General features: G+C 49.2%; 49 protein-coding genes and 1 pseudogene (2 of these 50 running past the window's edge). 31 read left to right on the top strand and 19 right to left on the bottom strand.

The genetic code is table 11. The features are described 5' to 3' along the window. The 23 genes from trmJ to ACJJIP_RS15865 form a co-directional block, all read left to right on the top strand. A protein-coding gene (gene trmJ / locus ACJJIP_RS15975) for a tRNA (cytosine(32)/uridine(32)-2'-O)-methyltransferase TrmJ (protein ID WP_051089477.1) crosses the window boundary here: on the top strand, positions 1–687 show its 3' portion. 105 nt of this gene lie to the left of the window's left edge; the window shows 687 of its 792 coding nt (coding positions 106–792); its start codon lies beyond the left edge, outside the window; the stop codon is at positions 685–687. 105 nt (positions 688–792) lie between these two features. Continuing rightward, on the top strand, positions 793–1,269 hold the full coding sequence (iscR, locus tag ACJJIP_RS15970) for a Fe-S cluster assembly transcriptional regulator IscR (protein ID WP_026304944.1): 477 nt from the start codon (positions 793–795) through the stop codon (positions 1,267–1,269). A gap of 63 nt (positions 1,270–1,332) precedes the next feature. Next, positions 1,333–2,547, top strand: a complete 1,215-nt coding sequence (locus ACJJIP_RS15965; protein WP_026304945.1) for an IscS subfamily cysteine desulfurase — start codon at positions 1,333–1,335, stop codon at positions 2,545–2,547. Positions 2,548–2,574: 27 nt separating this feature from the next. Next, on the top strand, positions 2,575–2,997 hold the full coding sequence (gene iscU, locus ACJJIP_RS15960) for a Fe-S cluster assembly scaffold IscU (protein WP_020412162.1): 423 nt from the start codon (positions 2,575–2,577) through the stop codon (positions 2,995–2,997). A gap of 14 nt (positions 2,998–3,011) precedes the next feature. Beyond that, a complete protein-coding gene (gene iscA, locus ACJJIP_RS15955) occupies positions 3,012–3,362 on the top strand; it encodes an iron-sulfur cluster assembly protein IscA (protein ID WP_020412163.1) in 351 nt (116 codons plus the stop codon). A gap of 126 nt (positions 3,363–3,488) precedes the next feature. Then, entirely contained in the window at positions 3,489–4,019 is a 531-nt protein-coding gene (hscB, locus tag ACJJIP_RS15950) for a Fe-S protein assembly co-chaperone HscB (protein WP_020412164.1), read from the top strand. Positions 4,020–4,097: 78 nt separating this feature from the next. Beyond that, positions 4,098–5,969 (top strand): Fe-S protein assembly chaperone HscA, encoded by a 1,872-nt coding sequence (hscA, locus tag ACJJIP_RS15945; RefSeq protein ID WP_444945559.1) that lies wholly within the window; start codon positions 4,098–4,100, stop codon positions 5,967–5,969. Between the two features lie 50 nt (positions 5,970–6,019). Continuing rightward, the gene (gene fdx, locus ACJJIP_RS15940; protein WP_020412166.1) at positions 6,020–6,358 is read left to right on the top strand and encodes an ISC system 2Fe-2S type ferredoxin; all 339 of its coding nucleotides are present in this window, start codon (positions 6,020–6,022) and stop codon (positions 6,356–6,358) included. Positions 6,359–6,386: 28 nt separating this feature from the next. Then, positions 6,387–6,581 carry a Fe-S cluster assembly protein IscX gene (gene iscX, locus ACJJIP_RS15935; RefSeq protein ID WP_020412167.1) on the top strand — a complete coding sequence of 65 codons (195 nt, stop codon included), beginning with the start codon at positions 6,387–6,389 and terminating at the stop codon, positions 6,579–6,581. Positions 6,582–6,784: 203 nt separating this feature from the next. Then, positions 6,785–7,213 (top strand): nucleoside-diphosphate kinase, encoded by a 429-nt coding sequence (gene ndk, locus ACJJIP_RS15930; protein ID WP_282951468.1) that lies wholly within the window; start codon positions 6,785–6,787, stop codon positions 7,211–7,213. Between the two features lie 63 nt (positions 7,214–7,276). After that, positions 7,277–8,395 (top strand): dual-specificity RNA methyltransferase RlmN, encoded by a 1,119-nt coding sequence (rlmN, locus tag ACJJIP_RS15925; RefSeq protein ID WP_444945558.1) that lies wholly within the window; start codon positions 7,277–7,279, stop codon positions 8,393–8,395. A 272-nt stretch (positions 8,396–8,667) separates the two neighbouring features. Continuing rightward, positions 8,668–10,596 (top strand): cytochrome-c peroxidase, encoded by a 1,929-nt coding sequence (locus ACJJIP_RS15920; RefSeq protein WP_444945557.1) that lies wholly within the window; start codon positions 8,668–8,670, stop codon positions 10,594–10,596. Between the two features lie 602 nt (positions 10,597–11,198). Then, positions 11,199–13,145, top strand: a complete 1,947-nt coding sequence (locus tag ACJJIP_RS15915) for a cytochrome-c peroxidase (protein ID WP_444945556.1) — start codon at positions 11,199–11,201, stop codon at positions 13,143–13,145. A 368-nt stretch (positions 13,146–13,513) separates the two neighbouring features. Next, positions 13,514–14,293, top strand: coding sequence for a type IV pilus biogenesis/stability protein PilW (gene pilW, locus ACJJIP_RS15910; RefSeq protein WP_040628362.1), 780 nt, complete (start codon positions 13,514–13,516; stop codon positions 14,291–14,293). Further along, positions 14,283–15,242 carry a RodZ domain-containing protein gene (locus tag ACJJIP_RS15905; protein WP_444945555.1) on the top strand — a complete coding sequence of 320 codons (960 nt, stop codon included), beginning with the start codon at positions 14,283–14,285 and terminating at the stop codon, positions 15,240–15,242. The genes pilW and ACJJIP_RS15905 overlap by 11 nt, the downstream gene beginning before the upstream one ends. Before the next feature lie 100 nt (positions 15,243–15,342). Beyond that, entirely contained in the window at positions 15,343–16,455 is a 1,113-nt protein-coding gene (gene ispG, locus ACJJIP_RS15900; protein ID WP_282951461.1) for a flavodoxin-dependent (E)-4-hydroxy-3-methylbut-2-enyl-diphosphate synthase, read from the top strand. 57 nt (positions 16,456–16,512) lie between these two features. After that, entirely contained in the window at positions 16,513–17,775 is a 1,263-nt protein-coding gene (gene hisS, locus ACJJIP_RS15895) for a histidine--tRNA ligase (protein ID WP_353376882.1), read from the top strand. 70 nt (positions 17,776–17,845) lie between these two features. Next, on the top strand, positions 17,846–18,559 hold the full coding sequence (locus ACJJIP_RS15890) for a YfgM family protein (protein WP_444945554.1): 714 nt from the start codon (positions 17,846–17,848) through the stop codon (positions 18,557–18,559). Next, positions 18,559–19,722, top strand: coding sequence for an outer membrane protein assembly factor BamB (bamB, locus tag ACJJIP_RS15885; RefSeq protein ID WP_353376881.1), 1,164 nt, complete (start codon positions 18,559–18,561; stop codon positions 19,720–19,722). Before ACJJIP_RS15890 ends, bamB begins: the two co-directional genes overlap by 1 nt. Positions 19,723–19,863: 141 nt before the next feature. Beyond that, positions 19,864–21,258, top strand: coding sequence for a ribosome biogenesis GTPase Der (gene der / locus ACJJIP_RS15880; protein WP_353376880.1), 1,395 nt, complete (start codon positions 19,864–19,866; stop codon positions 21,256–21,258). A gap of 139 nt (positions 21,259–21,397) precedes the next feature. Further along, on the top strand, positions 21,398–22,861 hold the full coding sequence (locus ACJJIP_RS15875) for an NAD-dependent succinate-semialdehyde dehydrogenase (protein ID WP_444945553.1): 1,464 nt from the start codon (positions 21,398–21,400) through the stop codon (positions 22,859–22,861). A 55-nt stretch (positions 22,862–22,916) separates the two neighbouring features. Beyond that, positions 22,917–23,606: a tRNA (N6-threonylcarbamoyladenosine(37)-N6)-methyltransferase TrmO gene (tsaA, locus tag ACJJIP_RS15870; RefSeq protein WP_444945552.1), complete on the top strand. Its 690-nt coding sequence runs from the start codon at positions 22,917–22,919 to the stop codon at positions 23,604–23,606. 698 nt (positions 23,607–24,304) lie between these two features. Then, the gene (locus ACJJIP_RS15865; protein ID WP_020412181.1) at positions 24,305–25,126 is read left to right on the top strand and encodes an MBL fold metallo-hydrolase; all 822 of its coding nucleotides are present in this window, start codon (positions 24,305–24,307) and stop codon (positions 25,124–25,126) included. Positions 25,127–25,502: 376 nt separating this feature from the next. On the opposite strand, the gene ACJJIP_RS15860 is transcribed toward ACJJIP_RS15865, so the two are convergent. Beyond that, positions 25,503–26,291, bottom strand: a complete 789-nt coding sequence (locus ACJJIP_RS15860) for a class I SAM-dependent methyltransferase (RefSeq protein WP_282951455.1) — start codon at positions 26,289–26,291, stop codon at positions 25,503–25,505. Positions 26,292–26,443: 152 nt separating this feature from the next. On the opposite strand from ACJJIP_RS15860, the gene ACJJIP_RS15855 reads away from it, so the two are divergent. Next, on the top strand, positions 26,444–26,932 hold the full coding sequence (locus ACJJIP_RS15855; protein ID WP_353056847.1) for a GFA family protein: 489 nt from the start codon (positions 26,444–26,446) through the stop codon (positions 26,930–26,932). Positions 26,933–27,015: 83 nt separating this feature from the next. Here ACJJIP_RS15855 and ACJJIP_RS15850 read toward each other — a convergent pair whose 3' ends face one another. Continuing rightward, on the bottom strand, positions 27,016–28,644 hold the full coding sequence (locus ACJJIP_RS15850; RefSeq protein ID WP_353376878.1) for a di-heme oxidoredictase family protein: 1,629 nt from the start codon (positions 28,642–28,644) through the stop codon (positions 27,016–27,018). A gap of 1,231 nt (positions 28,645–29,875) precedes the next feature. Between ACJJIP_RS15850 and ACJJIP_RS15845 the strand changes: the two genes are divergently transcribed. The 7 genes from ACJJIP_RS15845 to ACJJIP_RS15815 all read left to right on the top strand — a co-directional run bounded on the left by ACJJIP_RS15845 (position 29,876) and on the right by ACJJIP_RS15815 (position 39,410). Further along, a complete protein-coding gene (locus tag ACJJIP_RS15845; protein WP_353376877.1) occupies positions 29,876–30,904 on the top strand; it encodes a glycosyltransferase family 4 protein in 1,029 nt (342 codons plus the stop codon). A 513-nt stretch (positions 30,905–31,417) separates the two neighbouring features. Next, positions 31,418–33,436: a protein-disulfide reductase DsbD family protein gene (locus tag ACJJIP_RS15840; protein WP_444945551.1), complete on the top strand. Its 2,019-nt coding sequence runs from the start codon at positions 31,418–31,420 to the stop codon at positions 33,434–33,436. Positions 33,437–33,457: 21 nt separating this feature from the next. Next, the gene (locus ACJJIP_RS15835) at positions 33,458–34,078 is read left to right on the top strand and encodes a thioredoxin family protein (protein ID WP_444902096.1); all 621 of its coding nucleotides are present in this window, start codon (positions 33,458–33,460) and stop codon (positions 34,076–34,078) included. Positions 34,079–34,094: 16 nt separating this feature from the next. Next, positions 34,095–34,598, top strand: coding sequence for a protein disulfide oxidoreductase (locus ACJJIP_RS15830; protein WP_245556662.1), 504 nt, complete (start codon positions 34,095–34,097; stop codon positions 34,596–34,598). 177 nt (positions 34,599–34,775) lie between these two features. Continuing rightward, positions 34,776–35,594, top strand: coding sequence for an MBL fold metallo-hydrolase (locus ACJJIP_RS15825; protein WP_353376872.1), 819 nt, complete (start codon positions 34,776–34,778; stop codon positions 35,592–35,594). A 93-nt stretch (positions 35,595–35,687) separates the two neighbouring features. Then, entirely contained in the window at positions 35,688–36,380 is a 693-nt protein-coding gene (locus ACJJIP_RS15820; RefSeq protein ID WP_020412190.1) for an aspartate/glutamate racemase family protein, read from the top strand. Positions 36,381–36,929: 549 nt separating this feature from the next. Next, on the top strand, positions 36,930–39,410 hold the full coding sequence (locus ACJJIP_RS15815; RefSeq protein ID WP_020412191.1) for a TonB-dependent receptor plug domain-containing protein: 2,481 nt from the start codon (positions 36,930–36,932) through the stop codon (positions 39,408–39,410). A gap of 112 nt (positions 39,411–39,522) precedes the next feature. On the opposite strand, the gene ACJJIP_RS15810 is transcribed toward ACJJIP_RS15815, so the two are convergent. The 17 genes and pseudogenes from ACJJIP_RS15810 to ACJJIP_RS15730 all read right to left on the bottom strand — a co-directional run. Then, the gene (locus ACJJIP_RS15810; protein WP_020412192.1) at positions 39,523–39,981 is read right to left on the bottom strand and encodes a hypothetical protein; all 459 of its coding nucleotides are present in this window, start codon (positions 39,979–39,981) and stop codon (positions 39,523–39,525) included. Positions 39,982–40,065: 84 nt separating this feature from the next. Beyond that, entirely contained in the window at positions 40,066–41,607 is a 1,542-nt protein-coding gene (locus ACJJIP_RS15805; protein WP_020412193.1) for an NADH-quinone oxidoreductase subunit N, read from the bottom strand. Next, on the bottom strand, positions 41,604–43,181 hold the full coding sequence (nuoM, locus tag ACJJIP_RS15800) for an NADH-quinone oxidoreductase subunit M (RefSeq protein WP_020412194.1): 1,578 nt from the start codon (positions 43,179–43,181) through the stop codon (positions 41,604–41,606). Before nuoM ends, ACJJIP_RS15805 begins: the two co-directional genes overlap by 4 nt. Then, on the bottom strand, positions 43,178–45,016 hold the full coding sequence (nuoL, locus tag ACJJIP_RS15795) for an NADH-quinone oxidoreductase subunit L (RefSeq protein ID WP_282951443.1): 1,839 nt from the start codon (positions 45,014–45,016) through the stop codon (positions 43,178–43,180). Before nuoL ends, nuoM begins: the two co-directional genes overlap by 4 nt. A gap of 1 nt (position 45,017) precedes the next feature. Continuing rightward, complete coding sequence (gene nuoK / locus ACJJIP_RS15790) at positions 45,018–45,335, bottom strand: NADH-quinone oxidoreductase subunit NuoK (RefSeq protein ID WP_020412196.1); 318 nt, start codon at positions 45,333–45,335, stop codon at positions 45,018–45,020. Next, entirely contained in the window at positions 45,325–45,849 is a 525-nt protein-coding gene (gene nuoJ, locus ACJJIP_RS15785; RefSeq protein WP_020412197.1) for an NADH-quinone oxidoreductase subunit J, read from the bottom strand. The genes nuoK and nuoJ overlap by 11 nt, the downstream gene beginning before the upstream one ends. A gap of 85 nt (positions 45,850–45,934) precedes the next feature. Further along, positions 45,935–46,453: an NADH-quinone oxidoreductase subunit NuoI gene (nuoI, locus tag ACJJIP_RS15780; protein WP_020412198.1), complete on the bottom strand. Its 519-nt coding sequence runs from the start codon at positions 46,451–46,453 to the stop codon at positions 45,935–45,937. A gap of 40 nt (positions 46,454–46,493) precedes the next feature. After that, complete coding sequence (gene nuoH, locus ACJJIP_RS15775) at positions 46,494–47,450, bottom strand: NADH-quinone oxidoreductase subunit NuoH (protein WP_444902093.1); 957 nt, start codon at positions 47,448–47,450, stop codon at positions 46,494–46,496. Between the two features lie 7 nt (positions 47,451–47,457). After that, positions 47,458–50,295, bottom strand: a complete 2,838-nt coding sequence (gene nuoG, locus ACJJIP_RS15770) for an NADH-quinone oxidoreductase subunit NuoG (protein WP_444945550.1) — start codon at positions 50,293–50,295, stop codon at positions 47,458–47,460. A gap of 79 nt (positions 50,296–50,374) precedes the next feature. Next, positions 50,375–51,649 carry an NADH-quinone oxidoreductase subunit NuoF gene (gene nuoF / locus ACJJIP_RS15765; RefSeq protein ID WP_444945549.1) on the bottom strand — a complete coding sequence of 425 codons (1,275 nt, stop codon included), beginning with the start codon at positions 51,647–51,649 and terminating at the stop codon, positions 50,375–50,377. Continuing rightward, complete coding sequence (nuoE, locus tag ACJJIP_RS15760) at positions 51,627–52,193, bottom strand: NADH-quinone oxidoreductase subunit NuoE (protein ID WP_282951440.1); 567 nt, start codon at positions 52,191–52,193, stop codon at positions 51,627–51,629. Before nuoE ends, nuoF begins: the two co-directional genes overlap by 23 nt. 140 nt (positions 52,194–52,333) lie before the next feature. Further along, positions 52,334–54,139: an NADH-quinone oxidoreductase subunit C/D gene (gene nuoC, locus ACJJIP_RS15755; RefSeq protein WP_444945548.1), complete on the bottom strand. Its 1,806-nt coding sequence runs from the start codon at positions 54,137–54,139 to the stop codon at positions 52,334–52,336. Between the two features lie 47 nt (positions 54,140–54,186). Beyond that, on the bottom strand, positions 54,187–54,834 hold the full coding sequence (locus ACJJIP_RS15750; RefSeq protein WP_282951438.1) for a NuoB/complex I 20 kDa subunit family protein: 648 nt from the start codon (positions 54,832–54,834) through the stop codon (positions 54,187–54,189). 19 nt (positions 54,835–54,853) lie between these two features. Beyond that, complete coding sequence (ndhC, locus tag ACJJIP_RS15745; protein WP_020412205.1) at positions 54,854–55,267, bottom strand: NADH-quinone oxidoreductase subunit A; 414 nt, start codon at positions 55,265–55,267, stop codon at positions 54,854–54,856. A gap of 402 nt (positions 55,268–55,669) precedes the next feature. Beyond that, a pseudogene (locus tag ACJJIP_RS15740) lies at positions 55,670–55,890 on the bottom strand (hypothetical protein). A gap of 597 nt (positions 55,891–56,487) precedes the next feature. Beyond that, complete coding sequence (locus ACJJIP_RS15735) at positions 56,488–57,108, bottom strand: class I SAM-dependent methyltransferase (protein WP_444945547.1); 621 nt, start codon at positions 57,106–57,108, stop codon at positions 56,488–56,490. A gap of 562 nt (positions 57,109–57,670) precedes the next feature. After that, position 57,671, bottom strand: partial view of a TrmH family RNA methyltransferase gene (locus ACJJIP_RS15730; RefSeq protein WP_353376861.1) — a 1-nt sliver only. 590 nt of this gene lie beyond the right edge of the window; a 1-nt sliver of its 591-nt coding sequence is all that appears in the window; the start codon falls outside the window, past its right edge; only part of the stop codon is in view: it crosses the right edge, with 1 base visible at position 57,671.

Genomic DNA, 57,671 nt, shown 5'->3' with positions numbered 1-57,671 from the left:
GCGTTAAAGAATATGGGCTTGAGCCAACTTTACCTGGTGGCTCCGCGTGAATTCCCGGCGGCCAACGCAATTTGGCGCGCGGCGGGGGCGGCGGAGTTGCTGGATAGCGCTGTGGTTGTAGATACCCTGGAGGAAGCGGTAGCGGATTGTGGTCTGGTGGTGGCAACCAGTGCCCGAGAGCGCCGTATACCCTGGCCACTGCTGACCCCGCGCCAATGTGGTGAGCGAGCGGTCGCGGAGGCGCCAAGCCACCCGGTGGCGCTGGTCTTTGGGCGCGAAGACCGTGGGCTTACCAATGAAGAGCTTCAGGCCTGTAACTTCCATGTACATATCCCGGCAAATCCGGAATACAGTTCCCTGAACCTGGCAACTGCTGTGCAGGTACTGGCTTACGAAGTGCGTATGGCCGCCTTGGAGGCCGAAAAGGGGGAGCCGCTGAACTATGCCGACTGGGATCGCCCCCCAGCCAAGGCCAGCGATATGGAACTGTATTTTGATCACCTGCAGGAGTCCCTCGGCGAGCTGGGCTTTATCGACCCTGACAACCCCCGTCAGACTATGACCCGCTTGCGTCGACTATTTAGTCGAGTGCGCCCTGATGATATGGAGCTGGGTATCCTCCGCGGCATGCTGACCTCTATCCAGAATTACATCCATCGCACAGGAGGTAAGGGGCGCCCCGACTAGGTAAATACCCGAGTTGGGCGGGGGGTTATATACTTGACTGTAGTGCTGGGTTATTCCATACTCGCGCCCCGATCGGAAAAGGCTGTACATCAGTTTGGAGCTGATATGCGTTTGACTACTAAAGGCCGCTATGCGGTCACCGCCATGCTGGATCTGGCGTTACACGCAGAGCGTGGGCCGATCAGCCTAGCGGATATTTCCAAGCGCCAGGGTATTTCCCTGTCTTATCTGGAACAGTTGTTTTCCCGCCTGCGCCAATCTGGTTTGGTTTCCAGTGTACGTGGTCCCGGTGGCGGCTATCGCCTGGCCCGTGACGGCGAAGAAATTTATGTGGCACAGATTATCGATGCGGTAAATGAATCTGTGGATGCCACCAGTTGCGGTGGCAATGCCGATTGCGCCAATGGCGAACAGTGCCTGACACACTATCTCTGGTCTGATTTAAGCGACCAGATTCACGGTTTTCTGAGTGGTATCAGCCTGGCCAACCTTGTGGCTCGTGCGGAGGTGCAGGAAGTAGCGCGTCGACAGGATATGCGTGAGACACCGGAAGAGCGCATCGCCGTACTTGGCGGACTATAAGTGCCGGCCCGGTTGGGGCCGGGACGGGGTATTAGAGATTTATTGAGCGGAAACGGTATGACTATGAAGCTTCCCATCTATCTGGATTATTCAGCTACCTGTCCGGTGGACCCGCGCGTCGCCGCAAAAATGGCGGAACAGCTGACGATGGAAGGCAATTTCGGAAACCCGGCCTCCCGTTCCCACCTGTTCGGCTGGAAAGCGGAAGAGGCAGTGGAAAATGCCCGTCGACAAGTGGCGGAGCTGATTAATGCGGATCCGCGTGAAATTGTCTGGACAAGCGGTGCCACCGAGTCCGACAACCTGGCTATCAAGGGTGCGGCCCATTTCTATCAGGGCCGTGGAAAGCACATTATCACCTCAAAGATCGAGCACAAGGCGGTGCTGGATACCTGCCGCCAGCTAGAGCGTGAGGGCTTTGAGGTCACCTATCTGAACCCGCGTGAGGATGGCATCGTTTATCCCGAGCAGGTGGAGGAAGCACTGCGTGAGGACACCATTTTGGTGAGCTTAATGCACGTCAATAACGAGATTGGTGTAATCAACGATGTTGCCGCGATTGGCGAACTGTGCCGTGCCCGCAAAGTAATTTTCCATGTGGATGCGGCGCAGAGTGCCGGCAAGTTGCCGATTGACCTGCAGGAAATGAAGGTCGATTTGATGTCCTTCTCCGCACATAAGATTTACGGCCCCAAAGGGATCGGCGCCCTGTATGTTCGCCGCAAGCCACGGGTGCGCCTGGAAGCACAAATTCATGGTGGTGGGCACGAGCGCGGTATGCGTTCCGGCACCCTGCCCACTCACCAGATTGTGGGTATGGGTGAAGCTTTCCGCATTGCCAAAGAGGAAATGGCGCAAGAAGGAGAGCGACTGCTGGCCCTGCGCAATCGCTTCTGGAATCAAATCAAGGATATGGAAGAGGTTCATATCAACGGATCTGCGGAACAACGTGTGCCCGGCAACCTGAATGTCAGCTTTGCGTTTGTAGAGGGCGAGAGCTTGATTATGTCCCTGCGCAACCTGGCGATCTCTTCCGGCTCAGCCTGTACATCCGCCAGCCTTGAACCGAGCTATGTGCTGCGTGCCCTGGGTGTGAACGATGAACTGGCACACAGCTCACTGCGTTTCAGCTTCGGCCGTTTTACCAGCGAGCAGGATGTAGATACTGCTGCTACTGAAGTGCGCAAAGCGGTTGAGAAGCTGCGCGAACTGTCGCCTCTTTGGGATATGTACAAAGACGGCGTAGACCTGAACAAGATTGAATGGGCCGCTCACTAAGCGCGCGCAAGAGTTAGGAGAACAGTCATGGCCTATAGCGATAAAGTAATTGACCATTATGAACATCCCCGCAATGTCGGGCGAATGGATGACAAGGCGGACAACGTCGGAACTGGAATGGTTGGGGCACCTGCCTGCGGTGATGTGATGCGCCTGCAAATCCAGGTAAGTGAAGAAGGGGTCATTGAAGACGCCAAGTTCAAGACCTATGGCTGTGGTTCTGCTATTGCCTCCAGCTCCCTGCTCACCGAGTGGGTAAAAGGGAAGACCATTGATGAGGCAGAGCAGATCAAGAATACCGCTATCGCTGAAGAGTTGGCCTTGCCCCCGGTAAAAATTCACTGCTCGGTACTGGCGGAAGATGCGATCAAGGCTGCGGTGCGCGATATTCGTGAAAAACGCGGTGAATCTGCCAATGCTGGTGAAGCAAAAGAGTCCGCCGCAGGTTAATTCTACTGGGCTATGTGCCCTACAGCAGTGAAGGTATTGTTTTGGCTATTACCATGACCGAGGCCGCCAAGACTCACATCAAGAGTCAGCTGGCCAAGCGCGGCACAGGTATCGGTATCCGGGTAGGAGTTAAGACCGCCGGGTGCTCAGGCTTGGCCTATGTACTGGAATTTGTCGACTCGACAGAAGCCGAAGATGTGGTGTTCGAGCAGGACGATGTAAAGCTGATCGTCGACCCCAAAAGTTTGGTTTACCTCGATGGAACCCAACTGGACTTTGTCAAAGAGGGGCTAAACGAAGGCTTTACCTTCTCCAACCCTAACGTGAAAAATGAGTGTGGCTGCGGAGAGAGTTTCCACGTTTAATCGGAACTCGCCGCAGCGAGGCCGGGTGCACTGTGCATGCCGGCCTTTTTATTGGTCCGGTAGCGACTGCCGGGCGGGGGCGCCGCCGCCCAGTTTTTAAGGCCCAGTGCCGGTAGGTGAACTGAGATGGCAACCAACCTGACCCATTTCGAAATATTCGGGCTTGAGCCCACCTTTGAACTCGATCGCAACGCCCTGGCAGCGCGCTATCGGGAATTGCAGAGGGAATTCCACCCGGATAAATACGCTTCCAAATCTGAGCGTGAGCAGCTGCTGGCTATCCAGATGGCGGCACAGATTAATGAAGCCCACACCGTTCTGCGCGACCCGGTGCAGCGCGCCGCATATCTACTTAAGTTGGCCGGCGTGGAAGTACCGCCGGAGCAGACTACCGCCGATACGGAATTCCTGATGCAGCAGATGTTGCTGCGTGAACGCCTCGAAGAGGTACGGGAGCAACCCGATCCAGCCTCCGCCCTTGAAGAGCTTGCCGTTGAAGTGCAAGGCCTATTCCGCAATGAGCAAAAGCAATTTGCTGAGGTTTTTGATGCTGGCAAGTTGGTTGAGGCCGAGGGCTCCCTGCGCAAACAACAGTTCCTGGTGAAGCTGCAGTTGCAGATTGAAGAACTGGAAGCCGATCTGTTCGGTGATTACTGAGCGACAATTGATAATAACTTGGGATATGGCACTGATTGTGCCGTGGCAACGCCACCCTGACGATAGAAGAGATTAGCAATGGCATTACTGCAAATTTCCGAACCGGGACAGAGCCCCGATCCTCACCAGCGCAAGTACGCTGTGGGGATTGATCTGGGGACCACCAACTCGCTGGTGGCGACTGTGCGTAGTGGTTCAGCAGAGGCCATCGCCGACGAGCAGGGCAGAGTGATACTGCCCTCGGCGGTACACTACGGCAGCGAGACTATCACCGTGGGTGCCAAGGCCCGAGCACGGGCCGCGCAGGACCCATACAACACCATGATCTCCATCAAGCGCTTGATGGGGCGTGGGGTGGCAGATGTCAAAAGTCTTGGTGAGCAGTTGCCTTACCACTTCGCTGACAGCGATGGGGGTATGCCTTCCATCGAAACTGCTGCCGGCCCGGTAAACCCGGTACAGGTATCTGCGGAGATTCTAAAAAAGTTGGCTCAGCGCGGCCGCGAGGCTCTATGCGGCAAGGATGGCGGTGAGCTGGATGGTGCGGTGATTACCGTGCCGGCATACTTTGATGATGCCCAGCGTCAGGCCACCAAAGATGCGGCCAAGCTGGCAGGTTTGAAAGTGTTGCGTCTACTCAATGAACCTACGGCGGCGGCTGTGGCATACGGCCTGGACAGGGGCGAGGAAGGGGTTATAGCAGTCTATGACCTCGGTGGTGGTACCTTCGATATTTCCATTTTACGCCTGTCCCGTGGTGTTTTCGAAGTGATGTCGACTGGTGGTGATACCGCACTCGGTGGTGATGACTTTGATCGTACCATCGCTGCCTGGATAGCTGAACAGGCAGGTCTGGGTACGGACCTGGATGCCGCTACCCAGCGCCAGCTCCTCGATAGTGCCTGTGCGGCGAAAGAAGCCTTGGCCAATGCCGAACAGGCGGAGGTGAGCCAGGGAGATTGGCAGGGTGTATTCGACCGGGCAACTATGGCCTCACTGCTGGATCCCTTGATTGATAAAACCTTACGCGCTTGCAAGCGCGCTCTGCGCGATGCTGCCATCGACGTTGAGGAGGTGCAGGAGGTAGTGCTTGTAGGTGGCTCTACCCGTACCCTGCGGGTGCGTGAGCGGGTCGAGAATTATTTCGGCCGAGCGCCTCATGCAGAAATAGACCCGGACCAAGTTGTTGCTATTGGTGCGGCCTTGCAGGCGGATATGCTTGTGGGCAACAAATCTGATGATGAGCTGTTATTGCTGGATGTGATTCCCCTATCGCTTGGAATCGAGACCATGGGTGGCCTCACTGAAAAATTGATCGCGCGCAATACGACGATTCCGGTGTCTAAGGCTCAAGAGTTCACCACTTTTAAGGATGGTCAGACAGCGATGGCTATCCATGTAGTGCAGGGAGAGCGGGAGCTGGTGAGCGATTGCCGCTCACTTGCGCGCTTTGAGCTGCGCGGTATCCCGCCGATGGTGGCAGGTGCGGCTCATATCCGTGTGACTTACCAGGTGGATGCGGATGGCTTGCTGTCAGTTAGTGCCGTGGAGAAGAGCAGTGGTGTCAGTGCAGATATCACAGTCAAGCCTTCTTACGGGCTTGAGGACAAGGATATCGCCCGTATGTTGCAGGATTCCTATACCCATGCTGCAGAAGATATTGCCCTGCGCGCACTGCGTGAGGCACAGGTAGAGGCAGAGCGTACCTTGGAAAGCCTGCTGGTTGCACTGCGTGAAAATGGTGCTCAGTTGCTGCAGGAAAATGAATTAAACGAGCTGGAACTTGCTATGGAGGCGTTGCGTCTGGCCCATAACGGTGGCGATGCAGAAGAGATTCGTCGTCGTATGGAAGCTCTGAATAAGCTGTCGGAACCCTTCGCTGCCCGGCGAATGGATGTGTCGATTAAGCGAGCGATGCAGGGCCACAGCCTGGATGAATTCGATAAATAAGCGGCTGGGGCACAGCCCCGTCGGATTGAGACCATAGAGAGTCAGTACCCATGCCGAAGATTGTATTTTTACCCCATGCCGAAATTTGCCCTGAGGGTAAGGTCGTGGAAGCGGAGAGTGGTGTCAGCGTAATAGATGCAGCGCTGGCCAACGATATTGAAATTGAGCATGCCTGTGAGAAGGCCTGTGCCTGTACCACCTGTCATGTCATCGTACGCGAGGGTTTTTATTCCCTTGAGGAGCCTGATGAGCTGGAAGAGGATCTGCTGGACAAGGCCTGGGGGCTGGAGCCCGAATCTCGTCTTTCCTGTCAGGCCATCGTTGAGGATGAAGACCTGGTAGTCGAGATTCCCAAGTACACAATAAACCAGGTTTCGGAAAAGCACTGATCGGTGCGGGTATTGGGGGAGCCAAATAATGAAGTGGACTGACATTCACGATATCGCCATTGAACTTTGCGACACTCACGAAGAGGTGGACCCACTTACCGTTAACTTCGTCGATCTGCGTAACTGGGTAATGGCATTACCGGGGTTTGATGATGACCCTGATCGCTGTGGCGAGAAGATCCTGGAGGCGATCCAGGCCGCTTGGATTGAAGAGCGAGAGTAGTTGAGTGGAGTTAACCGAGTATTGGTAATGGAGTACAAAAGTCGATCAATACCCCGTATAATCCGCCGGCCGCGAAATGCGGTGATCAAAATTTGAGTACCCCCGGCCCGGTGGGTACGGAAGGAATATCAGGAAAGAGCAACTGTGCAGGTTGCTCTTTCTGTATGTAAGTTCAGTAACGAAAAATCACATTGGAGATAACCATGGCCCTGGAGCGTACCCTTTCCATCATCAAGCCGGACGCAGTAGCCAAAAACGTAATCGGTGAAATCGAGAGCCGTTTTGAGAAAGCTGGCCTGAGCATTGTTGCCATGAAGATGGTGCACCTGTCCCGCGAAAAAGCTGAAGGTTTCTACGCTGAGCACAAAGAGCGTCCTTTTTTCAAAGACCTGGTTGATTTCATGACTTCCGGCCCGGTTGTTGTACAGGTTCTCGAAGGCGAGAACGCTATCCTGGCAAACCGTGAGCTGATGGGCGCTACCAATCCGAAAGAAGCTGCTGCTGGCACCATCCGCGCTGATTTCGCTGACAGCATTGACGCCAACGCAGTACACGGCTCTGACTCCGCAGAGTCCGCTGCCCGCGAAGTAAGCTACTTCTTCGCTGACGACGAAATCTGTCCGCGCGCTTAATTTGTGTGCTGAAATCGCACTGGTCCGTCTGGGCCGGTGCAGTTCTTCCCCGAGGTGAAATGAATGACCGCTGAGAAAACCAACCTGCTCGGCCTTTCTGTTGAAAAGCTGGCCGCCTTCTTTGAATCATTGGGCGAGAAGCGTTTCCGCGCTATCCAGGTTTTAAAGTGGATTCACCAAAACGGGGTGAGTGACTTTGCTGAAATGACCAATGTCAGCAAGGCACTGCGCCAGAAACTGGCAGAAGTTGCTGAGATTCGCGCTCCGGAAGTATTGGAGCAGTGGGATTCTGCCGATGGTACGCGCAAATGGCTCATTAAAGTTTTTGGTGATAATGCCATCGAAACCGTTTATATCCCCGATGGGGATCGCGGTACTTTATGCGTATCCTCCCAAGTGGGCTGCTCCTTGGATTGCAGTTTTTGTGCAACCGGAAAACAGGGCTTCAATCGGGACTTAACTGCTGCTGAAATCATTGGGCAGGTGTGGATTGCCTGTAAGTCTTTCGGCCAGCTACAGCCGAAAGGTCCACGCAAGGTAACCAATGTAGTGATGATGGGAATGGGTGAACCCCTGCTCAACTTCGACAATGTAGTCGATGCAATGAACCTGATGATGGAAGACAACGCCTATGGCATCTCCAAGCGCCGCGTAACCTTGTCTACTTCAGGTGTAGTACCCGCATTGGATCGCCTTGCGGATGTTACTGATGTAAGCCTGGCGATATCCCTGCATGCGCCCAACGATGAACTGCGCAATGAGCTAGTACCGATCAATAAAAAATATCCGATTGCGATGCTGTTGGATTCTGCTAAGCGCTATATCGACCGCATGCCAGACACCCATCGTAAGATGACCATCGAATATACGCTGATGCGCGAGGTTAATGATCGCCCTGAGCATGCTGAGCAACTGGCGGAACTACTGCGCGATGTGCCAGTAAAAATTAATTTAATCCCTTTTAATCCGTTTGAGCTTTCCGATTATCAGCGGGTGAGTAATAACGCTTTGCGACGCTTTCAACAGATTTTACTCGACAAAGGTTATACCGTAACCGTCAGAACCACTCGCGGTGATGATATTGATGCAGCTTGTGGTCAATTGGCAGGAAGTGTGAATGACCGGACCCGCCGCTCTGAACGCTATCGCAACGCTGAGCGCCCTGTCCGTATTGTAGGCTGAGTACCAATTTAACCTGAGTGTCTTGAGCTGGCGATTAGCTGGGATGCCAGGTGGTCCTAAAACATCTTCTTCCGATCTGGGTGGCTTAGAGCTGCAGTTTTGGTAGAAGATAGTTTTTAAATCTTTTATTCCTCTCTAAGTGGTAATTCCTCGCACGCCTTGCCTTCGATTTGGTGGTGCCTTTTTTTACTCCGAAGTCAACCAACCCGCAGGGTAACGCGTTAACAGTCCAGAACTTTTTAAAAAGTAGATGGAAGGGACTGTTAAATTATATGAACGTTCAGAAACTGGATCTAATGCTATTTTCCAGAGCCTTATTACGGCTTTTTTTTCTAACACTCGTTTTGATAATGCTTGGTTGTGGCTCGGGGTCGTCCGGTGGTGAGGATCGCTCGGTTCCGGATATTGTAGGGGGTGATACTGATCCCGATCCCGATCCCGATCCCGATCCCGATCCCGATCCCGATCCCGATCCCGATCCTGCAGAGGGAAGCTCACCTGCAGAATTGATTGGTCATGCTTACTCTGGAACCAGTATCGGCCTTGTCTGGGAGCGGGATGGTGAAACCTATTTCATCTATCGTAATGGAAAAAAAATAGCGGAAGCCAGCAATAACTTTTTTATCGACCAGAGCTTATCGGTAGATACTGAGTACGCGTACTCTGTCAATACCGTTGATGCGGCCAGCGAGCTGGAAGCCTCCCAGATCATCGTTAAAACATTAGTCAATGATACGAACGAGGGGCTGAATAACGGCACAGAAGATGATGTTTTAAATGAGCGTATATCCGCTTTTGAGGAATGTAAAAATGCTTCCAGTGCGGTGGACTTGCTCGAAGAAGACCTGGATAACTGTTTGGCAGCTATGCTCAAACTCAACCGTATGGCCCCTCTTGTCGAAGACATACGCGCTTTTGCCGCACGTGTTCGCAGTGAGCAGGAGCCTGCTATGGTGGAGCTGGGAATGCGCCTGTTCCACAACAAATCCTTAAGTGCAAATCAAGATGCCTCCTGTTCGTCCTGCCATCATCCCGCGATTGGCTGCGGTGGGGATGACCTCTCAATGCCGGTGGGTATTAATGCTATAGATACCGCCCTGCTGGGGCCGGGGCGCTCAGATGGTGTTAACGAAGTACCTATAGTGCCAAGGAACTCTCAGGCTATTTGTAATGCCTCACTGTGGTCTCGGGGCCTGTTCTGGGACAATCGGGTTTCTTTAAGCCCTGATGGTGTCCTCAGAACAGACTCGAGAGATGTTACGAATAATACCGTCAATGCTGTAGGACCTGGCTCGTTGGCACTGCTTATAGCACAGGCGCATTTTCCGGTAACTGCTCCGCCTGAGATGGGGGATATCACCGACTTTGGATATGATGATTCTGTTGATGAGAATTTTACTTCCTATCGCGAGGATATATTAGCAGCCAGCCTGGATACTGCAGCTTGGGGGGCCTTGTTTACTTCCGCTTTTGGTGATCCCGAGATTAATTTCAGCCGTATTGCTCAGGCAATTGCGGCTTATGAAGCCGTACAGATATTTATCGATAATCCGTTTTTTGAATATGTCGAGGGGAATCTGGAGGTGCTCAACGCTGAAGAGAAGCGCGGTGCAATCACTTTTATGTCAAGAGATGCCGGTTGTACTTTCTGCCATAAAGGGGCTTTCTTTACCTCTGAGGCACTGATGGCTGCCAATTATCCTCAAATAGGCATAGGCACGGATGCAAGCGGAAGTGGTGCGGATTTGGGGGGAGAGGGGTCTTTGGGGCTTGGAGCCTTCCGTGCGCCTACTCTGCTAAATGTAACTATCACGGGCCCCTGGGGGCATAGCGGGCAATTTGGCACTCTGAGAAGAAATGTCGAACACTACAGCGACCAAGGAGCTTCCATCCTTAGATATTTTGAAAATAACGAGATGTGTGATCTTGACCAATTTAAAAATCTGCAGGATTGTCCGAGCAAGGTGGCTCCCAATGGTTTGGCTCACTCCCAAGATATTCTCGATGGGAACGATGGAGGAGGCATCAACCGTTTGACCGAAGACGAAATTGACTTTGTTGTGACATTCCTGGGTACGCTTACTGATCCGAATGCAGCGGATATCAGTTCCAATGCGATTCAGTTCCTGATACCTCCCAGAGATGGTGGCCCAGACGGTAAGCAGCTGGATGCAAAAGACCAGAGCGGAGAAATCTTATAAGTTTCAGTTAGATTTTTCCCGGACTGCATGAAATATTAAAAATAATATGGCGAGTATAGAGGGTATGGTTCCTACAGCTCTCTATGCTCGGCAATCATAGCAATCCTAGTATTGTAGAAGCAGCATGCTCTTGCGAATGGCAATTGTAAAAAATACCTACATTGACTGGTACTGCCATTGTGTCGGGCTCGGGTTAAAAATAACAGATAATTCTTGCCCCCGAAGATCACCTTAACCGCACTGACAGTTTGCGACTCCCTCAACAGAAATTGTCGGGTAAAGGCGCTAAATTGTTTACTCCTATGGCTGAAGCGACTGGTAGTTAAATAGCCAGGCTCTGTGGCCAGTTGGTCATCAAAGTAGAATCAGTTTTTTGTTAGCAACAATTGCCACCAAGGCAGTAGATATTGTTTTGGGTTTATTCAAACGGCCAAGGCAAGAGATAATTCAGATCTTTATCCTTTGAAATTAAAAAGGACTTTTGTTGAGTTTCAGCAAACCCTGGGGATGTTAGCTTTTGGTGCCGCAAGGGGCACTAGTTCGCTTATTGCCTGTCCAGAGCTTCTCAAATGAGGTTTTAGTGGCGGGGTCGGTCAGATTTTATGAAAGTTCATAGTAAAAATTCGAATGTATCGATCATGGTATTGCTGCGGCTGTTGATCCTGCCACTGTTTGTGTTGGTAGCGGGTTGCAGCTCGGGCTCTTCCGGTGGGGATGACAATCCGTCCTCTGATCCAGTTGCAGATGGCAGTGGCGGAGATATAGGCACTGGTGGAGATGTAGGTGGTGATGGCGGCTCGGACACCAGTACAGGCGGTGATAATGATACTGGGGGTAGCTCCCAACAGGGAGGTGCTCCCGCAAAGTTAATTGCTAATGCTTTTTCCGGTACCAGTATCGGACTCTCGTGGGAGCGTGATGGGACAACCTATTCCATCTATCGTAACGGTGAAAAAATTGCTGAAACGAGTAATCACTACTTTGTCGACCAGGGGCTTTCGATAAATACAGAGCACACCTACACAGTGACTGCTGGAGACGTCGATAATGATAGTGACATCGCCCGGGTCAGTGCAAAAACCTTGCTGAACAATACCAATAGCGGGCTCAGCAGCGGCGCGGATATTGAGGTGGACAATGATCGCATTTCTAATTTTGCAGAGTGTAACAATGCACGCAGTGCATTGGATCTGCTTGATGCAGATTTGGATTCCTGCCTTCAGGCCATGCTTGAGCTGAATGGTATGGCCTCTCACTTGGAGGATATACGGGCATTCGCCGCCCGAGTCCGCAGTGAGCAGAGCCCCGCAAAGGTGGAGTTGGGTATGCGCTTATTCCACAACAAAAGCCTCAGTGCCAATAACGACACCTCCTGCTCGTCCTGCCACCAACCGGTTATGGGTTGTGGAGGCGATAACCTTTCTATGCCTATTGGAGTAAGCGCGCTCGATCCGGCTCTAGTGGGGCCGGGGCGGTCAGATGGTTTTAATGAAGTGCCTGTTGTGGCGAGAAATGCCCAACCGATCTGTAATGCCGCACTTTGGACTCGAGGGCTTTTCTGGGATAACCGTGTGGCAATTACAGATCGGGGGCTGAGAACAGACTCCCGCGATGTCAGTAATAATACCGAAGCGGCAGTGGGTATTGGTACCCTGGCTCTAATGATGGCCCAGGCACATTTTCCCGTTACCGATGCTGCAGAAATGGGGGACATTACCCAATTCGGCTACGATAATACTATTGAAGGTGGATTTACCGCCTATCGCGAAGAGATACTTGCGGCAAATCTGGAGAGTGCCAGTTGGAGCTCGTTATTCAGCGCTGCTTTCGGTGATCCTGAGATTAATTTCAGCCGTGTTGCTGAGGCTATAGCTGCTTATGAGGCAGTACAATTATTTATCGATAACCCCTTCTTTGATTATGTGGATGGTAATCCGGATGCTTTGGACAGCGATGAGAAGCGCGGGGCTATTACCTTTATGGCGGGTAATTCGGGCTGCACTAACTGTCATGGCGGCGCCTTCTTTACTACCCAGGGGCTTAGGGCTGTAAATTATCCACAAATAGGCGTTGGTAAGGATGCTAGCGGTAGTGGTGCCGATCTGGGTGGTAATGGTGCGGGTAGTTTTCGTATTCCAACACTACTCAATGTCGCCATCACTGGCCCTTGGGGACACAATGGCCAGTTCGCCACGTTAAGGAGAAATATCGAGCACTATCGCGATCGATCAGTCTCCATTACCCGATATTTTGCCAACAGCGAAATGTGTGATTTGGAGCAATTTGTGGGGCTGCAGGACTGTGCCAATAAAGTGGCTCCCAATGGCCTGGCTCATACCCAGGATATTCTCAGTGCGAACGGCGGGGGCGGTGCCAACAATCTCAGTGATACAGAGATCGACCTGGTGGTGAAATTCCTTGGAACACTCACTGATCCGGATGCTGCCAATACCAACTCTAATGCGATTCAGGCTCTGATGCCCCCTCGGGATGGTGGCCCAGATGGCCGGCAGCTAGAGGCGAAAGACCGCGAGGGCAACGCGCTATAAATGGGAGCCAGGAGAATACTATTCCGCAGAATATTGTTAGCTCTGTGATATCCGCACTTTTTCTCTCCTGTAAGCCCGCGACAAGTCGGGCTTGGTAACTGTTAATTGAAATTCATTGGGGTTATGGAGCTGCAACGGGCTGTACTTTACGGCAGTATAGGGCCCGGGAAGCACAGGTTAGGGGCTACGACCGGCTGATGGGACGGCAAATAGTGACTGGGTTTGTGTTGAAAAATTAATCAGCCCTGGGCGTAAAGCGAATTTCGGTTGACGGATGTAGCGTGTCTTACGCCGCCTAGCTGGGGTTGACTGCGCCCAAGGTGCTTCCGCTAGATGGACAGATAAAAAATAAATTTACAGGTGATGTTGTGTCTGCAAAATCTTTTGGCCTGCCGTTTTTGGGGCTGTTATTTACTGCTCTGTTGGGGGGCTGTGTAACGACCGGGTTGCCTGAGCGCCAGGAAGTGAACCTGGATAAGGCCCTGGAAACTCACGTGCAGTTGGGGCTGCGCTATCTGCAAAGCGGTGATAACCGTGAGCTGGCCAGGCGTCATTTCAATAAGGCTCTGGAATTAGGCAGGAAAAACCCACTAGCCCACCATGGCCTGGCTTTGTTATATCAGGCAGATGGCGAGCTGAAGGTGGCTGAATCCCACTTCAAGAAAGCCCTGCGTTATGGCGATAACTTTTCGATGGCGCGCACCAATTTCGGGGTTTTTCTCTATAAGCAGGAGCGCTACAAAGAGGCGCTGGAGCAGTTTCGCCACGCTTCAAAAGACCTGACCTATAACCGTCGCTTCTTCGCCCTGGTTAATTATGGCCGCACTGCCAGCCGACTGGGTATGCTGGAGGAGGCTGAACAAGCCTACACTCGCGCTTTGGCCCTGAATGCAAATCTACCTGTGGCCCAGCTTGAGCTGGCTGAGTTGAAGTTTGAGGCTGGCGATTATGCCGTGGCCAAGCAGTACCTGGATAAATACAGCGAAAATAACCGCCAGACACCGCGGTCCCTGTGGCTGGGTATCCGCATCGAAAAGGTGTTTGGGAATCGTGACAAGGAGCTCAGTTACGCGCTTGCCTTGAAGAATTTGTACCCGTACTCTGCGGAAACACTGAAATATCAGGAGTTGAGTGGTAATGACGGATAGTAGTTCCGCGCACCGCGATAGCGGTGAAGCCGTACCCCCGACACAAACGTCCCCAGTTTCTCCAGGTAGCATCCTGCGTGCAGCGCGTGAGGATGCTGGCCTGTCCCGTGAAGATTTATCCCGGCGCTTGTGTATTATCGATAACACGGTGGAATGGCTGGAAGATGATATTTTCGAGCGTCAGCCCGAGATAGTTTATGCACGTGGCTATATCCGCAATATCTGTAGGGAGCTGGGTGTTCCTTCAGAGCCAGTACTCACCGCCTATGATTCCGCACGACCTCAGCCGCAACCACGCAGTGAAGGCCGCCGTATAGAGGTGAAGGCCGATGCCCTGCGTCCTGCCCGTCGAAAGGGACATGGAGTGTTGGCAATATTGCCTCTGCTTGCTGCCGGGGGCGTCTTTTGGTGGCTCTATGGCGGTCCGGTAAATATTCCCTCTGTACCAATGCCAGTGGCACTGACGGATGAAGTTTCCCAGGCTCCTGAGGAGATACCAGGGCAAAGTACGGCAATTCTAAAGCAGGAAAACAGTGCAATAGAGCAGGGTGATTCTACTTTTGTATTACAGGAAAGCCCTGTTGACCTCAATAGCGAGCAGATTGCCGTTGAGGCCCCCACTGTTGCTCTCGCGGCTCAGTCACAGGCGACTTCTGCTGAGCCCTTATCGGAGCTTCCCGCCGAAGTGGCGCAACTGGATCAGCAACTGCAAGGTGCCTTACGGCTCAGTTTTGATGAGGACTCCTGGATTGAGGTGAAAGATGCAGGTGGTGCAGTACTCTTAGCCGGAGTGCAGGAAGCGGGCACTTCCAAAGAGCTGGATGGGCGCGCACCTTTTGAGTTGATGCTGGGAAATGCCCGCGCGACCAAAGTGGTTTATCGCGAGCAAACGATAAATAGCGACCCTATTGGAAACCGCCGCACTCGACGCCTGATCGTTGGTGATTGAAGTGATCCCCTTAGTTTGGGCGCGAATACTGTAGGTTTGCGCCCAATCTCTCTATAATCTCCCCTCGATTTTTTAGCAGCAATACTGCCAGGTCAGCCCTATGCAATTTGAATCTCCCATTGTTCGCCGCAAGTCGCGCCAGATCATGGTAGGAGACGTACCGGTCGGAGGTGATGCCCCGATATCGGTGCAAAGCATGACCAATACTGAAACCTGTGATGTAGCCGCTACAGTGGGGCAGATCCAACGTTTGCAGAAGGCCGGTGCCGATATTGTGCGGGTATCCGTGCCTAGTATGGAGGCCGCTGAGGCCTTTGGGGAAATTAAAAAGCAGACCGATGTACCGCTGGTTGCGGACATTCATTTTGATTACCGCATCGCCCTGCGCGTGGCCGACTTGGGGGTGGACTGCCTGCGCATTAATCCCGGCAATATCGGTCGAGAGAAGCGTATCCGCGCCGTGGTTGATAAAGCCCGCGATCTGAATATACCGATTCGTATCGGAGTAAATGCGGGCTCTCTGGAAAAAGATCTGCAGAAAAAATACGGTGAGCCAACGCCTGATGCACTGGTGGAGTCCGCCCTACGCCATGTGGATATCCTTGATGGTCTGGACTTCCAGGACTTCAAGGTGAGTGTAAAAGCCTCGGATATCTTTATGGCAACAGCTGCCTATCGCAAACTGGCCGAGCAAATTGAGCAGCCCTTGCACCTGGGGATCACTGAAGCCGGTGGTCTGCGTGCGGGCACGGTGAAATCTGCGATTGGCCTCGGTGCCCTGTTACTCGATGGTATCGGCGATACGCTGCGTGTGTCCCTGGCGGCGGACCCTGTTGAAGAGGTCAAAGTGGGCTGGGACCTGCTCAAAAGCCTGCGCTTGCGCAGTAAGGGTATTAACTTCATTGCTTGTCCCAGTTGTTCGCGCCAGAATTTCGACGTGGTGAAAACCATGAACGAACTGGAGACACGCCTGGAAGATATCACTACACCGCTGGATGTGGCTGTGATCGGTTGTATCGTCAATGGTCCTGGAGAGGCGAAGGAGGCGGATATCGGCCTTACCGGCGGCACTCCCAGCCATGCTATTTATGTAGACGGTCAGCCGGATCGCAAATTTAAGAATGAGAACCTGGTGGATGACCTGGAACGCCTGATTCGTGACAAGGCTGCAGCCAAGGCTGAGCGCGAAGCGGATATCATCGCCAAGGCGTAGCGGGCTCCAGCCTGCAAGCACCATCCGAATAGTTGAGTTAAATATTAAGGAACAGCGTTGAAACAACTTCGCGCAATTCGAGGCATGAACGACCTGCTGCCGGAACAGTCCCCGGTTTGGCAGTATGTGGAAGCCACTCTCAGTGAACTTTTTACCCGCTATGGCTATAACGAGATTCGTACGCCCACGCTGGAGGCGACCCAGTTATTCAGCCGCGCGGTGGGTGAAGCCACCGATATTGTCGAAAAGGAGATGTACACCTTTGAAGACAAGAGCGGTGACAGCGTTACTTTGCGCCCTGAAGGTACCGCCGGTACTGTGCGCGCAGCGATTCAGAATAACCTACTGATCCAACCCCAGCGCCTGTGGTACTTTGGTCCCATGTTCCGCTATGAGCGCCCACAGAGGGGCCGCCTGCGCCAGTTTCACCAATTTGGTGTGGAGGTGTTCGGTATCGAAGGCCCGGATATCGATGCGGAAATGCTTATTATGACTGCGCGCCTGTGGCGCCAGCTGGGTATCAGTGAGCATGTGACCCTGCAACTCAATTCCCTCGGTAATTCAGACAGTCGTGCGGCCTATCGCGATGCATTGGTGGCCTATCTCAGCGAGCATCGCGAGCAGCTGGATGAAGATAGCCAGCGCCGCCTCGAGCGCAACCCGCTGCGTATTCTCGATAGTAAAAATACGCAAACTCAGGAACTGCTCGCCGACGCCCCCTGTCTACTGGACTTCCTTGATGAGGAATCTACCGCCCACTTCACCCAGCTGCGCGCGCTACTGGATGCCGCAGGTGTGAAGTATGAAATCAACTCTAAACTGGTACGCGGTCTCGACTATTACGGTAAAACCGTATTTGAATGGGTGACTGATAGCCTCGGTGCCCAGGGCACAGTCTGTGCCGGTGGTCGCTATGATGGTCTAGTAGAGCAGATGGGGGGGAAAGCCACTCCAGCGGTTGGTTTCGGCCTTGGGGCTGAGCGCTTGGTGCTGATGCTGGAAACCCTCGAAGTTCTGCCGGATAGCCTGGCGCAACAGGTGGATGCCTACCTGGTGGCGGTGGGTGATGTACAATCAGCCGCCTTAGCTGCTGCAGAGCAGCTACGGGACGAGCTGCCCTGGTTGCGCCTGCAGGCGCACTGCGGTGGCGGAAGCTTTAAGAGCCAAATGAAGAAAGCCGATAAAAGCGGTGCCGATTATGCACTGATTATTGGCGAGGATGAGGCCGCAAATGGTCAGATAACAGTGAAATACCTCCGTTCTGAGCAGCAACAACAGACCCTCCAGCTGAATGAGCTGGCCGCACTGTTACAGGGCTGATCAAAATACTCCGGGGGGCGGAGGCCCCCGTCGGGAAAGTTAGAAAACCACAGGAAAGGCGATTTACCCAATGTCTGAGCATCTTACCGAACAAGAACAAATAGAAACGCTGAAGCGCTGGTGGGCGGAGAACGGCAGGGGCATTGTTACCGGCGTGGTCCTGGCTCTCGCCGGCTACTTCGGCTATCAATGGTGGCAGGGTGACCAGCGCGGCAAGGCTGAAGCAGCTTCTGACCTGTATCAAAATTTTGTTGAGGCGGTATCCGCCAATAACAATCAGCCGGACAATAAACAGCTGACGACCGCAAAAACACTGGCGGAGCAGCTCAAGAACGAGTTTGGCAGTCGTATTTATGCCAGCCAGGCGTCACTGCGCTTGGCTGCCATCGCTGCAGATAACAATGATCTGGAAGCAGCTCAGCAACAGTTGCAGTGGGTGGTCGATAATACCGAAGAGACTGCCCTGAAGCTGTTGGCCAAGCGCCGACTTGCCTCGGTAATCGCTGCGCGCGGTCAACCCGATGAGGCTCTGAAGCTGATAGAAGGCTCTGTGCCGCCAGCGTTTGCTGCTCTCTACTCTGAAACTCGTGGAGATATCCTGAAGCAAAAAGGGGATAATGCCGGTGCGCGTGCAGCGTATGAGAAGGCAATTTCTGAGTTGCTGCCGGAGCAGGCTGGTAGCACCCAACTGCTTCGCCTCAAGGCTGATAGCTTAGCAGTAGTGAGTGACAAAGCTGTGCAGGAACAGAATCAAAGTGAGCCAGCACCAGAGGGAGATGAGTAATGGGATTTCTCAATCGCGCTGCGGGGCGTACAGCTGCAGTAGCCCTGGCAATCGCCCTGGCTGCCTGTGCCTCCAACGATGAAAAGGAAGATGTCGAGCCGGTTGAGCTGGTGGATATCAATACCAGTGTTGAGCTGCGTGAGGTCTGGTCAGCGAGTATTGGTGATATCGATAAAAAGCGCTATGCCATGCTGCAGCCGGGTCTGGCTGATGGCAAATTGGTTGCGGCCAGTAGTGATGGTGAAGTTACCGCATTTGAACGCAGTACCGGCCAGCCTCTGTGGGAAACTGACCTGGATATCGAGTTAAGTGGTGGCGTTGGTGTCGGTCTTGGTATTGCGGTTGTAGTGGACTACCGTGGTCGGGCCATAGTGCTCGACCTGAACAATGGTGCAAAGTTGTGGAATTACCAGGTCTCTGGAGAAGTGGTTTCTGCCCCTGCGGTCGGTTCCGGGGTTGTGGTTCTGCAAACTGTCGACGGCAAGCTGGTTGGCCTGGATGCAGGTACCGGTGAAGAGCTCTGGAGTCATAATACCACCCTGCCAGTATTAACTCTGCGCGGCACTGCGGCTCCCGTCATCAGCGGTGGCTTGGTGCTCGCTGGTCTGGACAACGGTAAACTGATCGCCCTGGATGCCCGGGATGGCACTCCCCGCTGGGAACAGCGAGTTGCTATACCCCAGGGCTCCGCCGAGTTGGAGCGAGTTGTGGATATCGATGGCTCTCCGGTTGTGCGGGGTGATCTGGTATTTGCGGCGAGTTATCAGGGCAGGGTTGTTGCCCTGTCCAAAGATGGCGGCCGGGGCTTGTGGGCCCGCGACGCCTCCACACATCATGCGGTAGCGGTTGGTGGTGGCCATGTCTACCTTAGCAGTGTCTCTGGTAGTGTGTACGCCTACAATGTGGGCAATGGCCAGATTGTCTGGACGAACAATGAGTTGTTGCGCCGAGAGCTTAGCGGCCCGGCTTATTTCCAGGGTGTCGTTGTTATCGGTGACTTGGAAGGTTACCTACATGTTCTCGATCCAAACACTGGACAGTTTATTGGCCGTGAGCAGGTAGATGGCGATGCGATTCGTATCCCTATGCTGGTGGATGGTGATCTATTGTTTGTCCTTTCGGATGACGGTGAGCTGGTTGCCCTGCGCCTAGCTCAGGACTAAAAAACCTCAATATTGATGGTGGACAACTGTCTACCACTGGGCCTCGGGCCCGCAAAAGGAGCCTGCTTAGCAGGTGAATTGAAATCGCCCGCCTCGAGCGGGCGTTTGTATTTATTTATTAGGCTAAAAGCCAGAATTTGTATGCTGCCAGTAATCGCCCTGGTCGGGCGCCCCAATGTGGGCAAATCCACCCTGTTTAATCGTCTTACCAGGAGCCGTGACGCCTTGGTGGCCAACTATGCAGGTCTTACCCGTGACCGCAAATATGGTGAGGCGGAGATCGACGGGCGCAAAGTACTCCTGGTTGATACCGGTGGTATTAGCGGCGGGGAGGAAGGTATTGATGCTGCCATGGCGCAGCAATCTATGCAGGCTATAGAGGAGTCGGATATTGTCCTGTTCCTGGTGGACAGTCGTGCCGGGCTCACCCCTGCAGACCAAATGATCGCCGAGCGACTGCGTACTCGCTCCAAGCCCACTTTTCTTGTGGCCAACAAGGTTGATGGGGTCAACCCGGATATTGCCTTGGCTCCGTTCTATGAGCTGGGTATCGGTGAGCTGTTCCCAACTACTGCAACACAGGGGCGTGGCGTTCGCTCATTGATGCAAAGAGTGGTGGAAGATCTACCTGAGGTGATAGAACCCGAAGAGGTTGATGAGGCCACCGGGATCAAGATTGCTATCGTCGGCCGACCCAATGTGGGCAAATCGACCTTGGTCAATCGACTATTAGGCGAGGATCGTGTAGTTGTTTATGACCAGCCGGGAACCACCCGCGATAGTGTCTATATCAATTATGAGCGTGACGAGAAACCTTACACCTTGATCGATACTGCGGGAATCCGCCGGCGCAAGAACATTAAGGAATCGGTAGAGAAGTTCTCTATCGTAAAAACCTTGCAAGCGGTGGAAGATGCCAATGTGGTGGTTCTGGTGATTGATGCCCGTGAGGGCCTGGTGGATCAGGATATGCACCTTATGGGTAGTGTGATCCAGGCTGGGCGTGCCTTGGTTGTGGCTCTGAACAAGTGGGATGGCTTGGAAGCGGATCATCGTGAATACGTGAAAGCAGAGCTGGAGCGCCGCTTGCGCTTTGTTGATTTCGCCGATGTACATTTTATTTCTGCACTGCATGGCACAGGTGTCGGTCATTTGTACGACTCTATCGAATCGGCCTATCAGAGTGCTACAGACAAACTCTCTACTAACCATCTGACTCGTATTCTCCAATGGGCAGTAAGTGAGCACCAACCACCATTGGTGCATGGCCATCGTATCAAACTGCGTTACGCGCACGCAGGTGGACAGAATCCGCCGGTGATTGTGATCCATGGCAACCAGACAGAGCAGGTACCGGCCCACTATGTGCGCTATTTGGAGAAGACCTTTCGCAAAGCCCTGGACCTGCAAGGGACTCCGGTGAAGATTGAGTTTCGTACCAGCGCCAACCCCTATGCCGATAAGAAAAACAAGCTGACGGACCGGCAGAAGGCTAAGAAGCGCCGTCTGATGAAGTTTGTGAAAAAGAAAAAGTAAGGCTTCTAGCGCCAGTCAATCCAAGTGTCGCAAATCCCCTCATAGTGTTGCACTTTGAGGGGATAATTACGGGTTAATATCCTAAGCAGTTGATTCCCATTGCAATGGGAATCGGGCAAGACACCATAAGGAGATGGCGATGCTGGAGCTGAACAACCCTGCGCTGCTGCGCACCCAGTCTTACATCAATGGCCAGTGGATCGATGCCGATTCCGGTGCAACTTTTGATGTCATAGATCCGGCTACTGGCAAAATTGTTGCCAGCATTGCCGACCTTGGGGGAAACGAAACACGTCGTGCCATTGAGGCTGCCGCTGCCGCGTGGCCGGCCTGGATGGGAACACCGGTCAAAGAGCGTGCCAGGATACTGCGTCGCTGGTATGACTTGGTTATTGCCAATACCGAAGATTTAGCCAAAATACTGACTGCCGAACAAGGGAAGCCCCTTTCCGAGTCATGCACTGAAATTGTCTACGGTGCCAACTATATCGAATGGTTTTCCGAAGAGGCTAAGCGTGTTTATGGTGATGTGATAGCACCGCCTGCCAGCGACCGCCGTATAGCAGTAATCAAGCAGCCGGTGGGTGTTACCTGTTCCATCACTCCCTGGAATTTCCCTAGTGCCATGATTGCCCGCAAGATGGCCCCTGCTTTGGCCGCTGGTTGCCCCTTTATTGCCAAGCCTGCTCAAGAGACCCCGCTCTCCGCACTGTCCCTGGCTGTGTTGGCTGAGGAGGCAGGTATTCCCGCCGGTATCTTTAATATTGTCGCTGGACAGAATGCACCGGCTATCGGTGCCGAGATGACTTCGAATCCCCTGGTGCGCAAGTTCACTTTTACCGGTTCAACCGCTGTAGGCAAGCTGTTACAGGCCCAATGTGCCCAGACCATGAAGAAAACCTCCATGGAGTTAGGCGGTAACGCGCCCTTTATTGTTTTTGACGATGCGGATCTGGATGAGGCGGTAAAAGGTGCCATCATCTGTAAATACCGTAATGCGGGCCAGACCTGCGTCTGTGCCAACCGGATTTTTGTGCAGGAGGGGGTTTATGAAGCGTTTTCACACAAGTTTATTGAAGCGGTCAATAAGCTAACCCTGGGCAACGGCGTAGATGACAAAACCGATGTTGGGCCCATGATTACTACCAAGGCCGTTAAAAAAGTAGAGTCTCTGGTGGAGGATGCCCTGCAGAAAGGTGCGCAGACCCTGGTTGCCGGAGGGCCCAGTTCTATAGGAGATCACTTCTATTCCCCTATGGTACTTGGTAATGCCACGGATCAGATGCATCTATTTAAAGAGGAGATTTTTGGGCCTGTCGCGGCCTTGTATAAGTTCTCCACCGAGGAGGAGGTTGTGAGGATGGCCAACGATACTGAATTCGGCTTGGCCTCCTACTTTTACTCCAGGGATATTGGCCGTGTTTGTCGCGTATCTGAAGCCCTTGAATACGGCATGGTGGGCGTTAACGAGGGCATAATTTCCAATGAGATGGCACCGTTTGGTGGAGTGAAGGAATCTGGCCAGGGACGAGAGGGGTCCAAATACGGTATTGAGGACTACCTGGAGGTAAAGTACTTGTGCATTGGCGGCATTGATAAATAAAAAAACAGCAACTGGTTTAAAATGTCCGGCTCATTAATGGTTACTTGGAATTTCCATGGTTATTGAGCCTATAGGGCGTGTGCATTCCTGCTTTGGTGAGAAATTTGGTGTGCCCCGGCAGCCAATGCTTGCCGACGCCAGTCGTGCAAGTATTGAACTATTATCACCATTGAATGTAGCGGATGCGGTAGCGGGTCTGGAGGAGAATAGCCATATATGGGTGGTATTTCTGTTTCACCAGGCAGCTGGGCAGTGGTCTGCCAAAGTACGTCCCCCGCGATTGGGTGGTAATAAAAAGCTCGGCGTACTCGCTACCCGCTCACCATTTAGGCCAAACAATATAGGCCTTTCTGTAGTCCGTTTGGTAGAAGTGCGAACCTCACCAAAAGTTGAATTGGTTGTTGCTGGGGCTGACCTGGTAGATGGCACCCCGGTATTGGATATCAAGCCCTATGTGCCCTATGCCGATGCATTACCATCCGCAGAGAGTGCTTTTGCCGGTGCCGCTCCTGAATTGACCCCTGTGTTTATCCCCGAGGAGATTCTGCACCAGGCAAGGGAGTTCTGCGATGACTGGGGAACAGATTTACCACGGTTAATTGAGCAAGTACTGGCCCAAGATCCCAGGCCTGCTTATCAGCGGACAGATCCTAAGCGTGTCTATGGGATGAAGCTGTGTGGTTTTAATCTTTGCTGGCGCTATACCGGGAAGGGAATAGAAGTGGTCTCCTTAGTTGCTCTGTAAGATGCCTTAAATTTTCTATCTTAGGGTGTCCCTATATGTCTGGTAAAAACAGGATATCCACTTTCAGTTATTTCAATGTAGCTGCTAGCGTTGGAGTCTAATATAAGTCCAATACATGAGTAATACTATGCGGAATCAATTTTACTTGGAGATAATTTGAGGGTGATTTTTAGGTTAACTTGAAAATAGGGGCCTGAATGTTTGCAATCGTTTTCTAAAATTAGGTGCACAATTTTTAAAGGCACTTAAAAGAGTTCTTCGCGGTTTGAGTAAATAGCTTTCTAGGCGATTGTGGCAATAGTGAAATTATAACCGTAGCGGATAATATAAATATTTATAAGGTTCTGCCTGGGAGTTTTTTCTTTTAGGTAAATGTTTACCTATATGCTAATGGCTCGATTGTTTGGGTGAGGCCTGCGTGTGATTTACTTAAATCATTTATTTTTTGTCCCTTATAGAAAGGGGGTGTTCTTAAAAATTACTTTACACGAAAAAAATGCTCAAAAAATCATATGTAATAAGCCAACTCATGATGTGACTGTTCGGGCATGCTTTTTTCAAGTGCATCCAAAAGCATGTCGTTGGATTTCTCTGGTTACCTTTGAAGTAGTAATATGTCACGTATTTTCAGGGAAATTGCAATTTCCTCTTTACTATAACCACATAAGAATAGCGCTCATTGATTTAGAGGGTACCCCATGTCTGTACGTGAATCCTTTCGCTACCAGGATCTTGATGCGTTGCGAGTTGGCCGCTTTAATATGGGAGTCAACACCACTTTTGTTGTATATCGGCTGAATGGCACAGTGATTGACACAGGGCCCAGTAATCAGTGGCGCTATGTCAAATCTTTTATCCAAAGTGGTCCCATCAACCAGCTTTTGCTCACCCATCACCATGAAGATCATAGCGGTAATGCTGGACTTATCCACCGCCTGACCGGTGTCCAGGCTTTGGCTCCTGAGCAAACCATTAGTATTCTCAGGAAGGGGTTTCGCATACCGCCCATGCAGAAACTCTTCTGGGGTACTGCGGGCAAAGCAGAAGTGGCGCCGCTGCCCGGGAATATCTTTATTGGTAAAGAAAGAGTTGTACCTCTGTTTAGTCCAGGGCATGCTAAGGATATGACTTGCTATTTAATACCGAATCGCGGTTGGCTATTCAGTGCGGATCTTTATATTGCCAATTACCTCAAATTTTTGCGGATAGATGAGCATATCCCCACTTTACTGAAAAGTATTAAAGGGGTACTTGATCAGGAGTTCGACGTAATTCTCTGTCCGCATCGAGGAGTGGTAGAGAATGGGTGGAAGCAGCTTAATGAGAAATATGAATTCCTGCTAAACTTAACTGGTGATGCACAAAATTTACAAAAAAAGGGTCTGTCCCTGGAAGAAAGTACTTTGCGTCTGCTGGGTAAAGAGGGTTTGGTTAGCAAACTCACCGGTTATAATTTTTGCAAGAGAAACCTCATTGCTTCCTGTTTGAATGTTAATCTTGATGAAATGCCTCGATTTTAATGCCTCTCTAAGAAATTTTTAATGTCCTTAGTATAATAGTTTTTAGGTCGGCTTGGTTTCATTGATTTGATTGCCTTTGAGGGGTTAATTAAGTTGCTTTGGATTTAGGTGCGTAAAGGCCTCTACTGCTATTTTGATTTTTATAGTTGTTGGTTGGAATTATTTTCACTTCGCATACACTGGAGGTGGTCGGTGCTCAATATAGTAGTTTTGGATAGCATTGCACTGGGTATATGATCAATAATCAGTGAGGAGGGATTATATCTGGTGTTGGTCGCAAGCTAGATGGTGGCGAGGTTTCTTGGGGCGCCAGGTGATGAATGAACGATATACCTTGTTTTTGGTCCGGAGTACTGTATGTAAATCTGTTTTTATATTATTTTTCTGCTTCAATAATAAATCTTTTGATTCTTATTCCTGCATTTTTGCGAGTCTTGGGCTCTATCTTTTTAAAATATTTACTCATGACTTGATGAGAAAACTTTTCTCTTTGCGGGGGCTGCAAATGTCTAAACTGGGGTACCCAAGATAAGAAAAACGCTGTGAGCGTGTCTCGGGTCCCAAAGTTTTCCACATGATGAATTTCATCAATCCTGGGTAGGTAAAATCCTGACCCTTCGATATAATTACGCATTTCGTTGAGCGTATAGTGGTTGTAGGGATCGAGAAAACTCTCAAAATATGGTTGCCAGTCATTATCGTGTTGGAATTCGTATACTGTATCCCAGAAATTCTCATGACCAACCTGAAAACCGACCACAATCTTGCCACCTTCCTTTAAGTGCTTATAGAAGCCATCCCAGACCTTCTTCTGGTCTGCCACCCAATGTAGGCAGCTGAAGGAAAAAATAATGTCGAACTGCTCATTGAACTGAATTTCGTCGGCACTCATCTGCTCGAAGGAAAGATTGGGTATGCCAGTGTGGACTTTACGGGCGTGGTGAATCATATCTTCAGTGAGATCCACACCGATAATTTTACCATTCTCAAGGCGTTCGGCTAGATAATGGGTGATTCTGCCATCGCCACAGCCGACATCGAGAATGGCACTGGCCTTTTGATAGTTGCAACGTTGTATGGCTTCCATTGCATGGCGCCACTGCATGGAGGACGCTTTTACATATTCCTGAGCCTGCCATTTATCGTGTCTGATGGGCTTATCCATGGTTTTGGCACCCTGTTGCTTATTCGGTGGGAGTTTCTCAGTCTAGCCCAAATACAATTACAGGAAGGGATAACCGCGAGTTGCTTTTCTGTCGGTAAAAGCATATCTGTAAATTAGACTTGATCAGGGATGAATTTTCAGGGAGTGATATCGTGAAACTTAAAGGTTCTTGTCATTGTCAGTCGGTGCGGTTCACCTTGAACTCCGAGCAACCCTATCCTTTCAATCGCTGTTACTGCTCAATATGTCGCAAGACTGCTGGGGGAGGGGGCTACGCAATAAACTTGGGAGGAGATTTCAATTCCATGAAGGTTGATGGCAAGGAATTTTTATCGGTTTATCAGGCTAGAGTAGAGTGTCCTGAGCGGAGTGAGGTTTTTGAAAGTCCAGCTCAACGCCATTTTTGTTCCAGGTGTGGCAGTGCACTTTGGCTCTGGGATCCACGTTGGCCAGAGCTGGTACATCCCTTTGCCTCAGCTATAGATACCGAGTTGCCTATCCCTCCTGAGCGGACCCACATGATGTTGCAGTATGCCAGGCCTTGGATAGAGCCAGATATTCACGAGAGTGATCAAAGCTTCGACGCTTACCCCGAGGAATCCCTGGCAGAATGGCACAAATGCCGTCATCTTAATGTGTAGGTCATTACCCAATGATGATATTAAATGAAGAGAGGCGGAGCGAGCCATTTGGCCGCCCCGCTTCATTGTGTTGTTCAGGCAAGTTATTCTGGGGCTAGGTAGAGAACCAGGTTATTGAGAAAGCTCAGAAGGTCGGCTTTTTCTGTATCACTCAATGCATCAAACTGTTCTTTACTGGATTGAGCTTCACCACCGTGATAGAGAATGGCTTCGGTCATCGTTGTTGCGCGTCCGTCGTGTAAGTAGGGGGCTGTAGAACCTACGCCCCACAAGTTTTCCGTTAGGAACACTGATGCGCCTACATTGCCCTCGTCGAACTCCTCCGCCATGGCCCTACCCATATCGTGCCGTTTAAGGTCGCCATATAGACGTACAATAGCCCCACCATTTTCAGATTCTTCAAATTGTCCCAGGGTTTGTCCTGAGGCGAGTTCCTGAGGGTTATCGAGAATATCAGTCAGTAGGTTGAACTGTAGTGAAGTTGTCGGCAGGCCGGCAATGTCTCCTGCTGGGTATGTCTCGTCACGGAAGCTGGCATGCTTGGAAGGCTCGTAAAATATTGGTGATGCCACTTCCATTTCAGGGCTGTGGCAGGAAGCACAGTCAATAGAATTAAAAATCACTTCACCGTTTTGAATGCCGGCAATATCAGCTTCGCTAAGTGGTAGACCGTAAGTCTCCTGTTCCTCTTCACTCAATGTGCTGATTACACTATTGAGTTCAAGCTTGGTAACGGGACGAGGTTGGGCGGCATTATAAATGGCCAGTGCAGTGATATCCCCAACACTGAGTTCGTTGGTTACTGAGTCAAAATCGCTATCGGCATCCCCCACCAGCTCTGTAGCTTGCATGCCAAGTTCCTGGTGAGCAGCTCCACGTACAAAGGCGCGGACATAACCCGTGAGCCCTTTCCACTCAAAAGGACGAACAACCAGGTCTGTATCAATGCCATCGAGATTATCGTAATTTACATTTCCACAGGAGACACTGATTTCACCAAAGTTAACCCCCTTGGTTATCATTTCCACTATATGACTTTCTCCTGAGTTACAACTTTCGGAGATGGCGTCGTCGCGTAGTGTATGCAGTTCCGTGGTCATTTCTTCAGCAACTAGCTGTACCGCCCCCATGCCAAAGAGGTGTGGCGATTGACGCTCGATAAAGCCTTTTTGTTTACGTTCCGGGTCCATACGGATCACATTGTCATTCACACCACCACCGCCATCGGCCACGGGTACATTGTGGCAACTAATACAGGAGTCACCATTTGGACCGGTGGTCCTGTGCGGTAGGATATTGGCCCAGGCCATGGGGCCTTTTAGATCCGGCCTTGGAAAACTGGTAAAGCGTTTACCATTGCCGACGTTGACTCCAACTCCGTCTAGGGCGTTGTAATTCATTTCGAACAGTTCATCCCCCTCCTCAAAGGCGTGCACATAGGCCTCTATGGGATCCATGGCTTCCAACTCCGATTGCTCCAGGTGGCCACCAAGGTGCCTCTCTACAGCACCGGCCTCGAGGATTTGCACAGTATTAAAGATTTCACTGAAATCAAAGGGCTGTTGCCGGGATGGTCTGGGTCCTTTTCTGGCATTCTTGGGAACTCGGTTTTTATCGTGTTTGGAACCAAAGTCAGCCAATATGGGTACCGGGGTAAACAATAGGGCTGATAGTGCCATTGAAATAGGTAATAGATGCTTTTTGGAAATCATTAACTGTATCTCCCGATTCTGATGAGACATGGATGGAGCGATTATGTCTATGCAGATACGCTTGATATGAGACTGAATTGACTACTTTCCTGTGGCTAAACAGTCAGCTATAGGAATAATTGCCTATTCATTGAAAATTTAAATTTTTCAGTCTCATTAGGTGCACTTTCATAGAACTAAAGTGCATCCATGCAGGCCTTGAAAAAAAAATGTTCGAGACCTTAGGCTTAAAAATCGGGAAATATAATTGAGAAGACCCATCTTTTGCCCAGGATTGATTATTACTTCCAGCCCAGGCTCCAACCCCGAATATTTATTTTTGCCCATAACCCGTTGCGTGCTTGCACAACTCTGTTGTAATTGTCTGACATGTCTTAGTTGTCATGTTTTATCCTGTAGTTCCGTGATTATGAATAAAATTTTCCAAATATAGATCTTCAAGTTGGCAGTGAGTGGGGAGAATCTGTGAGGTGTGAATGCGAAATGTGTAAAAAATAAGGATGCAGGAAGCGGTGAGGGGATTGCTGGGAAGATTGTGGCTCACAGGTATCTTAGGCCTCGACATTTTGGCGTTCTTTCCTTCTTTTGGAAAGCTGTGAGCTAATTAAGGTGATTAGTGGTTTAGACTAGAAATCTGTTAAAACTGGAGAACGGCGTAAATTACATTAATGTGGCGTGAATTATTGCTTCTTTGACATATATTTCAATAAGTAAAGAGTGAGATAGTTTTACCTGTTCTGACTGCTATAGTTCCGGGGGCATGGTACATGCTCAAGGTTATCTAAATTATGGGATTTAGTGATTAATAAAGTTTGTTTGATTTATAAGTGTGTGAGATTTTCAGGCTGGTTGTGAAGTAGGGTAGCCCAACTGGAAGAGAGTTTTGCTTTAGTTTTATGAAAAAAAAAGAAAGATTAGTTGAAAGAAAACACAGGCTCTTGAGCTGGTATATTAGAGGTATTGTCGCTCAATATCCAGTTTGGGTCTGTCTGAAGTGAGTTCGTTGGGGAAAGTGTTTTTATTATTGGAAGTAAGTTGCTGAAATGGATTCTGATGCACAGAAAATTGAGCATCTAAAGATAAATAGGGAATTTCAGGAAATATGTTCGTAATTTTAATTGAAAAAATATCCTGTTTATATCACCGTTGTCTATTTGAGGTATTGTCAAATAAGGGAGTGCAAGGTTTGAGTAGCAACTTTGTTGTATGTTGTAGTTAAGGAGTATCAGATATGAAGATATTAATCGCCACTGATACATACCCACAGCAATTAAATGGTGTTTCCAGAGTTCTTGATAAGACTTATAAAGAACTCACCTTACGCGGGCATGAGGTTAAAATATTATCAGCTGATGATTGTATGGCCTTTCCATGGCCAGGATACCAGGAAATAAAAATTGCAGTTTTCCCTGGGCAAAGAGTAACCCGGATTGTGGATGAGTTTTGCCCTGATGCTATTCATATTATGACAGAGGGCCCGGTGGGATGGGCGGTGCGAGGTTATTGTAAACAACGCGGTCTAAGATTTACTACTTCTTGGCTTTCCAGACTTTCAGAATATATATCAATCCGAGTAAAAATTCCTGTCAGCTGGTTACATAATCTTTTATTGCGGTTTCATCAGTCAGCGGCGCACACAATGGTAACAACAGATGGCATGGCATCTGAAGCTAAGGCTATGGGGATTACCAGGGTAAGACACTGGCGGCGTGGAGTAGAGTTGGATAAATTTCGTCCAGTAGAGTCGACAGTCTTCGATGGTTTGCCTAGGCCTGTTATGTTGAATGTGGGACGTGTTGCCGTTGAAAAATCACTGGAAAAATTTCTCTCGCTTGAGCTTCCGGGAACTAAGGTTATCGTAGGGGATGGTCCCCAATTAAATATATTAAAAAGAAAATTCCCATCAGCAATTTACATGGGGGTTCGTGAGGGGGAGGCGCTGACAGAATGCTATAGCAGTGCAGATGTTTTTGTATTTCCCTCCTTAACTGATACTTTTGGCCTGGTTAATCTTGAGGCATTGGCCTGTGGTTTACCTGTTGCTGCTTACCCAGTTACTGGCCCAAAAGATATTATTGGTGATGCTCCTGTAGGAGTAGTGCATAAAAATCTGAAAGTGGCGATTGAGCGCGCTCTTTTACTTAAAGGAGAAGATTGTATTGCCCATGCCAGAACTTTTTCGTGGGATGTTGCTACGGAAGACTTTCTCTCCGGGTTGGTGCCTGTCAGGGTGGAAGAGCCGGTTGCTGTGGAGTTCTAGTTTTCATTCATACCATAGGATGAATTTTTTATAATTTAAGAGGCTGGTTTTCGGTAAATTTGATCTGTAGTGTTTAAGTATAAGCTTATAGATCGGCCATTATATATGGTTAGACATTTACCTTCTCAATCATTTGGTGTTTCAGTTTTATTATATCGATCACATCACCTTGAGCTGCAATCTGTAAAACCTCGGTATAATTTTCAATTATTTTTTGGATATAAGCCGTTATATTCGCTTGTACAGCATGGATCTCCTGGAATCTCAGGATGGCTATTAGGGCTTTATCGGTGTGCGAATTTGCTTGGCGTCAGAGAATTGATCATTCAAAATGATTAGAGAGTCTTAGGAGACGCCATCAATATCACAAGCAAGGAAATGTCCGCCATACACTTATAATGAGAACATACGACACCTGAGTCAGGTTATGTCATAGTTTGTGACTTAATCCCAGACTGTCGGAGTATGTGTTGTAACAATTCCAGGAACAATGCCGCCGAGGAAGCGACAATTGTGATTGATAGAAGAAATTTTTTAATAAATATCCTGGGTTTTTTACTACTGGCGGGAAGTACACATCTCATTGCCCAGGAAAGTATATCTGGAGACCATGTTACTGTTCGTTGGTTGGCGCCTTCAAGTTTTGTAGATCGAGCCAGTGAAAAAATCGGTTTCTACTTTGAAGTTGACCCCGGCTGGCACGTTTACTGGCGTAATCCCGGGGACTCGGGGGCGGCACCGCGATTCACCATAACTCCAAATGGAGCCGAGGTAGGGGCAATTGAGTGGCCATTCCCCTCTCGTCTCAAGATAGAGCACCTGACCAACCTAGGGTATGAAGGGAATGTCGCCTACCTGTTCGATTTAACTCCTGACAGGGGAGGCAAGGTAATTGCCTTAAGCGCCGAGCTTGAATGGCTTGTGTGCAAAATAGAATGTATTCCCGGGTTTGGCACTATGACCTTAACCCGCCCGGTATCAGATGAGACTCGCTGGTCTTCAGCGAACCTGGATTTGCGGAATCACTTTGCAAAGAGGGTTCCCCAGTCAAGTGTGTATAGCCCCTGGAAACCGATTTCTCTGGCGGCGCAGGGCAAAGATCGAATTCATCTTTTACTCGAGTCGGAAACGGCATCTAAAGCACCTAAAGTATTCCCCATAAATGGCGACCTATTTACCGCGTCAAAGCCGAAACTTCAGCGGGAAGGAAAGACGCTGGATTATACTTTTGGGCGCCAACCTGGTGCTGCCTTGAGTGAATCTGCGGATTTTGTGTTAACGGATGGTACTCGTGCCTGGCGCCTGGATAGAGTTTCGTTTGGTACAGCAATGCCAGAAGCACAGTCGCGCCCTCTATGGCTTCTGGTCCTCGCTGCCCTAGCAGGTGGGATTATTTTGAATTTGATGCCCTGTGTTTTTCCCGTACTTTCCATCAAGTTATTGGGATTGGTAAACGAGGGCTATAGCGAGAGTGGCAGGTGGCGAGAGGGGCTTTTATATGGCGCTGGGGTGCTTACTACATTTATCGCTTTGGGAGTATTGCTTCTGGTACTTCGCTCATGGGGTGCGGCTATCGGCTGGGGGTTCCAATTGCAATCCGCTCCGGTGGTAATGGCGCTGATAGCACTTTTCTGGCTTATGGGTTTGTCGTTCAGTGGTGTCTTTGAGTTCGGGCACCGCCTGGTAAATCTAGCTGGCGTCAGCCGGGGGGGCTCTTTTGCAACTGGGGTGTTGGCTGTATTCGTAGCGGCTCCCTGTACAGGGCCTTTTATGGGAGTTGCATTGGGTACCGCGGCTGTATTGCCGGCGGTTGAAGCACTGCTTATTTTTCTAGGATTGGGTATGGGTCTTGCCGCACCTTTTGTCTTACTCTGTGCCAGCCCAGTCCTTTTAAAGCGGTTGCCGAGGCCCGGTCCATGGATGGAAAAGCTGCGCCAATTCCTGGCTTTTCCTCTTTACGCGACTGTCATCTGGCTGCTTTGGGTGCTGGGGAGGATTTTGGGGGAGAGCGGTTGGTTAATCGGTGCCTTATTATTGTTGGCAGTTACTTTCACTTTATGGCTCGGATATAACTTTTCACGTATCGGCCGTATTATTGCATGGATATTGATGCTGACTTTTTTGGTGATTGGCTATTCGACCTTAACCCCGAAAGAGAAGACGTTTTCCAAGGTTGCTGCCGGTTGGCAGGAGTATGATCGCAGTTTATTGGATCAGGCCTTGGAAGAGGGGCGTCCAGTATTTATCGACTACACTGCGGCATGGTGTATTACCTGTCAAGTGAATAAAAAACTAGTTTTGGATACGCCTGAAGTACAAAGATTATTCCATAAGAATAAGGTTTTGCTACTCCGCGCGGATTGGACCAGGCAGGACCCAGAAATCACAGAGGCTTTGGCTGCCTTGGGACGTAATTCTGTGCCGGTCTACGCCTGGTATCCAGCTGGATCCAGAGAACCGCAGCTTTTGCCACAAATATTGCAGGAATCTATAATCGCCGATTTATTCAATGAAAAAAGAAAAGGCAAATAGAAAGGGCAATTGGTCATGGGTATGAAGATTATAAATAGCAGCCTCTTCTCGAAAGGCTGGTTATGGTTTTTTTTATTGCTCTCATCCAGTGTGGCGGCAACTGCCGTACCGGGCGAAAAGGCGCCAGATTTCTCAGTTGTTGATGCTCAGGGGGATAAGCATTCATTGGCAGATTATGCGGGTCAATGGCTTGTAATTGAATGGTTTAACAAAGATTGTCCCTATGTAAAGAAACATTATGGCAGTGGTAATATGCAATTCCTGCAGAAAAAATATACTGAGCAGGATGTTAGATGGTTAACAGTTATTTCTTCCGCCGAAGGCAAGCAGGGATACCTGGAGCCGGCAGAGGCACTTAGTGTGGCCAAAACCCATAATTTAAGTGCCAGTAGACCTTTTTTATTGGATACCAGTGGTGAAATGGGGCGTGCCTTCGGTGCCAAGACAACACCACATATGTTTATTATTAATCCTGAAGGGAAAGTGGTATATGCAGGGGCAATTGATGACAATGACTCAGCAAATCCCTCAGTTATCGCCAATTCCCACAATTATGTCTCTGCTGCCCTGGATGCATCCCTCAAAGGAAAAGTCGTTCCACGGTCATCATCCAGGGCCTATGGTTGCAGTGTAAAGTATTAGAGAAGAGGTGGTAGAGGTGCGGGATCACTGGGTTCGGCTGGCGGGAAAATTTGCAGTCTTCGCCTTGCTTGCGATTCTGGTGACAACAGCAGTTGCTTACTATCAGCAGCGAGATGTACCAAAAGAGCAGGCACCTCCCCTTAAGGGGGAGTCACTTCACGGCAATCTCCTCGACCTTCAGCAGATGACAACCCAGGGACCGGTACTTATCTATTTTTGGGCAACCTGGTGCCCCTACTGTCGTATAGTTTCTCCAAAAATTTCTGAGTTGGCCCGTGAGCACCAGGTTATTGGTATCGCTATGCAGTCTGGGTCAGAGGAGGTGGTGGAAGAGTATATGCAGCGCTACAACTTAAAATTCCCCACGATCAATGATCCCGGAGGAGTTACCAGTGCCCTTTGGGGGGTCAGGGTTACACCGACTATGGTTATTGTAGGGAGTGATGGAAAGATAGCCTGGGTAACCAGCGGCACTACTACCAAGCTGGGACTGAAGCTGCGCTTGGAGTTGACTGAATAGCAGGCTCATTCTGGCTGGATTCGGTTTTTCTTTAGAGCGAGAGCCGGAATGTCGTCTGAAGAAAATTTGCTGATTTACCGATTTACTGCACTCCAAACAGGATAATCAGCAGGATGGCACGATATGCCTTTCCTGAGGTGAGATTTCAATGCCTACTTTCCAGTGCCGGAGGGTTGTGTGTCGGTTATTGATTCTTTTGACTATAAGGACCTGGATGCACAAAGGGTTGGCAGGTTTGACTTTGGAATCAATACGACGTTTATCGTATATCGATTGAAGGACACCATTGTTGATGCTGGTCCCAGTAATCAGTGGAAATACGTGAAGTGGTTTGTTAAGAATAAGCCTTTCAAACAACTGTTGTTAACTCACCACCATGAGGACCACAGTGGTAATGCCGGCTCCATTTATAAACTTACGGGTATTCAGCCTCGGGCTCCCAAAGCAACTGTCGAAATCCTAAAGAGGGGTTTTCGCATACCGCCAATACAGCGTCTGATATGGGGGGCTGCGGGATTGGCTGAAGCTGCAGAATTACCGAAGGATCTGCGCATAGCTGGTGAGAAAGTAATTCCCATACCAGCTCCAGGGCATGCGAAGGATATGACTTGTTATCTGATGCAGGATCGCGGCTGGATTTTTACTGCGGACCTCTATGTTGCCAGCCATCTAAAGCTGTTGCGCAAAGATGAAAGTATCCCGACCCTGATGCAAAGTATCCGCAGGGTGCTTGAGTATGATTTCGAACTGATGCTCTGTCCGCATCGGGGAATGGTTGAGAATGGAAAAAAGCGTCTGCAGGATAAATATGACTATTTGTTGGAACTGTCCAGCGCAGCACAAGAACTCGGTCGACAAGGGCTGCCACTCAAACAGATTACCAAAAAGCTTCTGGGGCGCGAGAATTTAATGGGTTTGTTGTCCGGATATAATTTCAGTAAAAGAAATCTGATCGCTTCATGTATGGCATTTGATCCATCCAAGTATTCCAAATAGATTTCTCTTTAAGTATGAACGATAGAGTGTCTTGTGGGTGAGTCTCAGCCGTGTTAAAAAAATCAATCTTATAAAAGTATAAGGAATAGGAATTTGAAAAAGTTGGGATTACTCGGTGGTATGAGTTGGGAGAGTACCCAGACTTATTATCAATTGATTAATCAAGGGGTTAATCGTCAGCTTGGAGGACTGCACTCGGCTGAGATTATTCTATACAGTGTGGATTTTGCGGCAATTGAAAAATTGCAAGTTGCTGGAGAGTGGGAGGAATCAGGGCAGTTACTGGCCAGATCTGCTCAGAGGATCCAGGCGGCGGGCGCAGACTGTGTATTGATATGTACCAACACCATGCATAAAGTGGCCAGCCAGGTAGAGCTATCGATTAACATTCCGTTGTTACATATTGCCGATGCCACGGCCGAGGTTCTTGTCCAGAAGGGAATGAAAAAAGTTGGATTGCTGGGTACTGCATTCACAATGGAGCAGGATTTTTATCGGGAGAGAATCCAGAGAAAATATGGGGTAGCAGTTATTGTTCCTGAAAGCAGTGATCGAAAAAAGGTACATTCGATTATCTTCGATGAGCTTTGCAAGGGAGACTTGCGTGAAGATTCCAGAAAAGAGTATCTGAGAATTATTCAATCTTTGTCAGATAAGGGGGCTGAGGCTGTGATTCTTGGGTGTACTGAAATAGGCTTGTTGGTCACTCAGGATGATATCGAGGTTACTCTCCTTGATACTACTCAAATTCATGCGGCTAAGGCAGTTGAGTTTGCTCTTTCATAACTAAAAAGCCGATTGCAACGTTGAGAATTACTCAATTTAGTGCTGGGTGATTCTTAACTATTGCCCACTAATGTAATTTCTTTTCAGAACTTCACTCTCTTTAGGATGGCTTGTTTGATTATCGAATCAAATTATTCTGGTCTTGTTGATTTCGCGATTCCGAATAGAGGTTCATTCTTTTTTGTTCCATAACCGATTTAAATAAAATTTAAATTGATCCAGACATATGTCGGTTGTTACGAATGACATAAATGTCGATTTAATCAGATAAGGCATGATTTAAATTGTCAATATCTGTTATTTAGGTATTTTAATTTCTCATTTTTACTGGCACTTTCTATTTGTGTCACGCTTTTTGCAGTGATCATTAATGATGATAATCTTCGGTCGGTATACGAACTCCTGCAGTATGTTGTCCGTTGTAGTGGTGGCCAGCTTTAAATGTATTTTTTTCTAATAGTGATTTCTCGCTATCAATATATTTTGAGTGTCAGATAGGTTGAGTAGTTTGGCTAGGAAGATAAAACAGATAATTAACAGGGTAATTTCATGAAAGTAAACAAGAGGCGTTGGTTGGCATCTTGTGGCGCTCCATCGCTGCTGGCGATGGCAGTAGCTGCAGTGTCCAGCCCCGTTATCGCTGAAGATGCACTTATAGAGGAAGTAATCACAATAGGTACTCGAGTTGAAGGCCGCTCGGCTACAGACTCATCTGCACCGATTGATGTTGTCACTGGCGATGAATTTGTGAATCAGGGAGATGGCGATCTCAATAACCTGTTGCGCAACGTCGTGCCTTCCTACAATGTGAATGCTAAGCCAATCTCTGATGCTGCATCGATTGTGCGCCCTGCCAACCTGCGCGGACTACCACCGGATAGCACCCTGGTTCTGGTAAACGGCAAGCGCCGTCACCGAGCTTCTGTGATTGCTTTCCTCGGCAGTGGTGTATCTGATGGCGCCCAAGGGCCTGATATTTCAGCCATTCCCGCAATTGCCCTGAAGCAGGTGGAGGTCTTACGTGACGGTGCAGCTGCACAGTACGGGTCTGATGCCATTGCCGGTGTGATTAACTTCCAGCTGAAGGATGCTGCTGAGGGTGGCTCGGTGGAAGTCAAGCATGCGACTACTGCTGAGGGTGATGGTGATCAGAGTATGGTTGCCGCCAACTTTGGCCTGCCATTGACTGATTCGGGCTTTGTGAATTTCAGTATGGAGTATCGTGAGCAGGACTCTACTAGCCGAAGCACTCAGCGGGATGATGCTGCTCAGCTGATCGCCGATGGCAATACTTTCGTTGCTGACCCTGCACAAATTTGGGGGCAACCAGAAGTTAATGATGACACCAAGTTCTTTATCAACAGTGCTATTGAACTGAGTGATAAGGCGGAGGTATATGCTTTTGGCAATTATGCCAGTCGCTCCACAGACGGTGGATTTTATTTTCGTAACCCGGAAACTCGGTCAGGTGTTTACGCGGATGATGAGGGAAATCCACTGATCGGTGATCTCGATCCAACGAATGGTACCGATAGTTGTGAGAGCGTTTCGGTATCCGAAGCCCATGATTTAGATGAATGTTTCTCTTTTACGGAAATACTTCCCGGCGGTTTTACGCCTCGTTTTGGTGGTGATTTAGAAGATTATTCTATGGTCTTCGGCCTGCGGGGTGAATTTGCCAGTGGTATTGGTTATGACGTTAGCGCCAGCAGAGGGCATAACAAGGTAGATTTCAATATCTACAATACTGTAAATGCCACCATGGGGCCGGACACCCCAACTAAGTTCAGCCCTGGCGGTTATGCACAAACTGAGACAAACTTTAATATCGATCTCACTAAGGCTACAGAGATTGCTGGCAAGACATTGTATATGGCTGGCGGTTTTGAGTGGCGAGAAGAAGAATTTGAAGTTAATTTGGGAGATGAAGCCTCCTGGTACAAAGGCCCCTTAACCGAGCAGGAATTTTCGATTGGATCAAATGGATTCCCAGGTTTTGGACCGGAAGTAGTGGGTACTTTTGATCGCGACAATATCGCGCTTTACACCGATTTTGAACTGGAGGCGACAGATAGCTTACGTCTTGGCGCGGCACTGCGCTGGGAGGACTTCTCTGATTTTGGTGACACTTCTAACTTCAAGTTGTCTGGGCACTATGAAGTTAATGAGATATTGGCGTTGCGCTCTACAATCAGTACGGGTTTCCGAGCACCTACGCCAGCCCAATCAAATATCAGTAACGTAACTACAGCCTTTACTGAAGGGCAACTTCAAAATAAAGGCACTATCCCCCCCACTAATCCCATTGCTGAATTGAAAGGCGGTAAACAATTACAACCGGAAGAGTCCGAGAGCTTTACTCTTGGCGCTATTGTTTCAGCTGGGGACTGGGAAGTTACCCTGGATTATTTCCAGATAGCCGTAAGCGACCGTATTACGCAGTCAGCTGACCAGAAGTTGAGTGATGATGAGCGTGCTCAGCTAGTGGCAGATGGCATTAGCGGCGCTGATTCTTTGGACTTCTTCCGCTTTTATACCAATGACTTTGATACCAAGACCCGTGGCATTGACCTGGTTGCGACTTACCCTCTGGGTGAGGCCACAGACCTGAGCTTTGCTGCAAACTGGACTGATACTGAAGTAACAGATTATAGGGAAGAGACGATTAGTGATATGCGTCTCAGGCAACTGGAAGATGGACTACCAAATGTTCGTGGTAATGCCACGATTAATCATGTAGGTGATGGCTGGCGCGGTCTAGTCCGACTGAACTACTATGGCAGCTACTGGGAAGCGCATCTGGATGACTACAGCTTGCCTATTGATGCTGGTGATGAGTGGACAGTAGATATTGAGGGTGCTTATGAGTTTAGTGAGTCTCTGTCCCTGATTGCGGGTGCTGAGAATCTGTTCAACAATTATCCTGATAAAAATCCCTGGTCTGGTGTTGCTGGCGCTGAATACCCAGAGACTGCACCTATGGGCTTCAATGGTGCACTTTATTATTTACGTGCACAGTATGATTTTTAAAGTCTACAGCGATGTAGTTAAGCCCGTATAAATATTAGACTCAGCCGATTAATCGGTTGAGTCTAATAATCGGATTCTTATTAAATAAAAAGTCCACTGTAAAAATTAGCACTTACATATCCCAAAGGGAGTTAGTGGCCATTGAAAGGGTGATACGCTCTTTATCCTGGATCTGTTTGAGGTCTTCGAATATTTCCTTTACCTCCATTGACTCTATAGCTCCATATACCGCCTCGTACAAGCTGGAGAAGTAACGGTCCACCTCACGGCCCATATTGTTAATTTCTTTGATTGTTGGTGGATTACTTAATGGTAGGTGGCGAATAAAGTCCTTTGCACTCTCCTCGTGAGTGTATTGCAGCCACGTTTTCATCACTTTTTGTTGCGCGACTTCGCCATAGTTGGCAAGGTTTCTGGCCATCCGTTGCTCATGCTCGAGCATGTGTTTCAATAATAGTTGGGTTCGGTAGTCGTCTGATTTCTCAAGCAGATCCTCATAGAGGCTCGCCATGTCCAGGTGAAATTTCTCAGCGTCTTCGATAATTTCAAATGCCTGTTTGAAAGTTTTCATAGTTTTGCCCTTTGGTACCTGTTGGCTTTTTATTGGGCGGAAAAAACAGGTCGTGCGCTTGTACGGCCATACCCTTAAGTATCGTTATAGTGCATTTATCCAGTTGATCAAGAGTTGGGGAAATATACCAAATACAAGTAAAGCCCCAGTCAGAATAATTAATAGTAAATTCCCGGAGGTGGCGATTTGCACGCTTCCACTGGGTTCTTCGGTAACTATATTATCTCTTTGTACCATGATCAGTAGAAGGCGCAAGTAGTAAAATAGCCCCAGTGCACTACCAATAACTACACTTGCTAGAAGTATCCACAATTGCCCCTCTATACCAGCGGTGAAAATATAAAACTTGCCAATAAAGCCAATAGTTAATGGGATACCGGCAAGGGATAAAAGCATTGCCGCCATGCAGCCGGCGAGCCAGGGGGAGCGCCATAAGAGCCCCCGATAAAAATCGCACTGATATGGATTTTCTGAATTTAGAGTGGGATTTTCAGGGTATTCACCGTTGAGAACTTTCTCTTCAACTGAATCTGCAATTAGACCTACCACGGCGAAGGCACCTAAGGTGGTAATGATGTAAGCTACAAGGTAATAGATAACAGCTTCGGTGCCAAAAGTGCTTTTGCCGATAATAAATGCGACTATCAGGTAGCCAATATGGCCTATGGAAGAGTAGGCTAATAGCCGCTTGATGTTAGTTTGCATTAGGGCCAGGAGATTCCCCACAAGCATACTGGCCACAGCCGCAATAGACAGCATATCAATAAGTACCTGGCTTTCATAAAGATCCAAAGTACTAAAAAAGCGCAATAGGAAGCCGATAACGGCACCTTTACCCACAGTGGCGATAAGCGCTGTAGTTGGTGTCGGAGCACCCTGGTAAACGTCTGGAGTCCAAATATGAAAAGGCACCAAGGATAATTTAAAGGCCACTGAAATTAATAGGAGAGTAACTCCGGTTGCAAACAAGGTGGAAGTTTGTGAAAGCTCCGTCATGTGGGATGCTATTCCACTAAAGCTTAAGGACCCGCTGGCGCTGTAGATCAGGGCGATGCCAAATAGCCCCAAAGCTGTGGATAAAGCGGATAGGAGCAAGTACTTAATTGCTGACTCTAGAGATTGCAGCTGCTCCTTTTGTGGGGAGAGGTCACCATTTACGGCAAATCCAAGCATGGGATATAAAGCCAGGCTGATCAGCTCGAGTCCGAGGAAGAAAGTAGCAAAATGGCTTGCGAAAACCAGGGTGGTGGCCCCTAGCATCGCCAGTAACAGGAGGATATAAAACTCCTCCGGATAACTGCCGGAATTTACTTTTGGGTTGCATCTCATGCGTAAGTAACTGTATCCCATGATACATACAGCAATTGCTGTCAGGAGTAACAAAAGGGCGAAGAATAGTGAGGTGTGGTCTACCAGTAACAGTCCAGTTACTTGGATAGAGCTGGCTCCAGTGGACAAGGTGCCAGCTACCCAGAAGCATGAAATGCCGGCGAGTACCAAAGTGATAATAGTGGTCGCTAGTGCTCCGACATGCCCTCGCCAGAATGATACCTGCAGCAAGAGAATGACAATTCCTGCACTTACTAACAATAGAGGTAGTATTCCAAAAAGTTCCTGTGCATTCATGGAGACTTATCCCCTGTTGAAATTAGGATTTCCTGGCGCTGCGATTGGGAGGACAGGAGGTTTTGATCTGGAGCCACTGCTTTAATCTCGGCTATTGCCTGGGTAACAGTGGGTTCAGAAATATTAAAAATTGGCTGTGGGCGCAGCCCTATCACAACTAAAAGTAGTGCGAGAGACAGCAGGGCACAGGATTCCCGGAGGCTGAGGTCAGCTGTATCTCCACTCTCTGAAGGTGATTCAAACTGATTTCTCAGTTTCCCGAAGAAAACCCTCTGCATCATTAACAATGCGTAAAGTGCAGCCCCAATCAGGCCGATAGCGGCGAGTGCGGTAATCCAATGGTTACTACGGAAACTGCCCACCAGTACAGTAAATTCAGCAACGAAGTTCCCCAGCCCCGGAAGTCCGAGAGAAGCGATTGCGAAGAATAGTGCTACTGCTGACAATTTCGGCAGGATGGCCCAGACTCCGCCCAGCTGTTGCATATCCCGTGTATGCAGTCGATGCTGCAATGCACCAACAAGTGCAAAAAGAGCTGCGGTGCTCAAGCCATGTGCAATCATCTGCATCACGGCACCTTGCACCGCGATGGTATCCAGTGCATAGAGACCGAGCAGTACAAATCCCATATGGCTGACACTCGAGTAAGCAACCAGCCTCTTCATATCTCTTTGTGCGAATGCCAACATGGCACCGTAGATAACACTGATTGCGCCAATAGTCATAGCTACCGGGGCGAATGCCATAGAACTCTCGGGAAACAATGGTAAGTTGAAGCGCAACAAGCCATAAGCCCCGGTTTTTAAGAGAATAGCTGCCAGTAGGATACTACCAGCGGTTGGAGCTTGGGTATGGGCATCTGGCAACCAGGTATGAAATGGCAATGCCGGTAATTTCACAATAAAGGCGATAAAGAAACCGAGCATCAGCCAGTAGGCGGCATTGGCTGTAAGTTCTGCGCCGAGCAACTCGTTGTAGTTGAAAGTAAGCTGACCGGAGTTCCTATAGTGGATATAAGCCAATCCAACTATAGCGATAAGCATCAACAAGCTACTAGCTTGGGTAAAAATAAAAAACTTAATGGCGGCATAGATTCGCTTTTCATAACCCCATACAGCAATTAAAAAAAGCATGGGAATCAGCATGACTTCCCAGAAGAAAAAGAATAAAAAAAGATCAATAGCCGTAAAAACTCCTACAACTCCAGCAAGTGTCCAAAGAAAATTAAAATAAAAAAATCCACGACGAAAATTAATATCGTTCCAGGTCATGACCAGTCCAAAGATACCCATCGCTATCGTCAGGGTAAGCATCAGGAAACTCAGGCCATCAACTGCGAGATGAAAACTAATACCAAACCTGGGAATCCAGGCTGCTTGTAAGCTGTCCCACCATGGTCCACCTGACACTGATTGTGGAGTACCCAGATAAGACCAATAATTAACAAGAAGTAGCGCTGCTAATAAGAGGCTGACCAAGCTAATCCAGCGCCCACCCTTTTGAAGATAGCGCTCAGAGAGCCAGGCAATAATACCTCCCGCAAATAGAATAATTATGATTGCCAGTAATGTCATAGGGCCACCAAGAGAGCGAGGAACAGAATGGAACCAGCTGCGAAAGTTGCCAGATACCAGCGTACCTGGCCATTTTGGGAAGAGCTGAGCAGGCTATTCAGTTGTTGGCTGAATGCCGCGGTGCCTTTATATATGCTATCGATTATGTCCTTGTGATTTAGACGTGCCAGGTTTCTAAATGGTTTGGCCAAAAGGTTTTCGTAAAGCCAGTCAAAACCCCAGCCGCTAAACCAAAATTGCATAATCGGAGAGCGCTTTTCGCCAATCTTTTGCTGCTGCCGAGAGAGTCCCCAAGCTATCACAAGCCCGATGAGTGGCATAGCAATGGCAATCCCCTCTACCCAGGCAGCTGGATGCTCCCATGTTTGTGTTCCAAATACTGACTGAAGTGGTGGCGCCAACATCCCACCAAAAAGCGCGAGCGTGGCGAGTATTGCCAAGGGCACACGCATTACTGTGTTATTGGCATCTTTGCAGTGGGATGAGGATGAACCTTCACTCCCTGCGAATACAAGGAAGAGAACCCGGAAACTATAAATTCCAGTGACCAGGGCACCTAAAATGCCGGCTAACCACAGACTGTTAAAACCGTCATGGAACTCCCATGCACGTAAAAGAATCTGGTCTTTACTATAAAACCCAGAAGTAAATGGCAGTGCCGCCAGGCAAGCGCATCCAATGGCGAAACAAATAAATGTAAATGGAATTCTTCGGTAGAGCCCACCCATGGTAAAAATATTCTGCTCATGATGCAGGCTTAGAATCACAGAGCCTGCAGAGAGAAATAGTAGTGCCTTGAAGAAGGCGTGGGTCATCAGGTGAAAGATGGCTCCAGACCAGGCACCTACGCCGAGTGCAAGGAACATATATCCAATCTGGCTGATTGTGGAATAGGCGAGTACACGCTTGATATCGCTTTGTGCAATAGCACTGAAGCCGGCCAGTAGCAGAGTTAGCGCGCCCACCACGGCAACAGCCGTCATTGCAGTCTCTGAGAGCATGTAGAGCGGATGCATACGGGCAATAAGGTAGACTCCAGCCGTCACCATTGTGGCCGCATGTATTAAGGCACTGACTGGTGTTGGGCCAGCCATGGCATCAGGTAGCCAAGTCTGCAGTGGTAGCTGGGCTGATTTACCAACTGCACCACCCAATAGCAACAGCGTGGCAACTGTGATTATTTGTGAATTTGCCCCGGAGCTATCTGCAGCGGAAATGAGTTGCGGGATATTGAGAGTGGAAAACTCAAAGAAAAGCAGAAACAGTCCAATGGCCATGGCGGTATCGCCAATGCGAGTGACGATAAATGCCTTTTGCGCAGCTGCGCCGTTGGCTGGATTTTTGTACCAGAATCCAATTAACAGATAGCTGCATAGACCGACTCCCTCCCAGCCCAAATAGAGTAAAACCAGATTGTCAGCCATTACCAGAATCAGCATGGCGCATACAAAGAGGTTCAGGTAGGCAAAGTAGCGGCGAAAATCTGGATCTTCACGCATATACCCTGCTGAGTAGAGGTGTATCAAAAATCCGACACCGGTAATAATCATCAGCATAACCAGCGTAAGCCAGTCTACATGAAAATTGAAACCCAGCTCCAAGTTATCTACCAGCATCCACTGCCAAAGGGCGATATTCACGACTTCCCCAGGGTTCTGCCAAAAGACAGTCGTCGCGACAATAGCGGTGAGTAGTGCGGAGATTCCGACACTGCCAACCCCGATAGCAGTGACAAATTTTTCTGAGGGTTCTTTTGAATAAAATAATGGGATAGCCACCAACAACAGGAAGCCAATAAGCGGTAGAAGTGGCACCCAGGCCAAAAGTCCCTGCATATTAACCTCTTAGTTCATTTAATTGGTCTATATCAACTGTGTGTTTGCGGTGGTAAAACTGGAGAACCAGCGCAAGAGCAATCGCTACCTCGGCCGCAGCAAGAGTAACCACAAAAACAAACATTACCTGGCCATCGGCATTTCCCCAGTGAGCACCGGCAACAACGAACATCAAAGCTGCGGCATTAGTGCATATTTCGACACACATCAACATAAAAATGATATTACGCCGCATCATTAATCCAGCAAGGCCCAGGCAGAAAAGGATCGATGCTAAAAGCACACCGGCCTCTAGCCCCGGTGCAGTCTCAAATGGCATTGTTTGAATCTCCCTGGTCAATTTTTCTGCGTCGTGCTAAATGAAAAGCACCGACCAAACCAGCGAGTAACAACATTGACGCCAGCTCTACCGCTAATACATAGTGGCTGAAAAGAGCAATTCCCACCTGTTTAGGGCCGATATAGTGAAAGGTCTGTGTAGATGATATCTGGCCACTACTGACCAATAGAATCAATTGAACCAGCAGGAGAGCAGATAGTATGGCAGGACCAACCCAGGTGGTGGGTTGGAGCCAGGCTTGTTCCTGCACAACCGTAGAGTCCCCTTGGTTGAGCATCATAATTACAAAAATAATCAGTACCATTATGGCGCCGGCATAAATGATCACTTCCAGCGCAGCTGCAAGAGGCGCACCGAACTGGTAAAAAATTACCGCTACGGCTAAAAGGGAAGTAACCAGGTAGAGCAGGGCATGCACGGCATTTTTATGAAAAATTACCATGATGGTAGAAATGATAGCGATCGCTGCAGTAAGGTAGAAAACAAAATTCATTCAAGCTCTCCCTCTCAAATTATTTTTATGTTTTCATTTGTAAGGCCACTTTCTCTGTAAGAAGGCCAGCTATATGACTGTTTCCTTACAGATTTAGACTCTTAATATTGATCGGTGCAGCTTCATTTTCAGCTTCACCTTTATCTTTCCCAGTGATGGCCTTACCGGCCACCTGATAAAAACTGTAATCGTGATACTTTCCAGGGCCGTTGATCAGAAGGTCTTCCTTCTCATAAACCATATTTTGTCGATCGTATTCGCACATCTCAAAGTCAGGAGTCAGCTGTATGGCATAGGTGGGACAAGCATCTTCACAGAGGCCACACATAATGCAGCGTGAGAAATTGATACGAAAATACTCCGGCCTCCAGCGTCCATCTGGGTCTTCGGTTTTCTGTAAAGATATGCAATCAGGGGGGCAGGCTACGGCACAGAGATTACAAGCCACACAGCGCTCATCGCCATTGGGGTCACGAGTGAGAATGATACGGCCTCGATATCGTGGAGCCAGATACGGTTTTTGATCGGGGTACTGTACGGTGACATTACGCCGAAACAGGTGTTTGAAAACCAGCCACATACTGCGGAGTTGACTCGCGATCATGTATTTTCTCCAGCCAGTATTTCAGCAAAGAAGCTTGGGACTAGGCAGTCCATAACAATACCCCCGCGGTGACAAGTAAATTAATCAATGCCAATGGCAACATTACTTTCCAGCCAAACTTCATCAGCTGGTCATAACGTGGGCGTGGCAAAGAGGCTCGAAGCAAAATAAAAATTGCCACCAGGATTGCGGTCTTCAGACAAAACCAGATAATGGGCGGTAGCCATGGCCCATGCCAACCACCTAGGAAAAGGGTCGTAATTAAAGCTGAGATAAGAATTACGGCCAGGTATTCGCCTACAAAGAACATACCAAATTTCATACCGGAGTACTCGGTATGAAAGCCGGCAGTGAGCTCGTGTTCCGCTTCGGGTAGATCGAACGGGGTTCTCCGGCTCTCTGCAATACCGGCAATGAAGAACACAATAAAGCCGACAAATTGGGGCACGATAAACCAGCGTTCGGCTTGGGCGTTGACAATATCCCGCAGGTTAAAGCTGCCGGACATCATAACTACACCCATCAGGCTCAAACCCATAAAGACTTCATAGGAGACCGTCTGTGCTGCGGCACGTAACCCCCCGAGAAGGGCATATTTATTATTGGAGGCATATCCCCCAAGGATAATGCTGTACACCGCAATAGAGCTCATCGCCAGTACAAATAGTAAGCCAATATTAAGGTCCACCACGCCAATACCCGGGGACATTGGCACCACAGCGAAAGCAATCAGCATGGTGGCCATCACAACTGTTGGCGCCAGTACAAAGACCGGAATATCTGCAAAGCGCGGGATGAAGTCTTCTTTAAAGAAAAGTTTAATCATGTCGGCAAGCACCTGAAGGGTACCGAAAGGACCTACGCGATTAGGCCCGGGTCTGTCCTGCCAAAAACCGAGTAGACGCCGTTCACCCCAGGTTAAAACTGCCGCGAGTATTACCGTGGCAATTAATACCCCGAAGATATTCAGCAGTGTTATCCAGATCGGTGTGCTCATTGCTCAATCAGTCCTCGGTTATTGCGGGGGCTTCTGCCGGCCGCAGTGACGCGTATCCAGGTAGGAGGGGAGATAAGGTTTCAAAATCTGGCAAACCATACGGTATACCCACAGTGCCAGAGGGAATTGTGGGGCTTATACGGACTTCTGCACGGTATGTCCCGCAGCTGGTCTCCAATTCAATCAATTCCCGTTGATGAATGTCGAAGGCTTTAGCATCTATATGGTTAACCATTACAAAAGGCGCCTCAATGACCTCGGAAATACCCATTGCCTGGTTACTAAGCTCTTCGGAACCAAATAGCCGATATAGCGGTAACATTTGTACATGGCTGGGATCAGCAGCCACTTCTGGAGGTGTGCTAGGTGCGGGCCATTCCGGCATAACCCGCTGAGGCCGTTCAATCCTGATGCCCGAGGGCCCGCCTCTGCGTTCACCACCAACCTCCTCTTGGAACTTGAATATCGATTGGTTGGAGTTCCACCCGGGCGACCAGATATTGGCTTGCAGCGGGGATCTGTTGGGATTGTGGATTCCCTCCATGCTGAAACTCATCGGAGCATCAGGGTCCTGAAGTGGAGGATTCTCTGAAACCTGTTTCTCCGCGTGTATTGCTGTGCGTCCACTGTAGCGGGCGCTTTGGCGCGCTACTTTTAGGCCATCAATACGGAAATCTTCATCGGGCCCGAGCGAGTCGAGAGCCTTAAGTACCGGAAATTCCCGTGCAATCGCATCGCTGAGGTCTGTGCTGTGCTGCCATTCGGCAATCGCTGACAGGTTAGCGGGTTTCTCTGTACAGAAATTTACCGCATCCATCAGCCAGCGCCAGCTTTCCTGGATAAATCCCTTGCCCTCGTAGACAGCATAGAAGCGCTGGGCCAATCCGTTATTATTGATAAATGTACCCTGGGATTCCGCAGTTGCCGAAGCTGGAAAAATCCAGTCTGCGCGCTTGGAAGTAGGGTTAAGAAGAGTATCCAGCAGGATAATTTCGTCAGCTTGTGAAAGTAATTGCTCGAGGGACTTCTTATCCAGGCGTCGATAGAGGTCATTCTCAAGAATCATCAGGGATGTAGGGATTTGATTGTCAGTATTTTTTTTCAGGCGTTCGAGCAACTCGTCAAGATTCCCTTTTCCATCATTAAAAAATTGGATAAGTCCTAAACTGTTGACCTCATCGCAGGCCAAATAGAGCATGGTAGGTTGTTTTTTGTAATCGCTTAACGCTGTGGCAACTTGGGCTGCGCTTTTGAGTGTATCAGCGTGTTTGCTCGATGTTCCCGAGATGATTAATGGCTTGCTGGCACCGCGAAGTATTTCGGCTGTATGAGTAATCAATTCAAGTAGTGATGGTTCAAGGTCTGGAGACAGGCTTGTGGGATCAGAAATTGCCAAGGCGAGGTTACAGGCGAATGAAGCAACTTTTTCAGGTGATTCAAATAATGTATTAGAGGTTATTTTCTCTAAATTACTCAACTCTGTTCCAGCAAAAATAATCGGACTGTAATCTCCCTCCAGTTGCCTTACAGAGGAATCTTGCCACAGTGGAATTTTCAGTGATTTTGCTTGCTGTTTCTGCCGATTGCGTGCGGCCTGGCGAACAGCTACGGAAATACGTGGTGCGGTATTGTATATATCCTCACCGAGAATCAGTATCGCATCGGCATTCTCAATTTCCGGTGTAGAGGGGCTTTGAATTCGATCATCTTGCTGGATGGTGCTCACCAGATGCAGAAGTTCCTGATCTCTTTGACTCAGGCCTGAGTAAAAATTACCAGAACCTACCAGTTTTCGCAGTGCGTAGTTATTTTCCAAAGAAGTGCGTGGAGATCCAATTCCAATCAGGTTTCTCTTACCTTGATTGGCCATTGCTATTTGTTCCGCCAAATGGAGGACCGCCTCTTGAGGGTTTATTTCCCGATGCAGACGGTCGCCTTTTTCCGCCGTAGAACTGATTACGTCCTCTTGGCGAACAGAGAGCACTTTTTGGATACGAGTGGCACTGTTAATATATTCGTAACCAAAGCGCCCCCGGTCACAAAGGAAATAGCCATTGATATCGTGGTGATAAAGGTTGGTGATCCGTCTCAATATCGGCTCATTGCTGTTGCCGGATTCCCTGGCTCCCGGTGCAGTGTTACAGCCCACAGCACAATGCTCACAAACAGATGGAGCTGTCTGCAAATCCCACTTGCGCACAAAGTGCGAGCTGAAGGTTTTATCGGTAAATACGCCAGTTGGGCAGACCTCGACTAAATTTCCGCTGAAGCCATTTTCAAGCCTTCCCTCTTCCTGGCGGCCGAAATAGACCTGGTGATTTCTTCCAAGTGCTTGTAGGTCTTCTCCACCGGCGTAATCATTGTAAAACCTGACACAGCGATAACAGGTTATACAGCGATTCATTTCATGGTTAATAAAAGGGCCCAGATATTGGTTGCGATGGGTGCGCTTGGTGCCCCGGTAACGTCGCATGGTATGGCCAGACATTTCTGTCATGTCCTGGAGATGGCACTCTCCACCCTCTTCACAGACCGGGCAATCGTGTGGGTGGTTGGTCATCAGGTCTTCGATAATACTGCCGCGAAACTCCTCCGCCACCTCATCCTTGACGCTATAAATACCGCCGTCACGGATAGGTGTCATACAACTCATAATCAGGCGGCCATGCTGGTCTTCACTATCTTTATATTCCATCATGGCGCATTGCCGGCAAGCGCCCACTGAACCCATTTCCGGGTGCCAACAAAAGTACGGCACATTGAGCCCCAGTGTCAGGCAGGTGCTGAGCAGGTTCTGCTCTCCGTCGACTTGGTATTTTTCACCGTCAATAGTGATGGTTGGCATCGCTAGTCCATTATTGTTGTATCGATATCAATTCAATTACTGATCTGATAGTGGCCTCTGCTGATGATATAAATTGAATTTATTCATAGGGGCAGCAATGGTTTTCTATGTGGTCGATAAAATCCTGCTCGAATAGTTTCAATGCACTTTGCAGTGGTTCGGCAGCCCCTGGAGCAAGAGCGCAAAATGTCTTACCGGGGCCAATACGCTGGCACTGCTCGCGCAGCAGATCTAAGTCTTCCGGTAAACCTTCGCCGTCCTCTATTCGTTGCAGTATTTTTACAACCCAGGGCAGGCCATCCCGACAGGGGGTACACCAGCCGCAAGATTCACGGGCAAAGAACTGGGAGAGGTTCAGTACCAATCCCACAGGACAAGTCTGATTGTCCAGAACAATGATTGTGCCTGTACCCATACGGCTTCCGGCTTTACCGATGACGTCATAATCCATCGGTAGGTCCAGATGCTCAGGCCCCAGAAAGTCCGTGGAGCCACCGCCAGGCAGGAATCCCCTTAGCTCCAGTCCATCCTGCATGCCACCAGCATGTTTCTCGATTATTTCCCGGATAGGAGTGCCCATTGGAAGCTCCCATGTGCCGGGGTTGTTTACTTTACCGCTGACCCCGAAAACTTTGCTTCCAGCATCCTCTCCTCGCCCTAGGCCTCGGTACCAGTCAACTCCAAGCTCAATCAGGTGGGGGATATTGCAGAAGGTCTCCACATTATTGACCACTGTGGGTTTACCCCACAGTCCGCTCACCTGGGGGAAAGGCGGCTTTGCTCTAGGAATAGCACGACGTCCTTCCAACGCATTTAACAATGCGGTTTCTTCGCCACAGATGTAATTACCCGCACTGCGGTGTACGAAGATTTCCAGGCTAAATTTGCTATCAAAAATATTACTGCCAAGAAAACCTTGCTCCCTGGCTTCTGCGATCGCGTTTTCCAGGCGTTCGGCAGCTAAATGGTATTCACCGCGAATAAAGATGTAACCAATAGAAGCACCTATGGCATAGGCGGCTATTGCCATACCTTCCAAAAGCAGGTGAGGATCGCGCTCCATAAGCAGGCGGTCCTTGAAGGTGCCAGGTTCCATCTCATCTGCATTGCAGACAATAAATTTTTGTTCGGGAGATCCTTCACCCCTGGGAACGAAACTCCATTTCAGGCCCGTATTAAATCCCGCGCCTCCACGGCCGCGAAGCCCACCATCCTTTACTTGCTCAATAATTTTATCCGGGGCCATGGTGTGAGCTTTACGCCAACCCCTATAGCCGCCATTTTCCAGGTAGCGTCCAAGATCCGCGGCGACATTTTGGTCGGTGACATTTTTAGTCAGGGGATTTATCAGCATGGTATTTTTTCTTTTTATCAATGAGATCGTCGATGGCCGATTCATCGAGATTACGGTGCATTTCTTCACCCAGCATCAGAACCGGTGCTTTGTCGCAATCCCCCAGGCAAGGCGTTTCCAATAAAGTGAAGATACCATCTGCGGAAGTTTGTCCCGGTTCTATAGCCAGGGTTTCAGTAATGTGTTTTTGCAGACGGTCACAGCCCATAACCCAGCAACTTGCGCTCTTACAAAGATAGATAACTTCCTTTCCCACAGGCTGGCGGAAAATAAGTTGAAAATAGGTAGCTACACTTTCCAGCTCAGCAACGGGGATATCCAAGTAATTGGAGATAGCCTGAATAGTATCGTCAGAAATCCAGCGGCGATGCTTTTGTACAATTCTGAGGGCCTCCAGCCCCACAGAGGATTTGTTCTCGTAGTGAGAAGCCTCCCGATCAATTTCCTCTTTTTCCTCGGCTGTGAGAGGCCCGGAAAATTTGTCTGAATCCCTATTGCTATGCTCCATTACTTCGATTGGTTCCGGTTCTAGTAAGCTGGACATATATGCATCCTCAGGCGAAATCGCAGAGGCATATGTGATTCACCTGTGTTGCACATGAACACTGTGGCACTGGCGAATAGAAATTTCCTACGCACTGGTCTCCTCCGCTGCGATGCGACCTGAGGCCGCGTATTTATTATTTACCTATCTACATCAGCCATAACAAAATCAATACTGGCAATAATTGCGATCAAGTCGGCAATTAGCAGCCCCCTAGACATCAGTGGAATCATCTGCAGATGCGGAAATGAGGGGGTGCGAATTCTGGTGCGATATGACGTAGTGCCGCCGTCACTGATAATTTGGTAACTATTCAGCCCTTTCGTCGCTTCTATTGGGAAACATACTTCCCCGGCAGGCATTACCGGCCCCCAGCTGTTATTAACAAAATGCTGGATAAGAGTTTCGATATCCTGCATGGTTCGCCCTTTGCGAGGGGGCGTGGTCAAGGGATGATCGGATTTATAGGGTCCTGAGGGCATATTCTCCAGGCACTGGCGAATTATTCTCAGGCTCTGCCACATTTCATCCACTCGCACCCGGCAGCGATCAAAACAATCCCCGCCATCGTAAGTGGGAATATCAAATTCGAATTGATCGTAGCCGCTGTAGGGTCTTTTTTTACGCAGATCCCACTCCAGACCTGTAGCGCGCAAGCCTGGCCCGGTCACGCCCCACTCCATGGCTTCTGCGGTATTGTAGACGCCGATGCCCCTGGAGCGACGTTGTAACAATTTATTCTTGATAACCATGCCATCGTAGTCGCGCAGACGTGCGGGCATATAGTCGAGAAATTCCCGCACCATCTTGTCCCAGCCTTCAGGTAAATCCTGTGCAACACCACCAATGCGGAACCAGGCCGGGTGCATGCGCCCGCCAGTGATTGCTTCTACGATGCCAAATAATTTTTCACGATCAATGAACATATAAAAGACGGGAGACATCTGTCCCACGTCCTGGGCGAATGTGCCGAAAAATACCAAATGGCTGGAGATGCGGAAAAATTCGCACATCATTACCCGAATGACCTGGGCACGTTCGGGAACCTGAATTCCAGCCAGTTGCTCAAGGGCCAATACGTAGGGCAGGTTATTCATAACCCCACCTAGGTAATCGATGCGGTCTGTGTATGGCACATAAGTGTGCCAAGCCTGGCGCTCCGCCATTTTCTCCGCACCGCGATGGTGATAACCAATATCCGGCACGGCATCCACGATTTGTTCGCCGTCTAGTTGCAATGCTACGCGGAAAACGCCGTGGACACTGGGATGGTTTGGCCCCAGGTTGAGGAACATGAACTCTGAATCCTCATTATGGCGAGCCATCCCCCAATCTTCTGGGCGAAACAGCAGGGCTTCCTGCTCACGGCGCTCCTTCTCCTCGGATAATGAGAAGGGGTCCACCTCTGTAGCGCGAGCGTGATGATCTTTCCGTAATGGGTGACCTTTCCAGGTTGTCGGCATCATAATACGCTGCAAGTGCGGGTGGCCGTTAAAGTGGATTCCGAAAAGGTCCCATACTTCCCGTTCATACCAATTAGCGTTTTCCCAGATACTGGTAATCGATGGCGCGGACAAATGAGATTCAGGGAGTGCGATCTTAATACGAATAAACAAGTTACGGCTAAAAGAAAGCAGCTGGTAAATAAGGGTGAAATCACTGGCTGGTTGCTTTTCCGGACCCTCCCCACGATTAACCCGCAAGCGCTCATCAATAGCGCTGAGGTCGTACAGCATGGCAAAGGGGCGGGAAATATCCTGTTTGAGAAAGCTTAATAGCGGTATTAGGGATTCGGTATCGACCCACAGCGTGGGCATGTCATTGCTGTCAGATTGCAGCCAATAATTATGCCGTTGATATTCACGGTTCAGGTCTTGCAAGAAAGCCCGGGCTTCTTTGCTATAGGGAGTCTCGCTGTGGACACTTTTTGCTATGACGCCTGTCATCGGGCATTCCGTTGTTATTGTGTTGTCTGTCAGCGGCAACAGTGTGGCTATACAGTATCTGGTGAGCGCAAAACATCTGCGCGCATGCGCTCCTCACGGTGCAGGTCACGTTGGCTTTGTTTAGGGATTTTCCTCGTACCCTGCTCATCTACCACCCAGCTAAAGCTGCGTCTCTCTGCGGCAACTGATTTTTGTAAAAGAGTAAGTCCCTGTAGCAGCGCTTCTGGTCGGGGTGGACAGCCCGGTACATACACATCTACCGGAAGGAATTTATCCACACCCTGTACAACGCTATAAATATCGTACATTCCACCGGAGTTGGCGCAGGAACCCATGGAGATAACCCACCGAGGTTCAATCATCTGTTCGTACAGGCGCTGCACTACCGGAGCCATTTTCAAGAATACAGTTCCGGAAATCACAATAAGATCAGCTTGACGGGGTGTAGCGCGAATAACTTCTGCGCCGAAGCGAGAAATATCATGACGGCTGGTAAATGCGGTAGCCATTTCCACATAGCAACAGGAGAGTCCAAAATTAAATGGCCACAGTGAGTTTGAACGACCCCAAGCGACAAGCTCTTCCAGTTTTGCAAGCAGGATATTTTTCTTTAGATCTTCGGCTATTGCACCGTTTTCCGCTTGAGAAGAATCGGCGGCAATTACATCTTGGGCTTTGCTTAACTGCCAACGCATAGCATATTCCTATGAGTGTTTATTGATGATTTTCGCGATCAATCAGGCTCTTTTGATGGCCACCCCATTCCAGCGCACCCAGTCGCCAGAGGTATATCAGGCCCACCAGCAAGATCACAATAAACACGGTGGCTTCGATAAATCCAAGTAGTCCTGTTTCATAAAATGCAATAGACCAGCTAAACAGATAGATAGCTTCCAGGTCGAATACGATGAATAAAATGGCAACCAGATAATAGGCAACAGAAATACGTAATCGGGCACTACCTTGAGAAATAATGCCGGATTCAAAGGGCTCGTCGGTGGCGGGGTCTCTGCGCTTCTGGCCAAGGAAATAGGAAAGTCCCAGCATCAATACGATTAATGCAAGCACGGCCAGGCAGTAAACAATTAGTGGCCATACTTCCGGGTTGAACTCTTCTGGATAGTTCAACGTATTTCTCCCCGATTTTCTTCTGGGCCTGAGCCCGGGTTAACCACTGATACTGCGACGAAATTTACAGCGCAAAAATATTGAATGGGGATGCTTTCAGGCAAAATGAAAGCTGATTGAATAAGACGTTCTTATTCTCTGTTTATGGCTATATCTTGGGCGCTTCTATTATGGGCCCATACATATAACTGATCGTTCACTGTTTATAAATCGTTGCGCCACCAAGCGCCAGTACGGCCAAGGAACTTTTAATTCTTATATACCCCATTCTTATAAAAGGTGATTCTGTAAAAATAAGCGTCAGGTGGATTTTTGCGAAAATTGGGCAATAAAAAAGAGGGCTGAGCCCGATAGCCAGATGTTTAATGCGTTGTAGGGATGAATGTAACTCCCACCTTTGGATCAAAGGTTACTCATTTCCATCAGCTGCTGCTGTAGGCGCTCCTGGGCACTTTTCATGTGGGTGAGTTTATCTTTTTCCTTGGCGACAACTTCAACCGGTGCTTCTCGACAAACTTCGGGTTATTGAGCTTGCTTTCGACGCGAGGGAGATCTTTGGATAATTTTTCGATCTCTTTTTGCAAGTGTGTGCTTTCAGCTTTGATATCAATCAGACCGGCCATAGGCACCAACAGTTCCATATCGCCCACTACAGAGGAAGCCGCTAGCAAAACTACGAGCTGACGAACAGAAACATCCTATAAGGCTTAGCCAGGAGTTGAGGTGGCCCAGGACACCGAAACCATGTTGCCTAATGGGTAGAGTCAATGATGCAATTGTGTAGTGAAAGTTTACGTTCTCATCTGGGGGATCTGCTTAACTTGCCGCTATGAAGCAGTCAGTATGGCCGCTGACTCATAACTAGGCCTAACCTGATAGCCACCATCGCGGGGATAGACATAAGTGGTGAGATATAGCAGCGCCTCGGTCAGTAATGATCAAGGCGATTAAACAGAAGTCAGCCGATGGCATAGTAGCCAAATGCCAAGATGAATACCTTGATCATGGTGAAGGCCTAAACCCAAAATCCACGCGTTAAAAGACAGGGCTAGCCTACCGATATGTTTCCAGTCTGATAAAGTTGAAGTAGCGCACTGCCATGACACTTAAATCAAATGAAGAACTGCTCAAGGCTATCGTTGGGCAGAGATGTATTACGGGTAGGAAACTGCCCATGGTGGACACGTATGATGGGTAGTATGAGGGACGGTAGCCAGAAACTACCGGCTACCCGATTTAGATTTTTTTCTCGCTACGATGGAGAATATATGCCAATGATGCGGTGTACCATCTGTAGTTTCTCCTGAAAGGTCATGTTCAGTCCACTTTAATAGCTCAAAGTTACTGAAGCGTTTTCTTATCTTCGATTCATTCATAACCAGAGTATCACTCCAAAATGCTTCCTTATCATACTCAGGCCCAGCCATTGTATCTTTTGGCCCTAGGAATGAACCGCAAAAGATCCCGTCTTCTGGCAAAGAGTTAGTTATTTTCAACCAAACTGACTCAAAATCTTTTTCAGGACAAAAGAAAAGACTAGCATCAGCAACTACCAGTGAGGACTCAGGATAATTGAAAGTATTAAAAGTATCCCTGGATAGAATAACCTGCTCATCATCTTTGAATCGTTTACGACATCTAGATATGGATTCATTCTCGATATCAAAGGCATGAACTGTGAAATCATTACTGCGTAAATAAGCTATATCTGATCCTGCTCCACAGCCACAATCAACAGCAATCTTTCTTCCTTTTACTTCGCTAAGAGCAAAAATTAAATCTTCTCGAGTATCACTATGTTCTGTCGAGTCATAATAGTTGGAGATCTCTCTCGTTGACATTCCCTATCTCCGATGAGTAGAAATTCTAACGTCGCCAACAGCGGCCGAGCGTAGTGAGATCCAGGCCCGAAGGGGCGATGCTGTCTTTACTTGGTACGCCCAGCATGGGCGTAAACTAATGGGGCGAAAGTCCCCTGTAGAAAGATCAACATTTAATGCTAACTACTAGCGAATGGCAACTGCAACACCGCGCGCTCTTGTAGGGAGGAGGCTGCTAGCAAGACTATGAGCTGACGAACAGAAACATCTTCTAAGACCTAGCCAGGAGGTGCGGTGGCCAAGGACACCGAAGCCGGGTGATCTAACGGGTAGAGTCAATGATGCAGTTATGTAGTGAAATGTCACGCTCTTATTTGGGGAGATCTGTTTAGTTTGCTGCGGTGAAGCTGTCAGCGTGGCCGCTGACTCGGTAGTAGCGCACTGCCATGATACTCAACTCATATGAAGACCTGCTCGACACTATTGTTGGATGGAGATTCATTACGGATAGGGAACTGTCCATTGCAGGCTCGTACAATGGATGATGTGGGGATCGGTAGCTAGAAACTACCGGCTACCAGATT

The organism is Microbulbifer variabilis, from assembly GCF_052467165.1.
The sequence above is the reverse complement of the archived record's forward strand: the minus strand, read 5'-3'. Positions and strand labels throughout refer to the sequence as shown.

Bases quoted from the DNA above. Each gene is read 5' to 3' on its own strand.
- iscR (WP_026304944.1), top strand. From the start codon at position 793: ATGCGTTTGACTACTAAAGGCCGCTATGCGGTCACCGCCATGCTGGAT.
- ACJJIP_RS15965 (WP_026304945.1), top strand. From the start codon at position 1,333: ATGAAGCTTCCCATCTATCTGGATTATTCAGCTACCTGTCCGGTGGAC.
- iscU (WP_020412162.1), top strand. From the start codon at position 2,575: ATGGCCTATAGCGATAAAGTAATTGACCATTATGAACATCCCCGCAAT.
- hscB (WP_020412164.1), top strand. From the start codon at position 3,489: ATGGCAACCAACCTGACCCATTTCGAAATATTCGGGCTTGAGCCCACC.
- hscA (WP_444945559.1), top strand. From the start codon at position 4,098: ATGGCATTACTGCAAATTTCCGAACCGGGACAGAGCCCCGATCCTCAC.
- fdx (WP_020412166.1), top strand. From the start codon at position 6,020: ATGCCGAAGATTGTATTTTTACCCCATGCCGAAATTTGCCCTGAGGGT.
- iscX (WP_020412167.1), top strand. From the start codon at position 6,387: ATGAAGTGGACTGACATTCACGATATCGCCATTGAACTTTGCGACACT.
- ndk (WP_282951468.1), top strand. From the start codon at position 6,785: ATGGCCCTGGAGCGTACCCTTTCCATCATCAAGCCGGACGCAGTAGCC.
- rlmN (WP_444945558.1), top strand. From the start codon at position 7,277: ATGACCGCTGAGAAAACCAACCTGCTCGGCCTTTCTGTTGAAAAGCTG.
- ACJJIP_RS15920 (WP_444945557.1), top strand. From the start codon at position 8,668: ATGAACGTTCAGAAACTGGATCTAATGCTATTTTCCAGAGCCTTATTA.
- ACJJIP_RS15915 (WP_444945556.1), top strand. From the start codon at position 11,199: ATGAAAGTTCATAGTAAAAATTCGAATGTATCGATCATGGTATTGCTG.
- ACJJIP_RS15905 (WP_444945555.1), top strand. From the start codon at position 14,283: ATGACGGATAGTAGTTCCGCGCACCGCGATAGCGGTGAAGCCGTACCC.
- ispG (WP_282951461.1), top strand. From the start codon at position 15,343: ATGCAATTTGAATCTCCCATTGTTCGCCGCAAGTCGCGCCAGATCATG.
- ACJJIP_RS15890 (WP_444945554.1), top strand. From the start codon at position 17,846: ATGTCTGAGCATCTTACCGAACAAGAACAAATAGAAACGCTGAAGCGC.
- bamB (WP_353376881.1), top strand. From the start codon at position 18,559: ATGGGATTTCTCAATCGCGCTGCGGGGCGTACAGCTGCAGTAGCCCTG.
- der (WP_353376880.1), top strand. From the start codon at position 19,864: ATGCTGCCAGTAATCGCCCTGGTCGGGCGCCCCAATGTGGGCAAATCC.
- ACJJIP_RS15875 (WP_444945553.1), top strand. From the start codon at position 21,398: ATGCTGGAGCTGAACAACCCTGCGCTGCTGCGCACCCAGTCTTACATC.
- tsaA (WP_444945552.1), top strand. From the start codon at position 22,917: ATGGTTATTGAGCCTATAGGGCGTGTGCATTCCTGCTTTGGTGAGAAA.
- ACJJIP_RS15865 (WP_020412181.1), top strand. From the start codon at position 24,305: ATGTCTGTACGTGAATCCTTTCGCTACCAGGATCTTGATGCGTTGCGA.
- ACJJIP_RS15860 (WP_282951455.1), bottom strand. From the start codon at position 26,291: ATGGATAAGCCCATCAGACACGATAAATGGCAGGCTCAGGAATATGTA.
- ACJJIP_RS15850 (WP_353376878.1), bottom strand. From the start codon at position 28,644: ATGATTTCCAAAAAGCATCTATTACCTATTTCAATGGCACTATCAGCC.
- ACJJIP_RS15845 (WP_353376877.1), top strand. From the start codon at position 29,876: ATGAAGATATTAATCGCCACTGATACATACCCACAGCAATTAAATGGT.
- ACJJIP_RS15835 (WP_444902096.1), top strand. From the start codon at position 33,458: ATGAAGATTATAAATAGCAGCCTCTTCTCGAAAGGCTGGTTATGGTTT.
- ACJJIP_RS15815 (WP_020412191.1), top strand. From the start codon at position 36,930: ATGAAAGTAAACAAGAGGCGTTGGTTGGCATCTTGTGGCGCTCCATCG.
- ACJJIP_RS15810 (WP_020412192.1), bottom strand. From the start codon at position 39,981: ATGAAAACTTTCAAACAGGCATTTGAAATTATCGAAGACGCTGAGAAA.
- ACJJIP_RS15805 (WP_020412193.1), bottom strand. From the start codon at position 41,607: ATGAATGCACAGGAACTTTTTGGAATACTACCTCTATTGTTAGTAAGT.
- nuoM (WP_020412194.1), bottom strand. From the start codon at position 43,181: ATGACATTACTGGCAATCATAATTATTCTATTTGCGGGAGGTATTATT.
- nuoL (WP_282951443.1), bottom strand. From the start codon at position 45,016: ATGCAGGGACTTTTGGCCTGGGTGCCACTTCTACCGCTTATTGGCTTC.
- nuoK (WP_020412196.1), bottom strand. From the start codon at position 45,335: ATGCCATTTGAGACTGCACCGGGGCTAGAGGCCGGTGTGCTTTTAGCA.
- nuoJ (WP_020412197.1), bottom strand. From the start codon at position 45,849: ATGAATTTTGTTTTCTACCTTACTGCAGCGATCGCTATCATTTCTACC.
- nuoI (WP_020412198.1), bottom strand. From the start codon at position 46,453: ATGATCGCGAGTCAACTCCGCAGTATGTGGCTGGTTTTCAAACACCTG.
- nuoH (WP_444902093.1), bottom strand. From the start codon at position 47,450: ATGAGCACACCGATCTGGATAACACTGCTGAATATCTTCGGGGTATTA.
- nuoG (WP_444945550.1), bottom strand. From the start codon at position 50,295: ATGCCAACCATCACTATTGACGGTGAAAAATACCAAGTCGACGGAGAG.
- nuoF (WP_444945549.1), bottom strand. From the start codon at position 51,649: ATGCTGATAAATCCCCTGACTAAAAATGTCACCGACCAAAATGTCGCC.
- nuoE (WP_282951440.1), bottom strand. From the start codon at position 52,193: ATGTCCAGCTTACTAGAACCGGAACCAATCGAAGTAATGGAGCATAGC.
- nuoC (WP_444945548.1), bottom strand. From the start codon at position 54,139: ATGACAGGCGTCATAGCAAAAAGTGTCCACAGCGAGACTCCCTATAGC.
- ACJJIP_RS15750 (WP_282951438.1), bottom strand. From the start codon at position 54,834: ATGCGTTGGCAGTTAAGCAAAGCCCAAGATGTAATTGCCGCCGATTCT.
- ACJJIP_RS15735 (WP_444945547.1), bottom strand. From the start codon at position 57,108: ATGTCAACGAGAGAGATCTCCAACTATTATGACTCGACAGAACATAGT.